General features: G+C 64.1%; 56 protein-coding genes (1 of these 56 running past the window's edge). 27 read left to right on the forward strand and 29 right to left on the reverse strand.

Going from position 1 to position 55,187, the window contains the following annotated elements; translation table 11 throughout:
- Positions 1-54: 54 nt before the first annotated feature.
- From ACRYLT_RS14835 to ACRYLT_RS14855, 5 genes are all read left to right on the forward strand, one after another.
- A complete protein-coding gene (locus ACRYLT_RS14835) occupies positions 55-645 on the forward strand; it encodes a peptidase S14 (protein ID WP_482664853.1) in 591 nt (196 codons plus the stop codon).
- A gap of 269 nt (positions 646-914) precedes the next feature.
- Complete coding sequence (locus tag ACRYLT_RS14840; RefSeq protein ID WP_482664854.1) at positions 915-1,124, forward strand: cold-shock protein; 210 nt, start codon at positions 915-917, stop codon at positions 1,122-1,124.
- Position 1,125: 1 nt separating this feature from the next.
- Positions 1,126-1,392 (forward strand): translation initiation factor IF-1, encoded by a 267-nt coding sequence (gene infA / locus ACRYLT_RS14845; RefSeq protein WP_482664855.1) that lies wholly within the window; start codon positions 1,126-1,128, stop codon positions 1,390-1,392.
- Positions 1,393-1,441: 49 nt separating this feature from the next.
- Positions 1,442-1,582 carry a hypothetical protein gene (locus ACRYLT_RS14850; RefSeq protein WP_482664856.1) on the forward strand — a complete coding sequence of 47 codons (141 nt, stop codon included), beginning with the start codon at positions 1,442-1,444 and terminating at the stop codon, positions 1,580-1,582.
- Between the two features lie 52 nt (positions 1,583-1,634).
- Positions 1,635-1,844: a hypothetical protein gene (locus ACRYLT_RS14855; protein WP_482664857.1), complete on the forward strand. Its 210-nt coding sequence runs from the start codon at positions 1,635-1,637 to the stop codon at positions 1,842-1,844.
- An 85-nt stretch (positions 1,845-1,929) separates the two neighbouring features.
- Here ACRYLT_RS14855 and ACRYLT_RS14860 read toward each other — a convergent pair whose 3' ends face one another.
- The 3 genes from ACRYLT_RS14860 to tpiA all read right to left on the reverse strand — a co-directional run bounded on the left by ACRYLT_RS14860 (position 1,930) and on the right by tpiA (position 5,027).
- Positions 1,930-3,567 carry a CTP synthase gene (locus ACRYLT_RS14860; protein WP_482664858.1) on the reverse strand — a complete coding sequence of 546 codons (1,638 nt, stop codon included), beginning with the start codon at positions 3,565-3,567 and terminating at the stop codon, positions 1,930-1,932.
- A 195-nt stretch (positions 3,568-3,762) separates the two neighbouring features.
- Positions 3,763-4,140: a preprotein translocase subunit SecG gene (secG, locus tag ACRYLT_RS14865; RefSeq protein WP_482664859.1), complete on the reverse strand. Its 378-nt coding sequence runs from the start codon at positions 4,138-4,140 to the stop codon at positions 3,763-3,765.
- Between the two features lie 137 nt (positions 4,141-4,277).
- Positions 4,278-5,027: a triose-phosphate isomerase gene (tpiA, locus tag ACRYLT_RS14870; protein WP_482664860.1), complete on the reverse strand. Its 750-nt coding sequence runs from the start codon at positions 5,025-5,027 to the stop codon at positions 4,278-4,280.
- Positions 5,028-5,197: 170 nt separating this feature from the next.
- Between tpiA and ACRYLT_RS14875 the strand changes: the two genes are divergently transcribed.
- The 5 genes from ACRYLT_RS14875 (at position 5,198) to ACRYLT_RS14895 (ending at position 9,443) form a co-directional block, all read left to right on the forward strand.
- Positions 5,198-7,150 (forward strand): SurA N-terminal domain-containing protein, encoded by a 1,953-nt coding sequence (locus tag ACRYLT_RS14875; RefSeq protein WP_482664861.1) that lies wholly within the window; start codon positions 5,198-5,200, stop codon positions 7,148-7,150.
- Positions 7,151-7,190: 40 nt separating this feature from the next.
- Positions 7,191-7,715, forward strand: a complete 525-nt coding sequence (locus ACRYLT_RS14880; protein ID WP_482664862.1) for a hypothetical protein — start codon at positions 7,191-7,193, stop codon at positions 7,713-7,715.
- The gene (locus ACRYLT_RS14885; RefSeq protein ID WP_482664863.1) at positions 7,712-8,305 is read left to right on the forward strand and encodes an anthranilate synthase component II; all 594 of its coding nucleotides are present in this window, start codon (positions 7,712-7,714) and stop codon (positions 8,303-8,305) included. Before ACRYLT_RS14880 ends, ACRYLT_RS14885 begins: the two co-directional genes overlap by 4 nt.
- A 56-nt stretch (positions 8,306-8,361) precedes the next feature.
- Positions 8,362-9,027 (forward strand): transcriptional repressor LexA, encoded by a 666-nt coding sequence (gene lexA, locus ACRYLT_RS14890; RefSeq protein WP_482664864.1) that lies wholly within the window; start codon positions 8,362-8,364, stop codon positions 9,025-9,027.
- Between the two features lie 74 nt (positions 9,028-9,101).
- Positions 9,102-9,443 carry a VOC family protein gene (locus tag ACRYLT_RS14895; protein WP_482664865.1) on the forward strand — a complete coding sequence of 114 codons (342 nt, stop codon included), beginning with the start codon at positions 9,102-9,104 and terminating at the stop codon, positions 9,441-9,443.
- On the opposite strand, the gene bla is transcribed toward ACRYLT_RS14895, so the two are convergent.
- The 3 genes from bla to ACRYLT_RS14910 all read right to left on the reverse strand — a co-directional run bounded on the left by bla (position 9,440) and on the right by ACRYLT_RS14910 (position 13,058).
- Positions 9,440-10,309: a subclass B3 metallo-beta-lactamase gene (gene bla, locus ACRYLT_RS14900; RefSeq protein ID WP_482664866.1), complete on the reverse strand. Its 870-nt coding sequence runs from the start codon at positions 10,307-10,309 to the stop codon at positions 9,440-9,442. The genes ACRYLT_RS14895 and bla overlap by 4 nt on opposite strands.
- Before the next feature lie 114 nt (positions 10,310-10,423).
- Entirely contained in the window at positions 10,424-10,906 is a 483-nt protein-coding gene (locus ACRYLT_RS14905; RefSeq protein ID WP_482664867.1) for a GNAT family N-acetyltransferase, read from the reverse strand.
- 10 nt (positions 10,907-10,916) lie between these two features.
- A complete protein-coding gene (locus tag ACRYLT_RS14910) occupies positions 10,917-13,058 on the reverse strand; it encodes a ComEC/Rec2 family competence protein (protein ID WP_482664868.1) in 2,142 nt (713 codons plus the stop codon).
- 26 nt (positions 13,059-13,084) lie between these two features.
- On the opposite strand from ACRYLT_RS14910, the gene gltX reads away from it, so the two are divergent.
- Entirely contained in the window at positions 13,085-14,512 is a 1,428-nt protein-coding gene (gene gltX, locus ACRYLT_RS14915) for a glutamate--tRNA ligase (protein WP_482664869.1), read from the forward strand.
- On the forward strand, positions 14,502-15,785 hold the full coding sequence (locus tag ACRYLT_RS14920) for a citrate synthase (RefSeq protein ID WP_482664870.1): 1,284 nt from the start codon (positions 14,502-14,504) through the stop codon (positions 15,783-15,785). Before gltX ends, ACRYLT_RS14920 begins: the two co-directional genes overlap by 11 nt.
- A gap of 93 nt (positions 15,786-15,878) precedes the next feature.
- On the opposite strand, the gene ACRYLT_RS14925 is transcribed toward ACRYLT_RS14920, so the two are convergent.
- From ACRYLT_RS14925 to ACRYLT_RS14945, 5 genes are all read right to left on the reverse strand, one after another.
- Positions 15,879-16,808, reverse strand: a complete 930-nt coding sequence (locus tag ACRYLT_RS14925; RefSeq protein WP_482664871.1) for a DUF3137 domain-containing protein — start codon at positions 16,806-16,808, stop codon at positions 15,879-15,881.
- A 65-nt stretch (positions 16,809-16,873) separates the two neighbouring features.
- A complete protein-coding gene (locus tag ACRYLT_RS14930) occupies positions 16,874-18,259 on the reverse strand; it encodes a sensor histidine kinase (RefSeq protein ID WP_482664872.1) in 1,386 nt (461 codons plus the stop codon).
- Positions 18,256-19,317: a DUF2336 domain-containing protein gene (locus ACRYLT_RS14935; protein WP_482664873.1), complete on the reverse strand. Its 1,062-nt coding sequence runs from the start codon at positions 19,315-19,317 to the stop codon at positions 18,256-18,258. The genes ACRYLT_RS14930 and ACRYLT_RS14935 overlap by 4 nt, the downstream gene beginning before the upstream one ends.
- Before the next feature lie 67 nt (positions 19,318-19,384).
- Positions 19,385-20,569, reverse strand: coding sequence for a hypothetical protein (locus ACRYLT_RS14940; protein ID WP_482664874.1), 1,185 nt, complete (start codon positions 20,567-20,569; stop codon positions 19,385-19,387).
- A 63-nt stretch (positions 20,570-20,632) separates the two neighbouring features.
- Positions 20,633-20,935, reverse strand: a complete 303-nt coding sequence (locus ACRYLT_RS14945; protein ID WP_482665461.1) for an Hpt domain-containing protein — start codon at positions 20,933-20,935, stop codon at positions 20,633-20,635.
- Between the two features lie 70 nt (positions 20,936-21,005).
- On the opposite strand from ACRYLT_RS14945, the gene ACRYLT_RS14950 reads away from it, so the two are divergent.
- A complete protein-coding gene (locus tag ACRYLT_RS14950; protein ID WP_482664875.1) occupies positions 21,006-23,312 on the forward strand; it encodes a coiled-coil domain-containing protein in 2,307 nt (768 codons plus the stop codon).
- Here the strand turns inward: ACRYLT_RS14950 and ACRYLT_RS14955 are convergent.
- From ACRYLT_RS14955 to ACRYLT_RS14965, 3 genes are all read right to left on the reverse strand, one after another.
- Positions 23,309-23,569: a DUF1467 family protein gene (locus ACRYLT_RS14955; protein WP_482664876.1), complete on the reverse strand. Its 261-nt coding sequence runs from the start codon at positions 23,567-23,569 to the stop codon at positions 23,309-23,311. The two genes, ACRYLT_RS14950 and ACRYLT_RS14955, sit on opposite strands and share 4 nt — an antisense overlap.
- Before the next feature lie 3 nt (positions 23,570-23,572).
- Positions 23,573-25,210 carry a ribonuclease J gene (locus ACRYLT_RS14960; RefSeq protein ID WP_482664877.1) on the reverse strand — a complete coding sequence of 546 codons (1,638 nt, stop codon included), beginning with the start codon at positions 25,208-25,210 and terminating at the stop codon, positions 23,573-23,575.
- An 84-nt stretch (positions 25,211-25,294) separates the two neighbouring features.
- Complete coding sequence (locus tag ACRYLT_RS14965; protein WP_482664878.1) at positions 25,295-26,077, reverse strand: type III pantothenate kinase; 783 nt, start codon at positions 26,075-26,077, stop codon at positions 25,295-25,297.
- Between the two features lie 104 nt (positions 26,078-26,181).
- On the opposite strand from ACRYLT_RS14965, the gene ACRYLT_RS14970 reads away from it, so the two are divergent.
- Positions 26,182-27,027 (forward strand): class I mannose-6-phosphate isomerase, encoded by an 846-nt coding sequence (locus ACRYLT_RS14970; RefSeq protein WP_482664879.1) that lies wholly within the window; start codon positions 26,182-26,184, stop codon positions 27,025-27,027.
- On the opposite strand, the gene ACRYLT_RS14975 is transcribed toward ACRYLT_RS14970, so the two are convergent.
- From ACRYLT_RS14975 to ACRYLT_RS15000, 6 genes are all read right to left on the reverse strand, one after another.
- On the reverse strand, positions 27,024-28,115 hold the full coding sequence (locus ACRYLT_RS14975) for an inositol-3-phosphate synthase (protein ID WP_482664880.1): 1,092 nt from the start codon (positions 28,113-28,115) through the stop codon (positions 27,024-27,026). The genes ACRYLT_RS14970 and ACRYLT_RS14975 overlap by 4 nt on opposite strands.
- A 54-nt stretch (positions 28,116-28,169) precedes the next feature.
- Positions 28,170-28,994, reverse strand: a complete 825-nt coding sequence (locus ACRYLT_RS14980; RefSeq protein ID WP_482664881.1) for a CDP-alcohol phosphatidyltransferase family protein — start codon at positions 28,992-28,994, stop codon at positions 28,170-28,172.
- A 63-nt stretch (positions 28,995-29,057) separates the two neighbouring features.
- Positions 29,058-29,771, reverse strand: coding sequence for a phosphocholine cytidylyltransferase family protein (locus tag ACRYLT_RS14985; RefSeq protein ID WP_482664882.1), 714 nt, complete (start codon positions 29,769-29,771; stop codon positions 29,058-29,060).
- Positions 29,772-29,794: 23 nt separating this feature from the next.
- Positions 29,795-30,709, reverse strand: a complete 915-nt coding sequence (locus ACRYLT_RS14990) for a beta-xylosidase (protein WP_482664883.1) — start codon at positions 30,707-30,709, stop codon at positions 29,795-29,797.
- Complete coding sequence (locus ACRYLT_RS14995) at positions 30,706-31,497, reverse strand: TIGR04290 family methyltransferase (protein WP_482664884.1); 792 nt, start codon at positions 31,495-31,497, stop codon at positions 30,706-30,708. Before ACRYLT_RS14995 ends, ACRYLT_RS14990 begins: the two co-directional genes overlap by 4 nt.
- Positions 31,494-32,240, reverse strand: coding sequence for a histidine phosphatase family protein (locus tag ACRYLT_RS15000; protein ID WP_482664885.1), 747 nt, complete (start codon positions 32,238-32,240; stop codon positions 31,494-31,496). Before ACRYLT_RS15000 ends, ACRYLT_RS14995 begins: the two co-directional genes overlap by 4 nt.
- Before the next feature lie 159 nt (positions 32,241-32,399).
- Between ACRYLT_RS15000 and ACRYLT_RS15005 the strand changes: the two genes are divergently transcribed.
- The 9 genes from ACRYLT_RS15005 to ACRYLT_RS15045 all read left to right on the forward strand — a co-directional run bounded on the left by ACRYLT_RS15005 (position 32,400) and on the right by ACRYLT_RS15045 (position 42,429).
- Complete coding sequence (locus tag ACRYLT_RS15005) at positions 32,400-33,515, forward strand: NAD-dependent epimerase/dehydratase family protein (RefSeq protein WP_482664886.1); 1,116 nt, start codon at positions 32,400-32,402, stop codon at positions 33,513-33,515.
- Positions 33,512-34,603 (forward strand): SDR family NAD(P)-dependent oxidoreductase, encoded by a 1,092-nt coding sequence (locus ACRYLT_RS15010; RefSeq protein ID WP_482664887.1) that lies wholly within the window; start codon positions 33,512-33,514, stop codon positions 34,601-34,603. Before ACRYLT_RS15005 ends, ACRYLT_RS15010 begins: the two co-directional genes overlap by 4 nt.
- Positions 34,600-35,703, forward strand: a complete 1,104-nt coding sequence (locus ACRYLT_RS15015) for a glycosyltransferase family 4 protein (RefSeq protein ID WP_482664888.1) — start codon at positions 34,600-34,602, stop codon at positions 35,701-35,703. Before ACRYLT_RS15010 ends, ACRYLT_RS15015 begins: the two co-directional genes overlap by 4 nt.
- Positions 35,700-36,809, forward strand: coding sequence for a CgeB family protein (locus ACRYLT_RS15020; RefSeq protein ID WP_482664889.1), 1,110 nt, complete (start codon positions 35,700-35,702; stop codon positions 36,807-36,809). Before ACRYLT_RS15015 ends, ACRYLT_RS15020 begins: the two co-directional genes overlap by 4 nt.
- Positions 36,806-37,894 carry a CgeB family protein gene (locus ACRYLT_RS15025; protein WP_482664890.1) on the forward strand — a complete coding sequence of 363 codons (1,089 nt, stop codon included), beginning with the start codon at positions 36,806-36,808 and terminating at the stop codon, positions 37,892-37,894. The genes ACRYLT_RS15020 and ACRYLT_RS15025 overlap by 4 nt, the downstream gene beginning before the upstream one ends.
- Positions 37,891-40,032 (forward strand): SDR family NAD(P)-dependent oxidoreductase, encoded by a 2,142-nt coding sequence (locus ACRYLT_RS15030; protein ID WP_482664891.1) that lies wholly within the window; start codon positions 37,891-37,893, stop codon positions 40,030-40,032. The genes ACRYLT_RS15025 and ACRYLT_RS15030 overlap by 4 nt, the downstream gene beginning before the upstream one ends.
- Positions 40,029-41,003: an MDR/zinc-dependent alcohol dehydrogenase-like family protein gene (locus ACRYLT_RS15035; RefSeq protein ID WP_482664892.1), complete on the forward strand. Its 975-nt coding sequence runs from the start codon at positions 40,029-40,031 to the stop codon at positions 41,001-41,003. Before ACRYLT_RS15030 ends, ACRYLT_RS15035 begins: the two co-directional genes overlap by 4 nt.
- A complete protein-coding gene (locus ACRYLT_RS15040; RefSeq protein WP_482664893.1) occupies positions 41,000-42,040 on the forward strand; it encodes a Gfo/Idh/MocA family protein in 1,041 nt (346 codons plus the stop codon). The genes ACRYLT_RS15035 and ACRYLT_RS15040 overlap by 4 nt, the downstream gene beginning before the upstream one ends.
- A 155-nt stretch (positions 42,041-42,195) precedes the next feature.
- Complete coding sequence (locus tag ACRYLT_RS15045; protein WP_482664894.1) at positions 42,196-42,429, forward strand: hypothetical protein; 234 nt, start codon at positions 42,196-42,198, stop codon at positions 42,427-42,429.
- Positions 42,430-42,543: 114 nt separating this feature from the next.
- On the opposite strand, the gene folP is transcribed toward ACRYLT_RS15045, so the two are convergent.
- The 7 genes from folP to glmM all read right to left on the reverse strand — a co-directional run bounded on the left by folP (position 42,544) and on the right by glmM (position 48,865).
- Positions 42,544-43,611: a dihydropteroate synthase gene (folP, locus tag ACRYLT_RS15050; RefSeq protein WP_482664895.1), complete on the reverse strand. Its 1,068-nt coding sequence runs from the start codon at positions 43,609-43,611 to the stop codon at positions 42,544-42,546.
- Positions 43,612-43,629: 18 nt separating this feature from the next.
- Positions 43,630-44,355 carry a response regulator transcription factor gene (locus ACRYLT_RS15055; RefSeq protein WP_482664896.1) on the reverse strand — a complete coding sequence of 242 codons (726 nt, stop codon included), beginning with the start codon at positions 44,353-44,355 and terminating at the stop codon, positions 43,630-43,632.
- Positions 44,356-44,454: 99 nt separating this feature from the next.
- A complete protein-coding gene (locus tag ACRYLT_RS15060; protein ID WP_482664897.1) occupies positions 44,455-45,630 on the reverse strand; it encodes a DNA methyltransferase in 1,176 nt (391 codons plus the stop codon).
- Positions 45,631-45,809: 179 nt separating this feature from the next.
- On the reverse strand, positions 45,810-46,412 hold the full coding sequence (locus ACRYLT_RS15065; protein WP_482664898.1) for a ribonuclease HII: 603 nt from the start codon (positions 46,410-46,412) through the stop codon (positions 45,810-45,812).
- A 50-nt stretch (positions 46,413-46,462) separates the two neighbouring features.
- A complete protein-coding gene (thiD, locus tag ACRYLT_RS15070; protein WP_482664899.1) occupies positions 46,463-47,281 on the reverse strand; it encodes a bifunctional hydroxymethylpyrimidine kinase/phosphomethylpyrimidine kinase in 819 nt (272 codons plus the stop codon).
- Positions 47,278-47,505 carry a DUF1272 domain-containing protein gene (locus tag ACRYLT_RS15075; protein WP_482664900.1) on the reverse strand — a complete coding sequence of 76 codons (228 nt, stop codon included), beginning with the start codon at positions 47,503-47,505 and terminating at the stop codon, positions 47,278-47,280. The genes thiD and ACRYLT_RS15075 overlap by 4 nt, the downstream gene beginning before the upstream one ends.
- A gap of 25 nt (positions 47,506-47,530) precedes the next feature.
- Positions 47,531-48,865, reverse strand: a complete 1,335-nt coding sequence (gene glmM / locus ACRYLT_RS15080; RefSeq protein WP_482664901.1) for a phosphoglucosamine mutase — start codon at positions 48,863-48,865, stop codon at positions 47,531-47,533.
- A gap of 126 nt (positions 48,866-48,991) precedes the next feature.
- On the opposite strand from glmM, the gene ACRYLT_RS15085 reads away from it, so the two are divergent.
- The 3 genes from ACRYLT_RS15085 (at position 48,992) to ACRYLT_RS15095 (ending at position 52,229) form a co-directional block, all read left to right on the forward strand.
- Positions 48,992-50,272, forward strand: a complete 1,281-nt coding sequence (locus ACRYLT_RS15085; RefSeq protein ID WP_482664902.1) for a dicarboxylate/amino acid:cation symporter — start codon at positions 48,992-48,994, stop codon at positions 50,270-50,272.
- 159 nt (positions 50,273-50,431) lie between these two features.
- Positions 50,432-50,839, forward strand: a complete 408-nt coding sequence (locus ACRYLT_RS15090) for a DUF4383 domain-containing protein (protein ID WP_482664903.1) — start codon at positions 50,432-50,434, stop codon at positions 50,837-50,839.
- A gap of 163 nt (positions 50,840-51,002) precedes the next feature.
- Positions 51,003-52,229 (forward strand): L,D-transpeptidase family protein, encoded by a 1,227-nt coding sequence (locus ACRYLT_RS15095; RefSeq protein WP_482664904.1) that lies wholly within the window; start codon positions 51,003-51,005, stop codon positions 52,227-52,229.
- 82 nt (positions 52,230-52,311) lie between these two features.
- Here ACRYLT_RS15095 and ACRYLT_RS15100 read toward each other — a convergent pair whose 3' ends face one another.
- Both ACRYLT_RS15100 and ACRYLT_RS15105 read right to left on the reverse strand, forming a co-directional pair.
- A complete protein-coding gene (locus tag ACRYLT_RS15100) occupies positions 52,312-52,755 on the reverse strand; it encodes a hypothetical protein (RefSeq protein WP_482664905.1) in 444 nt (147 codons plus the stop codon).
- A 78-nt stretch (positions 52,756-52,833) separates the two neighbouring features.
- Positions 52,834-54,471, reverse strand: a complete 1,638-nt coding sequence (locus ACRYLT_RS15105; RefSeq protein WP_482664906.1) for a phosphoenolpyruvate carboxykinase — start codon at positions 54,469-54,471, stop codon at positions 52,834-52,836.
- A 152-nt stretch (positions 54,472-54,623) separates the two neighbouring features.
- Between ACRYLT_RS15105 and ACRYLT_RS15110 the strand changes: the two genes are divergently transcribed.
- Positions 54,624-55,187, forward strand: the 5' portion of a protein-coding gene (locus ACRYLT_RS15110; RefSeq protein WP_482664907.1) for a response regulator transcription factor. It continues 144 nt past the right edge of the window; the window shows 564 of its 708 coding nt (coding positions 1-564); it begins with the start codon at positions 54,624-54,626; the stop codon falls past the right edge of the window.

A 55,187-nucleotide genomic window follows, 5' to 3' on the forward strand; every position in this document is an offset into this window, starting at 1 on the left:
CGCCGGGAACGGCCTCGGGCCGGCTCTGTTGTTGTCCCGAAGAAAGGGAGCGAGATGGCTCGCGATCAAGCCACAGGGAATGGAAAGGACCCGCCGGAGTGTCTGGCGGCACCGCAGGTCTCGATCGTGGGGCGAATCGACGAGACGGCGGTACGCACCCTCATCGAAGAGCTTGCCACCGCCGCGCAAGGCGAAGGCGACGTGGCGATGGAACTGACCACGCTTGGCGGCGACCCGGAAATGGCCAGGCGGATCGTGCTCGAGATTGATCGCGCCCGATCGCGTATGGGAGACCGGCGATTCCACTTTCTGGGCAAGACCGTGGTTTATTCGGCAGGAGCGACGATCATGTCGGCCTTCTCGCGCGGGGAACGCTGGCTCACCAGGGACACAATCCTTCTGATCCACTGCCGCCAGCTTGAGCAGACCGTTCAGGTCTCCGGCCCGATCCGCGCCAGCCTGCCGGAACTTCAGGCCTTGTGTGCCCAGATGGAATTCGGGCTGAAACTGGAGGAGCAGGATTTCCGTCGGTTGATCGACGGCAGCGATGTCGGCCTGGACGAGCTCCAGCAGAAAGCGCTCTACAATTGGTACCTCACCGCGCAGGAGGCGCTGGAGCGGAGGCTAGTGACCGGGGTGATCTGAGCCGGTTGAGCGACGGCCGGGTCGTTGCTCGCCTCGGCGTCGTCCGTCTGGAAAGGGGACGGAGCGCCATCGGCAAGCCCGCGGTGGAAGCCCCTGTTCAGCTTGCGGGAATTGTAAATTAACGAAGTTGCGCCTATATCGCTCTTGCTGACGTCGCCTGCGAGCGAACCTGACGCCGCCTCGCGGCCTCTCTTCTTCCCTTTCGCGCTTCACCGGCCCCGCCGCGCCGTTCGCGCGCGGGCAATCATTGCCTACGAAAGGACCCGATCATGGCTATCGGCACCGTAAAATTCTTCAACATCGACCGCGGCTACGGCTTCATCTCCGACGATGCCGGCGGCAAGGACGCCTTCGTCCACATCACCGCCGTCGAGCGCTCGGGAATGTCTTCGCTCCGCGAAGGTCAGCGCCTCAGCTACGAGCTCGAATCCGGCCGCGACGGCAAGAGCTCGGCGGTCAACCTCGCCGACGCCGAATAAAGTGGCGAAAGAGGAACTACTGCTCATGGAGGGAAGGATCGACGAGATCCTTCCCGACGGCCGGTTCGGAGTCGAGCTCGACAACGAGCACCGGATCATCGCCTACACGGCCGGCAAGATGCGGCGATTTCGCATCAAGTCGGTCGTCGGCGACCGGGTCCACGTCGAGATGACCCCTTACGACCTCAGCAAGGGCCGGATCGTGTTTCGCGAGAAGACGCCCGGCCAAGGCCCGGGCGGTCAAAGGCGGCGAACATTCCGGCGCTGAGCAAGCCGATACGAAGAGTGGCGGTCACTCCGCCCAAGGACAGAAAAGAATGAAACTGGAAATCAGAGGGCCGAGGCGAGCCAAGCTTTGGCCGCCGAAGGCGCTGCTTGCGGCTCGGCCGCAAGAGCCTGCCTCGACATCGCTGGCGCCGCACGAGCTGCGCCGAATCGTCGCCGCGATGGTCGGCTGACAACATCGCCCTCCCGGCAACGGGAGGGCTTTTTCATGATCGGAGAACATCGATGAGCAGAGAAATCCCCAAGCCCTATCTGATCCGCAAGGAAGAGGACGGGCGCTTCCACCTCACCGTCCGCGAGGTGCGCTACAACAGTCAGAACTATCCGCTGGTGACGGCGACTCCGGTCCAGGAGACCTTCAAGAGCGCCAACGCCGCCCGCGCCCATGCCCGCGAGCATTTCGGAGCGGAGACGGGGCAGTTCGCAACCAAGTAAGGCTGCGGTTCGGATGCATCGACCGGGCTAAGCTGGAACCCGGTCGAGCCCTCCGGCTGGCAGGCCGAAACGGCGTGGCAGCGGGCTAGACCAAACGACTCTGCTTTACCGCCGCTTCGACGAAGCTCGCAAACAGCGGATGCGGATCGAAGGGTTTCGACTTCAGCTCCGGGTGGAACTGAACGCCGATGAACCAGGGATGGTCCGGCCGCTCGACGATCTCCGGAAGCTCACCGTCCGGGCTCATGCCTGAAAAGACCAGGCCGCCGGCCTCGAGCTTCTCCTTGTAATGGATGTTGACCTCGTAGCGGTGGCGATGGCGTTCCTCGATCGTGTCGCTTCCGTAGATCGAGCGCACGACGCTGTTGCCGGCGAGTCTCGCCTCATAGGCGCCGAGGCGCATGGTGCCGCCAAGATCGGCATCGGCACCCCGCTTTTGAAGACCCTCGCGGCTCATCCATTCGGTGATGAGGCCGACGACTGGCTCGGACGGTTCGCCGAACTCGCTCGAGCCGGCACCCTCGATTCCCGCCGTGTTCCTTGCCGCCTCGATGCAGGCCATCTGCATGCCCAGGCAGATGCCGAAGAAGGGCACCTTGCGCTCGCGCGCGAAGTGGACCGATGCGATCTTGCCCTCGCTGCCGCGCTCGCCGAAGCCTCCGGGGACGAGGATGGCGTGCATCGGCTCCAGCATTGCGGCAACTTCGGCTTCCGGATGCTCGAACAGTTCCGCGTCCAGCCACCGGATGTTGACCTTCACCCGATTGGCGAGGCCGCCATGGACCAGCGCCTCGGTCAGGCTCTTATAGGCATCCTGAAGGCCGACATATTTGCCGACGACTCCGATCGTGACCTCGCCCTCCGGATGGTAGAGCCGGTCGAGCACATCGTCCCAGCGGGCCATGTCCGGAACAGGGGCGTCCTCGATTCCGAAGGCATGAAGAACTTCGCTGTCGAGCCCCGCCTCGTGATACTGGGCGGGGACGGCATAGATGCTCTTCGCATCCAGCGCGGGAATGACGGCTTCCTGTCGAACATTGCAGAACAGCGCGATCTTGGCGCGGTCGCTTTCGGGCAAGGGATGCTCGCACCGGCAGACGATGATCTCGGGCTGGATGCCGAGACTGGTGAGCTCGCGAACGCTGTGCTGGGTCGGCTTCGTCTTAAGTTCGCCGGCGGCAGCGATATAGGGAACCAGAGTGGTGTGGATGGAGAGGGTCTGGCCCCTGCCCTCCTCGTTGCGGAACTGGCGGATCGCTTCGATGAACGGCAGCGATTCGATGTCGCCGACGGTTCCACCGATCTCGCAGATGATGAAGTCGCAGGCCGGGTCGATATCGGCGCGGATGAAGTCCTTGATCGCGTTGGTGACGTGCGGGATGACCTGGACGGTAGCACCGAGATAATCGCCCCGCCGCTCCCGCTGGATGATCTGCTGGTAGATCCGCCCGGAGGTAACATTGTCCGACTGGCGTGCAGGAACGCCGGTGAAGCGCTCATAGTGGCCGAGATCGAGGTCGGTCTCCGCGCCGTCATCGGTGACGTAGACTTCGCCATGCTGATAGGGCGACATCGTCCCTGGATCGACGTTGAGATAGGGATCGAGCTTGCGCAGCCGCACCTTATAGCCGCGCGCCTGAAGGAGCGCCGCGAGAGACGCCGCCATGAGGCCCTTGCCAAGCGATGAGACCACGCCGCCGGTGATGAAAATGAACCGCGCCATGGGAGTCGAGGCTTAAGCGGCGGCAGCGGAAAAGGGCAAGCCGCCGAATCGCTTTTATTTTCGAACTCGGACCGAAGCGAAGGAGCGCGCCATCGATCGGCGCCGGCCGGTTCTCTCGACCAATCGGCCGCGTTCGTATCCGGGTTGTTCGAGGCCGCGAGTGCGGCGTTCAACCGCCGCGCTTGACGGCTCGGTTCACTGGGCCAGCGGCACGCCCGACTGATTGGTTTCGGCCGGAGCAGGCTGCTGCGGCGCCGGCGGCTCGGCGCCGGGGACGAAGGACTCGATCGGCGACGGTGCCGTTGCCGGCGCCTGCTTCACCAGCGACGGATCGATCGTTCGCGGAGCGCGCTGGCCCGCCGCAACGGCTGCGAGGGCGATCGAAAGAATGACGAAGATCGTCGCGAGGATGGCGGTCGAACGGGTCAGGAAGTCGGCCGCGCCGCGAGCGCTCATCATTCCGGCGGGGCTTCCGCCGCCAGCCAGGCCGCCCCCTTCGGAGCGCTGCATCAGAATCATGGTGATCATCGCAATGGCGACGAGCGTCTGGACGATCAGCAGGAACGTGAACATTGGCAGGTCTTTCGGGAGAGCGTTGCGGGCGATCTAGGGGATGAAGGCCCGCTTCTCAAGCCTCGACGCCGCGTGGCGGTATCCGGCTTGGCGGACCGTCGGAGCCGGAACCGCTCGATCGATCGCGTCGGCGACGTTCAGGCTCGTGCCGCAGCCTCGACGATCGGGACGAACTGGGCGGCGGTGAGGCTTGCACCTCCGACCAGGGCTCCATCGACCTCGGCGACTGCAAAGGTCTCGGCGGCATTGTCTGCCTTGACCGAACCGCCGTAGAGAATCCGGATCCGGTCGCCCAGATCTCCAAATCGCTCGACCAGGCTGCGACGAATGAAGGCATGCATCTCCCCGATATCGGCCGGAGTTGCGACATTGCCGGTGCCGATCGCCCAGATCGGCTCATAGGCGACGACGAGCTCGCCCTCCTCCCAGCTCTCGGGCAATGATCCGGAAAGCTGTCGACCAACGACCGGGAGATGGTCATGGGCGGCACGATCCAGCTCGCTTTCGCCGACACAGACGATGGTGAGCAAGCCGTGGCGAAGCGCCGTCTCGGCCTTGGCGCGCACGATCGAGTCGCTTTCATTCTGCTCAGCCCGGCGCTCGCTGTGGCCGACAATGGCGATTCGGCCGCCGGCTTCCTTGATCATCGAGGCCGAAATGCTCCCCGTATGGGCGCCACTGTCGCTGGAATGACAATCCTGCGCCCCGATCCACAATTGTCCGGCCCGGGTCACAGCTGGAGCGATCAGGGTGAAGGGCGGACAGATGCCGACATCGACACCGGCTGCCTCGCGTGCGGCCTCCCCGATCGACTGAAGCTCCGAAAGCTGGGCCAGGCTGCCGTTCATCTTCCAGTTGCCGACGACAAGCTTGCGACGGAGATTCATGTCCAATTCCCTGAAATGACCGGCGGGCGTTTACGGTCTGTACCCGCGACCCGCAATGGGGCGGATCGCGCACGGCCCGTTCCAGGCGGAACAGGCCCGGTGGCAAGCTTGCGGGCAGCGGGGGTGCCTTCTATGACCCCGCCAACCTTGTCATCATCCGGGACCCGCGCATGATCTCCTCCTTCCGCCGCTCCGCTCGTTCATGGGCCGCTGGCGCGATTCTGTTCATCGCTCTCGTGGCGATCGTCGTTACCGGTTTCGGGACAGACGGCATGGGTGGAATGGGCGGGCTTGCTGGCGGTCAGAGCAGCCCCACCCTGGCAACGGTCGAGGGACGACGGATCTCGGAGCAGGAGCTCACCGACACGGTGAACCGCGAATATGCTCGGGCGCGCCAGCAGCAGCCGACACTCGACATGCGCACCTTCCTCGCCGCCGGGACCTTCGACCAGCTTCTGACTCGCCTGATCATCGCGGCGGCACTCCAGCATTTCGGTGAGGAGCAGGGTCTCGTCGTCTCGCAGCGGATGATCGACCGCGAGATCGTCAACATCCCCGCCTTCCGCAATTTCGCCGGCCAGTTCGACGAGAACAGCTTCCGCCAGGCTCTCGCTCAGCAGAACGTCACCGAGGCGCAGCTCCGGCAGGACATTGCCCAGTCGCTGATGCAGCGCCAGCTACTTGCACCGATCGCGCTCGGGGCCCGGGTCCCCGAAGGCGTCGCCCGCGAATATGCCAATCTTCTTCTCGAGCGGCGGGAAGGCACGTTGGGGATCGTGCCGGTGAGCCTCACGATCCAGGGAATCGATCCGACCAACGCCGAAATCGCCGCTTTCTACCAGCAGAATCGGGATCGGTTCACGATCCCGGAACGGCGGGTGATCCGCTATGCGATGATCGGCGCGGACCAGATCGGCGAGGCGGCGCAGGCGACCGACCAGGAGATCCAGGCCTATTACCGCGAAAATGCGGCGCAGTTCGCCGGTACGGAGCGGCGAACGCTCCAGCACCTGGTCCTTCAGAACGAACAGCAGGCCCAGCAGGCGGTCCAGCAGCTTCGCGGCGGAACGAGCTTTGCCGATGTCGCGGCCCGGTTCGGCTTCGCTGCCGCGGACCTCACCTATGCCGACCAGACCCAAAGCGGGTTCGCCGACGAAGCGCCCGCCGACGTGGCGCGTGCGGCCTTCTCGGCCGAGCAGGGCGCGGTGGTCGGCCCCATTCGGTCCCAGGGCGCCTTCCACGTCGTTCGGATCGATCAGGTCGCGCGCGGCGAGGGACGGACTCTCGAGCAGGCGCGGGCCGAGATCGCCCAGGCGATCCAGCAGCGCAAATCGGCCGACCTTCTCAACGCCCTCGTCAGCCGGGTCGAAGACCAGATATCCGAAGGTCGCAGTGTCGAGGAAATTGCGCGCCAGGAGCGATTGAACCTCGTCACGACGCCACCGATCACCCAGTCGGGCCAGGTTCCCGGCCAGCAGTGGATCGTCCCGCCGGAACTGCAGCCGCTGCTCGACGCCGCTTTCGAGATCGATCCGGAAGAGCCCGAGCCGGTCGTCGAGCAGATCGGAAGCGACCAGCGCTTCGCTCTGGTCGGGATCGACAATGTCGTTCCGGCGGCGGCGCCGCCGCTGGCGCAGATCGCCGCTCAGGTGCGCGAAGCCTTCATTCAGCAGCGTGCCCTCGACCAGGCGCGGCAGATCGCGCAAGGCATCGTCAACCGGATCAATGGCGGAATGGCGGCCGCCGAAGCCTTCGCTCAAGCGCAGCCTCGGCCGACGGCACCCCGCGCGATCAACATGCGCCGGCTCGAGATCAGCCAGGGCGGGCAGCAGGTTCCGCCGCCGCTGCTCGCGCTTTTCTCCATTCCCGAGGGCCGCGCCCGGATTGTCCCCGCGCCGAACGGCGCCGGCTGGTTCGTCGTCCATCACGCCCGGCGCACGCCCGGCGATGCCGCCGAGCAGCCGCAGCTCATCGAAACCACCCGAGCGGAATTCACCCGAAGCGCTTCGGAGGAAGTGGCGCAGCAGTTCGCCCGAGCGGTCGAGATTCGAACGGAGATCGAGCGCGATCAGGAAGCGCTCGCCGCCGCTCGCCGCCGCCTGCTCGGAAGCGTCGCCGAATAGCCCCGCTTGCCTGCGCTTGCCGGGCGCCTAATGTGGGGAAGTGAGAAGAGGCGACCGGCTGGAGCGGAGGCTCTCGCAATATTGGAAGCAGGAAGCCGGAGGCGCCTTGTTCCTGCCTCCCGTGCTGATCGGCTTCGCCGAACCGGACTCGGCGCCGGAATGGGCGGCGTTGATCGCAGCCGCCTTGCCCACCTTTTTCCTGCTCGTCGTCGGCGCCTTCTACTGGTGGGCTTCGCTTCGCCTGATCCGCGGTCATCGACGGCCCATGGAAAGGCTTCTCCCCGTCGCCGATCGTGTCCAGCTACCGCTGCTGGTTCTGACTTGTGTCGGGCTCGCCGGAGCAGCGGCGCTGCTGGCGACCCAGGTCCCGAGGGCACCGGGAATCGTGGCTGCGCTGTTGGCGCTGCTCGCGGCACTCGAATATGTGAACTACTTTCACCTTCAGCTTCAGAATTTCGATCACTGGCCCGACTTCAAGCGGCTGCTCCAAGGGCGCGGCTTGAGGCGAGCTCATCTGGGCCGGGACCTCTCCCTTTTTCGGCAGCGCCGACGGGCCCGCTCATGATCTTCGTCATCGACAATTACGACAGCTTCACCTGGAACCTCGTCCACTATCTCCAGGAAATCGGAGCCGAGGTGCGGGTCGAGCGGAACGATACCGTCACGGCGTCGCAAGCCCTTTCGAGCGGTGCCGACGCCTTCCTGATCTCTCCGGGACCAGGAACGCCGGACGAGGCAGGGAACGCGCTCGGTCTGGTCGCCGCCTGCGCCGCCGAGCGACGTCCATTGCTCGGCGTCTGCCTCGGCCATCAGGCGATCGGGCAGCAGTTCGGCGGCCGAGTGGTTCGGGCACCGACGCCGATGCACGGCAAGACGTGCGACGTCGAACATGACGGAACCGGCCTATTTCTCGGGCTGCCCTCCCCCTACACCGTCACCCGCTACCATTCACTGGCGGTCGATCCGTCGACCATGCCGGATTGTCTTCTCGTCAATGCGATCGCAGCGGACGGAACGGTACAGGGATTTCGCCATTGCGAGCTTCCGATCCACGGCGTCCAGTTCCACCCGGAAAGCATCGCCACCGAGCACGGCCACCGGCTGCTTCGCAACTTCCTTGACCTCACCCGAGAGGTGGCCGGCGTCTCGGCTTGACAGGGTTCGACCTGTTCCTTACACGTTCCACAAACGTTCCATCAGGGGGAACCTGCATGCTCACCCGCAAGCAACACGAGCTTCTTCTCTACATCAACGAGCGCCTGTCTGAGACCGGAGTGTCGCCTTCGTTCGAGGAGATGAAGGAAGCGCTCGATCTCAAGTCCAAGAGTGGCGTTCACCGCCTGATTTCCGCGCTCGAGGAGCGTGGCTTCATCCGCCGGCTGCCGAACCGCGCTCGGGCACTCGAGGTGTTGAAGGTGCCAGATACCAAAGGTGGCTCCGGCTCCAATGTGGTTGCGCTGCCGACGGCGGCTCCTGCACTGCTCCGTCCTGCAAACGATATCATGGAGGTCCCGCTCCATGGGCGGATTGCTGCCGGCACGCCGATCGAGGCGCTGCAGGGTACGGAGACTTTGCCCGTTCCTGCAGCCCTTCTGGGACCTGGCGAGCATTACGCACTTGAAGTGGCTGGCGACTCGATGGTCGAGGAAGGCATCTTCGATGGCGACTATGCCCTGATCCGGCGGCAGGACACGGCTCGCGATGGCGAGATCGTTGTGGCCCTGATCAACAATGAGGAAGCGACTCTGAAAACCTTTCGGCGCGAAGGCCAGATGATCCGCCTCGATCCCGCCAATCGTCAATATGATCCGCAGCGCTACCGGCCCGACCAGGTACAGATCCAGGGCCGTCTCGCTGGGCTGCTCCGGCGCTACTGAAGACGGTGCGGGAAGTCGATTTTGGGACCTTGTTCCGGTCTGCCTGAGAGAGGCTGAACGAAAAGGCATTGGCCATGGCCCGTATGAACTATGTGGAACTGCCGGTGCGCGATGTCGCCGTCGCCAAGGAATTCTATCAGAGCGTTTTCGGCTGGTCCTTGACCGAGTTCGGGCCGACTTATGCGGCAACGACCACGGGCGATACCGACGTCGGCCTGCAGGGTGACGATTCCGAGGCGACCCGGGCGCCGCTGCCGGTGATCGAGGTCGACGATCTGGAGGTCGCCCTGGAAGCGGTGATGCGGGCCGGGGTGCCGGTCGTTCGACCGATTTTCGCTTTTCCCGGCGGGCGCCGCTTCCAGTTCCTCGATCCTAGCGGCAACGAGATCGCCTGCGTCAAGAGCGACGTCCGTTAATCGCCCTTCGCCGGGATAGCGGCGCGCTGACGTTGCAGCTCCCTTTGAAATGCCTCGCGGGCGCGGGCGATCTGTGCCCCAACTTCCTCCGGGTCGACGAAGGCGAGCGGGTCCCCGGCGGCAAGGCGACGTCGCTTTTCTTCCAGTCGGAACTGGTTGCCGTGGAAGCCCAGAAAGACATCGGCGCGCATCTGGCCAAGCCGATCGAAGGTGCGTTGGAAGTCGGCCGCGGCCTCGGGATAGCGTTCGTCGCCTACCAGAGGCTGGCCAGCAACGGTGAGACTGCAGGCAAACAGCACTCGGTACAGACGGCCTCCCGCGTTCACTTCGGTGGTCCAGCTCGTGCAGCCGCGAGTATGTCCCGGGGTGATCAGGGCCGTCAAAGCCAGCGAACCCACCCGAAGCATCTCACCGTCCGAGATCAACCGGTCGACCGCAACCGGCGCGAACCGATCGAGATCGTCACGATAGGAATTGCTTCCGTGGGTGAGGTCGGGCGCGTCGGCGGCGCTGGCGACGAGCCGGGCTCCGGTGAGTCGCTTCAGTTCGGCCAGCCCGCCGGCATGGTCCCAATGCGCGTGATTGTTGACGATGAAGCGAATGTCTTCGAGTCGAATTCCCAGTCGCCGGATATTGGCGGCAATCTGCGGCGCGCTTTCCTCGCTTCCGCCATCGATCAGGACATGACCTTCCGGTCCGGTGACCAGATAGGCTCCCAGGCCGGAAGTGCCGACATAATGGACATTGCCGATGATCGGGAACGGTTCCATGGGCCGGTTCCATTCGACTCGGCCGTTCTGGGCCACGGCGTCGGCCGGCGCGACAAGAGTGGAAAGGGCGGAAAAGGCGATCAGCAATCGAAACATCGAATTCGAGTTCCTCGTTGGCGTGGAGCCCGAGGGGTAGGCGCGAGCGGTCGCTCCAACCATTCCAATTTTCCTAGACGCTCCCCAAAGCCAGTCTGAGGTCTGGCCGCCGCTTCAGAGCGACCGGAACATGACCAGCGCATCGACGAAACCAAGCCTGGGATGACGAAAGGCGCCCGGGAGGCGGCCGACCGTCGCAAAGCCGAGACTTTCCCACAGCCGGACCGCGCGGACGTTGGTGCTGACGACGAAATTGAACTGCATCGCTCGAAAACCGGATCCGCGCGCCCGATCGATCGAGTTGGCGCACATCGTTCGAGCAATCCCGCGGCCCGCTGCTTCGGAAGCGGTGACATAGCCGCAATTGGCCACATGATCGCCACCGCCGAGCTGGTTGGCGCGAAGATAGTAGGTTCCAAGGACCTGACCATCGACTTCGGCCACAAAGGTCTGGCGGTCCGCGCCGGTCCAGTAAGTCAAGGCGTCGGCGCGGCTCATTTCCCTTGGCAGAGCATAGCTTTCGCCAGCGCGGATCACCGGCTCCAGAATCTTCCAGATCGGCTCCCGATCACCGGGACCGGCAGGTCTGATCAGCATCGTCCTCTCCTCAGGGCCGGTAGCCCCATGGATGCTTCCCCACCTGCTCCGCAACCGTCACGATGCGCGGGCGCTCTCCCAGAGTGATCGACAATCCCCCGCTTCGTGCCAGGAAGGCGCGATCGATCTTCAGCCATCGTGGTTCGCAACCTCGCGGGAGCCGTCGGTCGGCGATGACGATGTCCGCCTCACGACAGGCCGCGACCATGTCCGGCCAGGACACGAAATGGCGGGTGCGGGTCGCGAGTATTCGCCACCGCCGGCCGCCGCGAATCAGGTTGGCGGCGCACAGATCGGGGCTGCAGGCGGCGGTGGGCAGTGCCTCCAGATCGGCGAAATTGGGCTCCGCGCCGGCCAGCTCGGCGAGAGTTGAACGGACATAGTCGCCCGCCCGCGGACGGAGCAGCGCCAATCCGCCGGATTCGGTTCGAAGCGCGAAATGACGCCCGTCGCCGGTGACGATCAGATCGGGCGCCGGGATGGTGAGCGCCCACGCCGCTCCCGCAAGCACCGGAAGGACGCCCAAGCGTCGCCAGCGGGTCCGCCACAGGCAGATCCAGAGTCCGCCGGCAACGATCAGGGCGAAGGCTCCGCGTGGCATGGCCGGGAGCAACGCGACCGCGCCCGGGGCGTTCGCCGCACTGTGCGCCAGCCACAGGAGGAAGCTGAGTCCCTGCCCCGCTGCCCACCAGAACGGGCCGCCGAGGCCGACCAGGTCGAACATCAGGGCGAGCGCCTCCAGCGGCATGATCACGAAGGTGGTAAGCGGAATGGCGATCACATTGGCGGCCGCGCCATAAAGGCCGGACTTGTGGAAATGGAACAGCGCGATCGGCGTAAGCGCCAGCTCCACGGCAAGACCGGTGAGGACCAGCCCCAGGAGAAACCGGACCGTTCGCGCCGCTCCGCTCTCGTCCCGCCGCGACAGCAGCGCCTGGACGCGCGGATGCTCGTGGAGGGCGACAATCGCGGTGATGGCGGCGAAACTCAGCTGGAAGCTCGGGCCCGGCAGCGATTCCGGCCAGAACAGGAGCACGATGAGGGCGCCGACGGCAAGCAGCCGAAGCGTCAGCGCTTCGCGTCCCAGCGCGATTCCGGCAAGGACAAGCAAGGCGGCGATGCAGGCGCGGACCGTCGGCACCTCCGCCCCAGTTAGAAGGGTGTAGCCGATCCCGGCCAGCGCCGCTGCTGAAGCCGCGACCAGAACCAGTCGAAAACGCAGCGCGAGCAGAGGGCTGAGTGCAAGCAGCTTGAGGGTCAGAAGCATGACGGCGCCGACCACCGCCGTGAGATGCAGTCCGCTGACGGAAAGGAGGTGCGCCAGGCCCGAACGGCGCAGCGCTTCGGCATCCTCCTCCGGAATTCCGAACTGGTCGCCCGTCGCAAGCGCCGCGGCAATGCCCCCCTCCGCTCCACCAAGCTGGCTTCGAACATGCGCGGCCAGCCGATGGCGCCAATCGGCGATCCGAGAGCGCCAGGTCGATTCCGGCGCTTGGGCGACCATCGCGACTTCGAGCGCCCGTCCCGTGCCACCGATCCCCTGGAACCAGGCCGAACGAGCGAAATCATAGCCGCCGGGTGCGGCCATCGGGGCCGGCGGCATCACCCAGGCGCGGACCCTTATCCTTGCCCCAGCCGTCAGCCCGTCCACTGCCAGAGCGTCGGGAACATTGATGCGAAGGCGTCGCGGGAGACCTTTCCCCTGTGGCGCAACGACCAGCCGGATAATCCGCTCGGCGGCGAGAGGCTGCACGCTCTCGATCGGCGCGACGAGCTCGATCATCTGAGCCCGTTCCAGCCGCGGCGCGGCGACACGCTCTGCCTTCCACCAGACGAGGCCGCAGCCGATCGCAGCGGCGATCCAGAAGAAGGCGAGTGCCCTTCCCCACCGAGTCGCGCCGGCGGCGGCAAGCAGAGCCAGGGCAAGCGCCAGCGTCCCCATAAGGAACCCGACCCAGCCCTCCGGCACCGGAATCCAGAACCAGGCGCTCATTCCGAGGATCAGCCCGACCGGCAGCCACAGCGGCAATTGCGCACGCTCGGCCTCGAAAAGGGCTTCGAGCCTTTGACCCAAGCCGGAAAAAGGCTGCGCCCACGCCCTTTCTCGCGGCGCGTCCGCTATGCTAGGGGCGCTCGCTTCCTGGGTCGCCATGACCTTCATCCTTGGAGAAAGCCAACGTGAGCGCAAGCAATGTCGTCACCCGCTTTGCGCCCTCGCCGACGGGATTCCTGCATATTGGCGGCGCGCGCACGGCCTTGTTCAACTGGCTCTACGCGCGTCACCATGGCGGGAAGTTCCTGTTGCGCATCGAAGACACCGACAAGGCGCGCTCCACTCAGGCGGCGATCGACGCGATCCTCGACGGGATGAAATGGCTTGGGCTCGACTGGGATGGTGAAACCTACTTCCAGTCGAAATTCGCTGAACGCCATTCGGAGGTTGCACACCAGCTGCTCGCGCGCGGCGCGGCCTATAAATGCTGGATGACGGCAGAGGAGCTTGCCGCCGCGCGCGAGGCGGCCCAGCGCGAGAAGCGGCCGTTCCGGATCGACAGCCGCTGGCGCGATTGCGACGAAGAGGGGGAAGGCCCGTTCGTGGTGCGACTGAAGGCCCCGCGCGAAGGCGAGACGGCGATCGCCGACCAGGTCCAGGGGGAGGTCAGGGTCCGGAACGAGGAACTCGATGATTTCATCCTGCTGCGATCCGATGGAAGCCCAACCTACATGCTGGCCGTCGTCGTCGACGACCACGACATGGGAGTGACTCACGTCATCCGCGGCGACGATCATCTCAACAACGCCTTTCGGCAGCTCGCCATCATCAGGGCGATGGAATGGCCCGAGCCGGTCTATGCCCATGTGCCGCTGATCCATGGCCAGGACGGCGCCAAGCTCTCCAAGCGGCATGGTGCGCTGGGGGTCGAAACCTATCGCGACGAACTGGGCATCCTTCCGGAAGCCTTGTTCAACTATCTGCTTCGGCTTGGCTGGGGCCATGGCGACGCGGAGATCATCGGACGCGACCAGGCCGTCCAGTGGTTCGACCTTCCACAGGTCGGACGCTCGCCCTCGCGCTTCGACACGAAGAAGCTGGAGAATCTGAACGGCCATTACCTTCGGGAGGCCGATCCTTATCGGCTCGCCAGTCTCATCGACCACAAGATCGAAGGGCGGCTGGGACGTGGGCTGGACGCGGCTGATATCGACCTGCTCGCTCGCGCGCTGCCGGAGCTGACTCCGAGGGCCAAGGACCTCAACGACTTGGCCGACGGCGCTCTGTTCCTGTTCAAGCAACGGCCGCTGGACATGGACGAGAAGGCCGCGACGCTGTTAGAAGGCGGCGCGCGGGACCTGCTCGCCCGTCTCCACGAGGCCCTGTCGGCTCTCGATTCCTGGAGTGCGGAAAGGACGGAGCAGGCGGTGCGGGAGGTTGCCGAGGCGCAGGGCGTCAAGCTCGGGCAGGTGGCGCAACCTTTGCGGGCGGCGTTGACGGGGCGGGCGACTTCGCCCGGTATTTTCGATGTGCTGGCCTTGCTGGGGCGGGACGAAAGCCTCGCCCGAATCGCGGACCAGATTGCGGGGAAAGGAATTGAAGATGGCGAATAAGGCCAGCGTCACTATCGGCGACAAGAATTTCGAATATGACGTGCTTTCCGGCACCGTGGGGCCGGACGTCATCGACATCCGCAAGCTCTACGGCCAGACCGACGTCTTCACTTACGATCCCGGCTTCACCTCCACGGCGAGCTGTCAGTCGAGGATCACCTACATCGACGGCGACAAGGGCATCCTGCTCCACCGTGGCTATCCGATCGATCAGCTTGCGGAGGACGCGACCTTCATGGAGGTGGCTTACCTCCTCCTTCATGGCGAGCTTCCAAGGAAGGATGAACTCGACAAGTTCAACCACACCATCATGCGCCACACCATGCTGCACGAGCAGCTGGCAACCTTCTATCGAGGCTTCCGCCGCGACGCCCATCCAATGGCAATCATGTGCGGAGTGGTCGGCGCTCTTTCGGCCTTCTACCACGACAGCACCGACATCACCGATCCGACTCAGCGGATGATCGCGTCACACCGGCTGATCGCAAAGATGCCGACCATAGCGGCCATGGCCTACAAATATTCGATCGGCCAGCCGTTCATGTATCCTCAGAACGACCTTACCTACACTGGCAATTTCCTTCGAATGACGTTCGGCGTCCCGGCCGAACCTTATGAAGTCAATCCAGTGATCGAGAATGCGATGCGGCGCATCTTCATTCTCCACGCCGATCATGAACAGAATGCCTCGACTTCGACGGTTCGACTTGCCGGCTCGTCGGGGGCCAATCCCTTCGCGTGCATCGCTGCGGGGATCGCCTGCCTGTGGGGCCCGGCGCATGGCGGAGCCAACGAGGCGGCGCTGAACATGCTGCGCGAGATCGGCCGCCCAGAGCGGATCCCGGAATATATCGCCCGAGCCAAGGACAAGGACGATCCGTTCCGGCTGATGGGCTTCGGCCATCGGGTCTACAAGAATTACGATCCACGCGCGAAGGTGATGCAGAAGACGGCCGAGGAAGTGCTGAACGAGCTCGGAATCTCCGATCCGGTCCTCGACACCGCTCGCGAGCTCGAGCAGATCGCGCTCAAGGACGAATATTTCATCGAGAAGAAGCTCTATCCGAACGTCGACTTCTATTCGGGCGTGATCCTTTCGGCGATCGGTTTTCCGACCTCCATGTTCACGGCCTTGTTCGCACTCGCTCGAACCGTCGGATGGGTTGCTCAGTGGAACGAGATGATCGCCGATCCGGACCAGAAGATCGGCCGTCCGCGCCAGCTCTACACCGGCCCCGCCCAACGCGAATATGTGCCCATCGATCAGCGCTGAACGAAAGCGGCCGTCAAGCCAAGCCGGCCCGGTGCGGAGCACGCTCGCTCCGTAGCCGGGCCATCGTTCCGGTTCGACCTCTTCGGTGCCGGCTCAAGACCAGCGCGGGCTCGCTTCGTCCAGAGCGGATTTCAGGTCTCGCAACGTGACGAGAGAGGCGCAGACGTCGTCGAACATCTGCCGAACGCGGGACTGGCCGGAGATCGAGCGGAACATGCTGCCGGTTTCGAACCGGTTCGCTCCTGAAACCGCTACGAGAATGTCGTCCGGGCCGGCATAGGCCATGATCCGGGCCCGCCCGGCGCAGGCCAGAAGGGCCGAGCGCGCATGCGAACGGAGAAGTTCGCGAGCGGCCGTAGAATCGGTCGAATAGATTTCGAACTTCGCCTCGAACTCGCGCTCGCCGTCGAACTTCACACGCTCCATGCCCTTTGCGGGCTTGAAGAAATTGAGGATCCCTCGATCGGGAACGATCACGGTTTCGCCCGCGCCTCTCGATCGGCGCTGAAAAGCGTAGATCTGCCCGCTGAACAAGGTTTCGCTGCTTTTCCCTTGGCTGCGCATGAGGGTCGCTTCGTAGATCGCGAATTTCATCCCCTGCGAATCCACGCCGTGGAACAGGTCGGAAAAGCTCTGGCTCGAAAGGCTGTTGCCGAACAGGACTGGCCGCGCGAGCGGGTAGACCGGCGGATCGAACCCGCTCGGAATATATTCCATGCCGCCCTGTTCGGCGAGGGTTTCCAGCACCGCAAGCTTCAGGTCCTCGCTCAGGTTGTGGAGCGGCCGGATCGCGAGGATCATCCCAACGATGAGGACGATCACCGCAAGGATGATCGCCACGACGAGCCAGCCCGAATAGAAGAGGGTCGCGGCGACCAGTGCGGACAGGAACAAGCTGCCAACCAGATACAGCCAGAAGTGCCGAACGCCTGTCCGGCGCTTCTCCTCGATCACGGCGATCTGAGCCTTGACCTCGGCGCTCCGGCAGAGCTCCTCGAAATGCGTGCTTGTGAACTCGATCATCTGGTCCCCCGCCAAGGCCAGTTTGACGATCGCTCCTGGCGATGTCCAGCATCCGAAGCAGCTGGTTAGGCCACTTTCCTTAGAGGCAGAGTGAAGGTGAATCGTGCTCCAAGACCTGGGGCGCTGTCGACCGAAAGTTCACCGCCCATGGCCCGGGCGAGCCGGCGCGCAATATAGAGCCCGAGGCCCGTGCCGCCGGGCTCGCTCGGATCGACCCGCTCGAACTTGTCGAAGATCCGCTCCTGATCCTCGTATGCGATCCCCTTCCCCTGATCCGCGACGATGAGGACGGCGAGGTCGCCTTCCGCTTCGGTCCGAATCCAAATCTGACCGCCTTCGGGCGAGTAACGGATGGCATTCGTGATCAGGTTCATCAGCACCTGAAGCACACGGGTGAAATCGCCCGTTGCCGGAAGTGACTCGTCGGCTGCAGGCGCGTCGATCCTCACCCTCCGATCAGCCGCCCGAACCGCGAGCAGACCGGCGGCACGCCGGGCTAGATCGGCCAGGTCGATCGGTTCGGCCTCGGGCACGAAATCCGGCCTTTCGATCGACTGCAGGTCGACGAGATCGTCGACGAGCGCCAGCAAGTGACGCCCGGCCGCCGCAATATCGGCTGCATAGCCGGTATAGTCCCTGCGAAGGGGCCCCTCGGGCTGGCTGCGAAGCCGTTCGGCATTCTCGACAATATGGTTCAAGGGTGCGCGGAGCGCCTGGTCGAGTCGATCGCCGAAAGCCGATCCATCCCCTGGCAGCGCGCTCCCGCCTTCGTCCGAGGCCGGTCCGTCCGAACGGACACTTGCCGCAGCACCGCGGAAGCCGGCGAAGCGGCCGGATCCGTCGATAAGCGGCACTCCGGAAAGCAGATACCGCCCCTTTCGGCCGGCCCGGAGCTCGGCAATCTGGGAGTCGAACCGCCGATGCTCGGCCAAGGCGGCGAGGATCGGAAGCGCTCCATCGTCGCTTTCCCGGAAGCGGAAGATGCGGGTGAGCTGGGTTCCGATCAATTCGGCGGGCGCACGCCCGATGGCCGCGGCGGCGGCGCCGGACAAGGCGGTAAGCCGAAGGCTGTCGTCCGTCTCCCAGGTCCAGTCGGCGGCGGCGCGAAGGAAATCGCCTTCGCGATCGGCGGGGGCGGCGGCAGCGACCGCGGCGACCGGGCGTTCACCCCAGCCCGTGATCGAAAGCGCGACTTCCTCGCCCACCGGCTCGGCACGCACCCACAAGTCGATATCCCGATCTCCGTCGGCGGCAATAGCGGCGCGCGAAACGGTGATTCCCAAACGCCGGGCGAGTCGAGCAAGCGCCGCGATCTGCGGAACCGCCAGAATGGCGCCCTCGCCGCCTCCCGCCCGGGCGTTCAGCTCCGCGAGCGGGGGATCCGCGGCGACCAGCCGCCCTTCCGAGTCGACGAGGCCCGTAACCGGCTCTTCGGTGGCGATCGCGTTCATCCGGCCCCCACTGTAGACCGGGCGCGAGTGGAAATTCGGGCGACGCTTGCTCGATAGGCCGGGTCGGCCTGCCAGAGCCTGAGCACTTCCTGCGCCGATGCTTCGTCCATCGTGTCGAAGAGATCGAGCTGGGCGGCAGTGGCCTCGCCTTCGGCGCCGGAGAGCAAAGGTCCCCGGGCGTTCAGCACCAGCAGGATCGCCGCCGAATCCTGCCGGTCAAGCCCGGCGGCGCGGAGAAGCAGGGCCGGGCCGCGCCCCCGCGGATCCGAAAGCACTTCCCAGGCGGCGAGCGGGTCAAGGGCGCAAAGGACCGAAAGTCCGGCGATGAAGAAGGGTAGAACGCCGTCGCCGATGATCCGGGCGAGCATGGCGCCGTCGAGCCGGCCGGTGGCATGAAGCCGCTGCGCGAGTCGCATGGCGTGGGCTTCCAGGCTGGCGCTCTCGTCATAGCTGCCGATCACTTCCATCGCGGCTTCCTCGATGGCCGAATCGATCGCGCCGACCGAATGGTGCTGGACGACATATTGGCGAAGCGCAGCAGCGATCATCCAGACAAGCTTGTGCTGAAGTTCGGCGGGAAGTTCGACCCGGCCGACTGCAGGCTCCTGGAAACGGTCGAACCGACGGCTGCGCGCGATCACCAGTTCCATGGCTTCGGCCGCAACGTACTCGTCCGGATCCCTCACCAGCTCGAACAACAGGTCCTGGCGAACAGGCGTCGATCCCGCTTTCCAGAATCGATGCTCCTCGACCCGCCGGACGAGGATCACCATCAGGTCGGAATCGCGAAGCACCTGTGCGCGCTCGAGGATCGGAAGGGCAATCGGCACGTGGGCGGAGGAAAGCGCCGCATGAAGCGCCTCATGCGGGCGGAACCGTTCCGCCAGCCGCGCCCGCAATTCGTCTTCGATCGAGCCGACGAGCCGCGACAGGAGCCTGGCGGCCGTGAGCCTCTGCCACTCCGTCAATCGAGCGCCGTCGGGCAGCAGAAGATCGGTGGCGGCAACGGCAAAGCGCTCTCGGGCCGCAGCCAGCAGGAGCCGTGCAGCGTCGTTCATTCTTTCCCGGCGGCTGGATCCCACTTCGGCCATCAAGGTCCCATAGCTCGACAGAGTTAAGCGCTCGCTAATCCTGTCGAGCCCCCGGTCCGGCGTGCACCTGGCGTTGAGCATAGAAAAACGAAGCTGAGGCGTAGGCGAACAAGGCCGCCACACCGGTGGTCCAGGCGCCAAGCACGGCGAAGGGAGGAAGCAGCAAGATCAGGCCCCGCCGCTCGGCGAGCCAGACTTCCCCCCGAACTTTCCTCCCCTCGGTCTCGATGCCCAGCGCCAGCAGGAAGGCCAGGGTGGTGAAAGCGAGCAGCACCATTCCCCAGCCGCGTTCGAGGCTGAGCGAGTAGGACAGGGCCGCCAGCGCCGCCGCGGCTAACGCCGGAAGCAACTGCGCCCACCAGCTTCGCTGGACATCGTCCTGCATGCGAAGGCGGGCAAGCCTGTGGGCGACGCCCTCCAGCGGCGTAGACAGCACCATCAGAACGAGTCCGAGCCCTAACCAGCCATAAGCAAAGAAGATCGCACCCAAGCCGGCAAGCGCTGCGGCCGCGCTCCCCACAGAGGACGGTCCGACGGAACTTCCCATGATGAACGACGTGCCCAGGCGTTCCAGCGGCGCAAGGAAGCGGGCTGCCCACCCGCCGCTCGTCTGAGTCGCCGCCGCGACGATCTGCTGCTCTAGACTTTGAAGGTCACGGGCTGTGTCGAGGATCGCGACCGGTCCTTCGGCGGGAAGGTGCCGCGCCCCTGCCTGAAGAGTCCGGCGAAGCAGGGTCGACTGCAGGTCCCAATCGCGAAGCATGGCCGCAGTCTCTCGAAGAAGGGCTCCATCGAGGACGGCGAGACCCGCCCAGCGGGACGAGGCGTCGATCCGCTCATACAGCTCGCCATGACTCCGGTCGGGCACCGTCAGCACGGTGGCCTGCTCGATCATGGCCAGTCGCGCCAGTTCGGCGCCTTCAACGAGGGCTCCGTCGCCGACCAGCAGAACTCGGTCGAAGGGATCAATGGCCTGCGCCGCCTCCTCCGCACTTCGAGCGAGCTGCACCGAGATGCGTTCGCGTCTCAGACGGTCGATCGCGGCCGTCAGGGCGGCCGGCATTCGCTCGACGAGGATGACGATTATCGCGGCGCCGGCCGCTGCGGCGAGCCTGGCCTGACGCTCGACGACGGTCCGGCCAGCAATCGGCAGAGTCGCTCGAAGCGCACCCGGCTCCCCCGATTCATGATAGGCTGCGATCAAAGCTGCCAGCGCCAAGCCGTCCCCTCCTGAGGCGGGAGACCCTAGGCGCCCGTTGCGCGGGTTGCAAAGCGCTTCGGCTCAGCTGCGGGCGAAGTCGTCGACCGCGACCCCGATCTTGCGAAGAACGACGGGATCTCCGGGCGCGCCATCCAGAGCTTCGTCGGCCAGCCGCACCAGACCGCTGGCGCCGAAGCTTGCCGCCAAGCTCTTAAGCCTGGCGGCGGCGATCACCCAATTGGCGTCGCATCTGGCGCGGGTCATGAGATCGAGCTGGCGTGCAGCACTCTCGATGAAGGCGTCGCGGAGTTCAGCCATCAAATCGCTGTCGCTTCCAACCGCGGCGGCGAGGGAGGCGTTCAGAGCTCCAGGATCATAAGCCATGCCGGGCGCGATACGCGCCGGGCTGTTAACGCCCCGTTTCATCTCCGCCCCAAAGTGATACAGTACCGGCATGACCATGGGGGCGGAGCGCGCGCAGACGCAATCGAACGAGGCGGATCAATGGACTGGCGGGCAGGAGCAGAACGGCTTCGCCTCCGATCCGGCTGGCGTGGAGCCCGAGCCATATCCGGACATGGACGATGATTCGGCGCCGGGAAAGGCGGCCGGCCCTCGCCTGCTTGCCACGCTGTTGCTCCTCCTCGCTGCGGGCTGGCTGGGCCTGAGTGGCTACGCTCTTTCGCGTGCCTGGCCGGGGGATAGCCTGACCGCCTGGACCGGCTGGACGGCAACGGTGGCGGCGCCGTTGATCCTGATCGCCCTGCTCTGGCTGATCTTCGGGCGCACCTCGCGGCGCGAGGCGGAACGATTCACTCAGGCCGTAACGGCCATGCGCCGCGAAAGTCAGGCGCTCGAAAGCGTGCTCGCCATCGTCGCCAGCCGGATCGAGGAGAACCGAAGCCGGGTCAGCGAAGAGGCGGCGCGACTCATGGCGCTGGGAGACGAAGCCTCCGATCGGCTCGGGCGGGTGACTCACTATATCGCTCGCGAAACGGCCGAGCTCGACCGGAAGGCACAGGCACTCGACAATGCTGCTGCCAACGCGCGGGTCGATATCGGTGTGTTGATGAACGACCTGCCGCGCGCCGAGGAGCAGGCCCGAGCCGCCGTCGAAGCGATGCGAGCGGCGGGCCTCGAAGCGCATGAGCGGGCCGCTGCGCTGGAAGGCCAGTTGGCGGCCCTGACAGCGCGGAGCCGCGAAGCCGACGAAGCGGTCGGTGGAGCGGCCCAGCGGCTCGGTGCCCAGATCGCCCGACTCGACACCAGCAGCAATGCTGCAGCGGAGCGGATGGATCAGGCGGCGGCTCAGATGAACGCTGCCGTGGACGGTGCGCTCGGCCGGGCCTCGGATGCCGTGGATCAGACCCGGGCCGGACTCGAGGCGCAAGGTCAGGCCATGCTGGCGCTGGTCGAACAAAGCCGGGCGGCTTTCGAGGAGGCCGGTGCGGAAGCAAGCCGCCGATTGCGCGAGCGCCTGGAGGAAGCTGGCGCCATCTTGGAAACGCTCGCCGGACGGCTTGCCCAGCAGGAAGCTGCCAGCAGAGAATTGATTGCCGGTCTCAGCGGTCAGATTGCCGCTCTCGACGAAGACTTGGCAAGGCTCGGCCGCAACGGTCATCAGCAGAACGGCGTCCTGGTGGAATCGATCTCGACCGTACGGGAATGGGCCCAGGCGCTGCGCAGCGAAATCGAGCAGGGCCATGCCGCTTCGGGCGATTTCGTCACTCGAGCACAGGACATGTCCGCCGCGCTCGAGACTCTTCGTTCCAAGCTCCGCGACGATCTGCCCCCAGCCTTCGCCGATATCGAGGCGCAGGCCGAGCGCACCGCCTCGGCGGCGCACGCGATGGTGCCCTCGATCGAAGCTGCACAGGCGGCAGCGGCCCTCACCGGAGCATCGCTGAGCGAAAGCGAGTCCAGCCTCACGCGTCAGCGCGGTGAACTCGACGCTCTGATCGCAGGCGTTCGCGATGGTCTGCTGCAGGCCGAGGAACGGCTGCGTGCGGTTGGCGCCGTCGTCAAGGAAACGGATGGCGCGGCAGCGCGCCTCGTCCAGGACACGGGGCCGCAGCTGATCGATGCCTTGATCAGGGTGCGGGAGGCAGCGGGCCAGGCGGCCAACCATGCCCGCGAGGCGATCATGTCGGCGATCCCCGACAGTGTCGCCGCGCTGGCAGACGCAAGCCGGGAAGCCGTTTCGGAAGCGGTGACCGAGCCGGTTCAGGATCAGCTCGCCGAGATTGCCGGATCGGCCCAGCGCGCCTTGGCCGTTGCTCGCCAAGCAAGCGAACGGCTGACCCGCCAGCTTCTCGTGATGAGCGAGACGGCGGCGGCCATCGAGGATCGGATTGCCGAAGACCGGGCCCAGAGGGAAGAAAGGGAAGCGGAAAACCTCACCCGGCGAGTCTCGCTCCTCATCGAGGCCCTCAACTCCACGGCGATCGACGTCAACAAGCTGCTATCCAACGAAGTCGACGACAGCGCCTGGGCCGCTTATCTCAAGGGCGATCGCGGAGTCTTCACTCGGCGCGCCGTGCGCTTACTCGACTCAGGCGAAGCGCGCGAGATTGTCCGCCATTACGAAGAGGAACCGGACTTCCGCGAGCAGGTGAACCGCTACATTCATGATTTCGAAGCCATGCTTCGCCGGGTGCTGGCCGATCGTGAGGGAACCACCATGGGAGTGACCCTGCTCTCCTCAGACATGGGCAAGCTCTACGTCGCCCTCTCCCAGGCTGTCGAAAAGGCCCGGCGCTAGGCCAGCCAGTCGACATCCTCAACGGTGATCCAGCCGTAGATGTAGTTGGCATAGAACAGGCCAAACAAGAGCGTGGCCACGATGGTCGCGCGGAGCATCACTCGACCCAAGCTGAAGCTGTGCGGCGCACTTTCCGCATGTCCGGGTACCCGCTCCGCTCCAACTTCCTCGCTGGTTCGGACCCCGAATGGAAGGACCAGGAACAGGCTGAGGAACCAGAACAAGAGGTAGATGGCGGCGATCGACGTCAGCTGCATGGGTCAGACTCGAACGAACAAGACGGTGACGACCGGCTTCTTGCCGGTCCAGTCCGTCGCGCACCGACGAACGGCCAGTCGGACCTCCTCGCGCATCCGGTCTTCATTGCCACTGGCCTTGAGAACCGCTTCCGACGCGGCGGCACAGGCCTCCTCAAGAAAGGCCTTCTTGTCCTGCTCGACCGGGATGCCCTGGAGTTCCATCTCCACTTCCCCTTGAACGCGATCGGCGCCGTCAAGCGCGATGGCGACCGCGATGGTCCCCGAAAATGCGAGCCGGCGGCGTTCGTTCATCGTGTTGCCATCGGCGGGAAGGATGACGTCGCCGTCGAGAATGAGTCGCCCGACATGCTCCTCCCCCAGCTTCTCCGGCCCGTTCGGCGCCAGCCGAACAAGGTCGCCATTCTTCTGGACGATGCCATGCGGAATTCCGCGCGAGCGGGCGAAGCGGGCATGCTCCATCATGTGCCTCATCTCGCCGTGAACCGGGACGATGATTTCCGGCCGGATCCATTCGTACATGGCAGCAAGCTCCGGACGTCCGGGATGCCCGGAGACATGGACCGGCGCCTGCCGATCGGTGATCATCTCGATACCCTTGGCAGCCAGCTCGTTCTGTATTCGGCCGATGGCGATTTCGTTGCCCGGGATCTGCTTGGACGAAAAGATGACGAGGTCGCCGCGGTCGAGCTTGAGCCTGTGCTGATCGAACGCGATCCGTGCGAGCGCGGCCCGGGGCTCTCCCTGCCCTCCGGTGGCAATGATCATGACTTCGCGCCGCGGAAGCCGCATGGCGGTCTCGAAATCGATCGTCTCGGGAAAGTCGGTGAGATAGCCGACGCTTTTCGAAACGCGGAGGATCCGATCGAGCGAACGACCGGCGACGCACACCTGCCGTCCGGTATCCTGAGCAACGTGCCCGAGCGTCTTCAGGCGAGCGGCATTGGATGCGAAAGTGGTGACGAGCACACGGCAATCGGCGTCCCTGATTACCTCGTCGAGGCCTTGCCGAACGCCAAGCTCGGAGCCCGAAGGCGAATCGACGAAGACGTTGGTGGAATCGCAGACCAGGGCGAGCACGCCCTGATCCCCGATCGCCCGAAGCTCCGCCTCGGTGGACGGATCGCCGATCTGCGGACTGTCGTCCAGTTTCCAGTCGCCGGTATGGAAGACCCGCCCGAAAGGTGTGTCGATCAGCAACGCATTGCCTTCGGGGATTGAGTGAGCCAGGGGGACATATCTGAGACCGAACGGGCCGAGGCTGAAGTCGTTCAGCATGTCGACCGTGTTCAGCCTGACCTCCCCTGTCAGCCCCTCCTCTTCCAGTTTGCCGGCGATCAGCCCTGCGGTGAAGGGCGTGGCGTAGAGCGGCACCCCGAGATCGGCAGCGAGATAGGGGATGGCACCGATATGGTCCTCATGCCCATGGGTGAGCACGATCCCCAAAAGGTCTTCGCGCCTTTGCTCGATGAAGGCGAGATCCGGCAGGACCAGTTCGACGCCGGGATAGGCTGGGTCGGCGAAAGTCATGCCGAGGTCCACCATGATCCATTTGCCCTGACAGCCATAAAGATTGACGTTCATGCCAATCTCGCCGGAACCGCCGAGCGCGAGGAAGAGAAGTTCGTTTCCGGGTTTCATATCCGTCAGTCTTCTTGTCTTTGGGGGCTCCAGACCGGAGCCACTATTGCACCGCTACGCGGCTTCCGCCCGGTGCGATGACGTTCAAGATGCGCTTTGGCTCCGCTTGTAAAGCATCGCCAGCCCTTGGATCGTCAGGTCGGGTTCGATCGCATCGAACAGGGTCGTATGCTGATCGAACAAGGTCGCCAGCCCGCCAGTAGCGACAACAGTGACCGGGCGGCCGATTTCCACCTTCATCCTTTCGACAAGCCCTTCCATCATCGCGACATAGCCCCAGTAAATACCGATGTGCATCGAATCCTCGGTCGTGCGACCGATCACCGACGGAGTTTCCGGTGCCTTGATGGCGACGCGCGGCAGCTTCGCCGCGGCGCCTACCAGCGCATCGAGCGACAGGTTGATCCCGGGGGCGATGATGCCGCCCTTATAGGCGCCCGAATAGTCGACGACGTCGAAAGTCGTGGCGGTCCCGAAGTCGATGACGATCAGATCGCCCTCGTGGAGCGCATGAGCGGCGATCGCGTTGAGCGCACGATCCGCGCCCACGGTCTTGGGGTCGGCCACGTCGAGCTCGATCCCGAACTCGACCGGAGCTTGCCCCGCCACCAACGGCTCCGCGCCGAAATATTTGGAAGCGAGCACTTCGAGATTGTGGAGCGCGCGCGGCACCACTGTTCCGATGATCACCGCCTCCACATCCTTGCGGACGAAGCCTTCCAGTTCCAGAAGCTGGTGCAGCCACACGGCATACTGGTCGGCCGTCCGGCGTGGATCGGTCGCGATCCGCCATCGGGCACGGATTACCCCGTCCTCGACTAGGGCAAAGACGAGATTGGTATTGCCGGCGTCGATCGCGAGCAGCATCGGCGCTCACTAGCCAGCGAAAGGCGACTTGGCGAGCGGGACGTAACGTTCCGCTGCTGCAAACAGCTTGCAATTGGACAGCCGCCTCGCGCAATCCAGCGAACGTGACTGCGACCAAGTTCATTCAGCGCCGGGTTGAGAAGGTCTGGGGCCGCCGCGACCTGCCCGACATGTTCGGTCCTGTGGCCGAGGATTCGAAACCGATCGGCGAGATCTGGTTCGAGCATCCGCAACGCCGCGACCTTGAGCTTTTGGTCAAGTATCTCTTCACCTCCGAGCGACTGTCGATCCAGGTCCATCCCGACGATGGCGCGGCGAGGCGCGCAGGTCACAAGCGCGGCAAGGAAGAGGCCTGGATCGTTCTGGACGCGGCTCCCGGTGCGACGATCGGAGTAGGGCTCAAGGCCCCGGTGACCAAAGCGGAGCTCAGGCAGGCGGCAGTCGATGGATCGATCGAGCAGATGGTGGACTGGCGTCCGACCAAGCCCGGCGACGCCTATTACTCGCCTGCCGGAACGATCCACGCCTTGGGCGCCGGGCTCGCGCTCATCGAGGTCCAGCAGAATGTGGACCTCACCTACCGTCTGTACGATTATGGCCGGCCGCGCGAACTACACCTGGATCAAGGAATCGAGGCCGCCGAAGCCGTACCCTACGTCCCGCCTTCGAAACCCTTTTTCGCTGCCAGCGGGCGCGAGATCCTGTCCTACGGCCGGGCGTTCGTGCTTGAGCGCTGGACTCTGCCCGTGTCCGGAGCGCTGCAGGCGAGCCAGGAGCGCCCCCTCTGGCTGGTGCCGGTTAGAACCGGGGGAGCGGTGGCCGACTCTCCACTGAAAGCCGGCGACGTCTGGCTCGCCGACGGCCCGATCCATTTTTCGCTCGGAACGGGAGCCGAAATGCTGCTGGCCTATCCCGGTCCGTCGATTCGCGAGGACCTCGTCCGCTCCTAGCCTCGAATGAAGGCTTCAAGCGCCTCGTGCGCCGCATCGTCGGTCATCTGCGAAGGCGGGTGCTTGCAGAAGTAGGCGCTGGCCGGGTGGATGGGGCCGCCGAGGCCGCGATCCTTGGCCAGCTTGGCGCATCGGATCATGTCGATGGCGACACCGGCGCTGTTCGGGCTGTCCTCGACCGACAATCGAAGCTCGAGATTCATCGGCACGCCGCCGAACAACTGCCCCTCCATGCGCAGAAAACAAACTTTGTTGTCGTTCTGCCACGGCACGTAGTCGGAAGGCCCGATATGGATGTTCTCGTCGTCGAGACGGTGTTCGGCGACGGACTGAACTGCCTCCGTCTTCGAGATTTTCTTCGACTTCAGCCGCGCCCGGTTGGCCATGTTGAGGAAGTCGGTGTTGCCGCCCGTGTTGAGCTGGTAGGTTCGGTCGAGCTTCACGCCGCGCTTGGCGAAAAGGTCGGTAAGCACCCGATGGACGATCGTGGCGCCCAACTGCGCCTTGATGTCGTCGCCGATGATGGGGATTCCGGCCTGCGCAAAGCGGTTCGCCCAGGCCTCGTCGCTGGCGATGAAGACAGGAATGTTGTTGACGAAGGCGACTCCTGCCTCGAGCGCGCATTCGGCGTAGAATTCCGTCGCTTCCTGACTCCCCACGGGAAGATAGTTAAGGAGTACGTCGGCTCCCGTTTCCCGAAGCGTCCGGACGACATCGTCGCGATCGGGCTCCGGCTCTTCAGAAAGCAGGAAGGTGCGCTCGTCAGGCGCGTCGCCCATATGTTCGGAAAAGCCGTCGAGCACGCGGCCCATCCGGACGGCCACTCCGGTTTCAGGCACATGGTTGCAGAAAATGGCAGTGCAGTTCGGTTTGGCAAAGATCGCCTCGCCGACATCCCTTCCCACCTTTCGCCGGTCAATGTCCCAGGCGGCGACGAACCGTATATCCTTCGGTCGGTAGCCGCCCAGATCCCAATGCATCAACCCGATCTGCTCGTTCGCGCCGCCATTCTGATAGTGCGCGATGCCCTGCACCAGGGAACTCGCACAATTGCCGATTCCGACGATGGCCACCCTGATTTCACTCATCTGTCAAAATATCCTGTTAGTCGTCATGCTACCTAAGCTCGGTGCCGAAACGGTTCAGGCGCCTTGCGGCTGCGTGGACAAACGTTCTGCGCGACGGTGCCAGACAATTCCGAGCAACGCTACCATCGTTAAGGGAATGAGTTCGAACCACCAGAAGAGGGTCGGATCGCCGGCGATACAGGCGACAAAGAGCGCGATCACCCGGACATTGGCACTGAGCAGACTTTGCAGGTTCATCGGTCGGACGGCGAAGGATCGGTAGCGCTCGATCAACCCCGGCCTGTCCAGGCTTTCCGCCAACCGCCGATCGAAGATGGCAGCCGCTCGCTCGAGGCTGGTCGAGACGGCCTCGTGGCACCGGACGAGCGGATTGTTCGAAGGCAATGGCGGCGGCGGCACCGGATCGCCGCGCAACCGCCGATGATACCTCGCCCGCTCCCCCTCGTAGAGGCTCGACTGAATGGCATGGGCAATCCCCGCAGAAGCGGCCAGCAGGAAGGCCTCCATCGAACCCAGGCTGAGAGCAAGAGACAAGTAAAGGAGCGCGAAAACTCCATGATCGCACATGCCGTCCAGAATCCGTCCGAGTGCGCTGGCGGTCCCGGTGGCTCGCGCCACCATTCCGTCTAGCCCGTCCGCGACTAGCCAAGCGATCGACAGGGAAAATCCCAGGCTGGCCAACCGCCAGTCGCGCCAGCCGAAATAACAAAGTGCCGCGAGAATGCCGAACCCGAGGCCGAAGAAGGACACCGCGTTGGCTGACAGGCCGAGCCGGAGCGCGCGCGGCAGCAGGCGCCTCGCCGCAGGATGAACCAGCCAGAGGTTGGTGAAGTCCTCGATCTTCCGATCGCGGGATTGATCCAGATAAGGTGCGTTCATCGCGCCTCGCAATTCGGCTGAAATCCGACGGCTTGAAGCTGCCGGCCAGTCGCGGAACGATGTTCAAAACCGGCCCTCCTTCACCGCCTGCTCGGCCCTGAACAGTGCCGCAGAGTCGTCAACATCGATCCAGTCGAGATCGCTGCAATCCACCGCCTCGGCGGCTCCGGCCCGGGCGAGCGCGGTAACGGCGTCACTGATGGTCGGCGAGTCGAGTCCTCTCAATTGACCGAAGAAACGAGCGCCGACGGCGAACACTCCGGTATCGTAGGCGTCGTGCGGCTGCAGGCCCTTGCCGATCGCGAGAATCCGCTCATTGTCCGTTCTTACGCAAGTCACGTCTTCAGGATCGACCCACGGATGACCGAGCCGACGATCGATCCCGAGAGTCAGCCCCCTATTGGCGCCGCGGTCTCGGACTCGCTTGTAGAGCCTCGGGTCGACGAGATGATCGCACATGACGAGCAGCGCAGGCTGGTTGTTCAGTTCCTCCGCCGCCGCAAGGGCCGATACGCCATTGGGAAGGCGCCAGTCGGCACTTCGAGCGACACTCGTTGCAAGGGGCCACTCGCGCCGGGAAAGGTGCGCCTCCACCTGCTCGGATGCAAAGCCGGTGATGATGATGGCGCGCTCGATCCCGCACCGGGCAAGCCCCTCCAGCGCCCAGTCGATCAGCGGCTTGCCGCCGACCTCCTGAAGTGGCTTGGCTCCTCCGGCGCCGACAAGTCGGCTGCCCGCGCCGGCGGCAAGCACCACGGCCGTCTCGATCGCGCTCACCGGCGCACTCTCCGCCGCCCTGGTCAGGCGACCGCCTGACGCCGCTGGGCTGGCGCGTAGCGCTCGATCATCCGGGCGCAGAAATCGGCGAAGTACATCGGATCCTTCGGGGGGCTGGTATGATGCGGCTGAATCCCCTCGCAATCCGGCGTGAAGCAGAAGGTCACGGTCGTGTCGAACTCGGCAAGCGCTTCCATCTGACGATCGAACCAGTCTTCCCAGCCTGGCCGGTAGCTGTCCCACCAGGAGAGTCCCGTTCGTAATTTCCTGACTCCGAGCCGCCTCAACCATTGTACGGCTTCTTCAAGCCGATGGTCCTCGTAGTGGAACCACTGCATGATGCCCATTTCGGGGGTGTGCCGCGCGAAATGTTCGAGCGCCGGCTTGGGGGTTCCGTCCTCGCGGATCAGGCCCATGTAGAAGTGCCGGTAGTAGCTGGACCCTTCGGCTTCCCTGTGCCGAGTGGTCGCCTCCCACGCGCGCGGCAGGTCGAAAAGGGAATACCAGTAAATGCGAGGAACCCGACCGATCAGCAGTTCGGCAGTCTTGTTGACGCCGAAGACCTGAACTTCCTCGGCACCGAAACTGCCGACCCCGACCTCGGTCACCCAGATTTCGTGGTTGGGGACCACCGCCTCGATCTCCGCGATCCGGTTCGGCCATTCCTGAATCTGCCACAGGTTCCAGTCGAGCGGGAATCCATGCACCGCAACGACGTCGACATGGTCCAGGACTCCGAAATTCTTCAGGCGCTCGATGAATAGTGGATCGATCGGCGAGATCCCACCGAGCACGCGCTTGACCGCCGAATTGACCGAGGCGATCGACTTGCCTGCCTCGATCGCCATTGCCGCGAACCGGCTCCAGTCGGGATCCAGGTCAGGATCCCAATGAGACTTGTTGTTGGGCTCGTTCCAGATCATCGCGGCTTCGATCATTTCCCCTCCCCTTTGGCTGGATAAACCGTGGCCGGCCCCAGATGGGCGTAAGGCCGGTTGGAGCACCGACAGAGATAGACTTCCTCCTCGATGCGCTTCTCGATGGCGAATCCGGCTGACCGGAGCATTGCTTCGACGCAGGCGCGATTTGGGACCCACCAGTTGGTCCAGTCGCCGGCATATTCCTTTTCGATGAAATGGAGCTTGGGATAGCCGCTCTCGAAGAAATGCTCGGTCTCGTTGAAGTCATAGTCCTGATCGAGCGGCAGCACCTGCTTGGAACCGCGCTGCATGGATTGGAAGATCAGCAGATCGCGAGCGACATGCTCGTGGATGAGGTCGAGTGCAAGCAACGGATGACGAAGGTGATAGAGCACGCCCATGAAGATGACGACGTCGAACTTCTCGCCCAGGGCACCGACGTCGTATACATCGAGCTTGCGAAACTCCAGATTTTCGAACCCCAGAACCTCGCTCGCGAAGCGCGCCTGAGCCAGGTAACGATCATCCGAGTCGATGCCGAGGACCCGGGTCGCGCCCCTGCGCTTCATCTCGATCGAGTAGAAGCCGGCATTGCAGCCGATGTCGAGAACCGATTTGCCCGAAAGATCGTCCGGCAGATGCGCAGCGAACCGACGGAACTTCACTCCGGGATAGTCACCGAGAAAGTGGTCGGGCGCAGTCCAGACACCGCCGAGATTCATGTTGTGAAACCAGGGCCCCAACTCTTCTATTCTCTCCTGAAGTTCGTCGGCGGCGGGGCGAATGGAGGCTTCGACGAGATTCATTGATACAGCCTTTCATTGATGCTGGCGACGCGCGCGCCCCACTCTCCCACGATCAGCCGCGACACCGATGCCGGGTCGATGTCGAAGCGCAGCAGATTGTCGAGCGATAGTCCGAGCACCTTCGAAACCGCACCTCGGATGATGTCACAATGGGTGACGACGGCCACGGTCGCCCCCTCATTCAGTCGCGCAATCTGCTGCAAAGCTGCGAAAGAGCGTTCCACAGCCTCGGTCATCGATTCCCCGCCCGGGCAGCGAGCGCTGCCTCGCGCCCGATTCCACTCGCGCCAACCTGGTTCCTGCTCCAGGTCGGCAAAGTTCATCCCGGCCCAGTGGCCGAAGTCCACTTCGTCCAAACTTTCGTGAATCTGTACCGTCAGCTCGTGGGGCTCGGCAATGTCGCGAGCGGTGTACCAGGCACGCTCGCGAGGCGAAGAATAGACGGCGGATATGGGAGTGGTGCCGAGCAAGTCGGCTACGATGGCGGCCTGCTCCAGCCCTTCGCGACTGAGGGCCACATCCCCTCTTCGCCCACTTAGAATCCGTCCCAGTTCAACATGCGCCGCATGCCGGATCAGCAAGATCGTTGCCGTCATGCGGGAATCGGAACCGATGTGAAACGATCTGCCATGCCGGCCCAATGCTCGGATCAAGCTGCGGTTCCAGCTTTGTTGTCTCTGCTGCTGCGCACTCGGCCAGGCTTGGTCGGTTTGCTTGAGCGGGTTTCTGCAGGCCCACGCCATCGCCGAAGAAGCCGATTGAATCGCCCCCGAAACGGATCGGAGACGGAACCAAGCCGGAAATCCGCCGTTTGGCGAGGGTAGATGAAGATGCTTTGGCCATTTCGTCAAAGCCCAAGCAATTCAGAACACTAATGTGGATCAATAGCAGGGGGATATAAATTGGCAGAGCGCGTTCTGGTCACCGGCGGTGCCGGATTCATCGGCAGGGCCGTCACCGCCGAACTGCTGAGGCGCGGCCATGAAGTACGCGTGCTCGACAGCCTCATCGAGCAGGTTCACGGTGACCGTGGGTGGCCGGAAGACATTTCCGCCGACGTGGAGAAGATCGAGGGAGACGTCCGCAACGGTGACGTTGTCGCCAAGGCCCTGCAGGGGATCGACTCGGTCGTCCATCTGGCGGCCGAAGTCGGCGTGGGCCAGTCCATGTACGCCGTCGAGCGCTACACTTCCGTCAATGAAGTCGGCACCGCCGTTCTTTTCGAGAGGCTGATCGATCGTCCGGTTCGCCGGGTCGTCACCGCATCCTCGATGAGCATCTATGGCGAAGGGCTCTACCTGGACGAGGACGGCAAACCTGTCGAAGATGCCGAGCGGCAGGTCCGCACGAGCGCGGACCAGAGCTGGGATCCGCTGGACCGACAGGGCCGTCCGCTTCGCCCCGTTCCTACTCCGGAATGGAAGCGACCGAGCCTCGCGTCGATCTACGCCCTCGGCAAATATGCTCAGGAACGCCAAACCCTGATCATGACCGGCGCCTACGGTATGGAAGGCGCCTGCCTTCGCCTGTTCAACGTCTACGGACCCGGTCAGGCGCTCTCCAATCCCTATACAGGTGTGCTCGCCATCTTCGCCTCGCGCCTGCTCAACGGGCAGCGCCCGATGATCTTCGAGGATGGCGAGCAGAGGCGGGATTTCGTTCACGTCAGCGACGTTGCTCGAGCCTTCGCCGACGCCCTCGAGCTCCCGGCAGCGGGCGGCGAGGTGTTCAACATAGGCTCGGGCCGCGACCGCTCCGTGTCGGAGGTGGCTCGTGAACTCGCCCAGGCCATGGGTCGCAACGACATCGAGCCGGAAATCGTCGGCAAGTCGCGGATCGGCGACATCCGCCATTGCTTCTGCGATGGCCGCAAGGCGGCGGAAAAGCTCGAATTCGTCGCCCTCAAGGACTTCCAGCAAGGACTTGCCGAGCTCGCTCAGTGGGTCGCCGAGCAGACCGCCGACGACCGGGTCGACCAGGCCCGGGCTGAACTCGAAGCCCGGGGGCTGGTGGCATGAAGACGGGCGACACACGCCCCGTTCTGATCACCGGCGGCGCCGGCTTCATCGGCTGCAATATCGCGGACGCGCTGGCCGAGGCTGGGCACGAAATCCTGGTCTACGACGCCCTGTCGCGCGCCGGCGTAGAGTCGAACCTCGCCTGGCTGAAGGAGCGGCACGGCCCCCGGATCACGAGCATCGTCGCGGACATTCGCGACGAGGACGAACTCGTCCGCGCGGCGCGCGAGACAAAGGCGGTCTTCCACATGGCGGCGCAAGTCGCCGTTACGACCAGCCTCGTCGACCCCCGCGAGGATTTCGAGGTCAACCTGAAGGGAACGATCAACCTTCTCGACGCGCTTCGGCTTCGGCGCGAACCGGTCCCGCTCATCTTCGCTTCGACCAACAAGGTCTATGGAGACTTGGCCGATCTCGTCTTCCGGCTCGAAGGCGATCGCTACGTGCCCGAAGACGATACCATTCGCAGCCGCGGGATCGACGAGAAGCGCCCGCTCGACTTCCACACTCCTTATGGTTGCTCCAAGGGTGCCGCCGATCAATATGTGCTGGACTATGCCCGCAGCTTCGGACTTCCCGCTGCGGTCATCCGGATGAGCTGCATCTACGGCCGACGGCAGATGGGAACGGAGGATCAGGGCTGGGTTGCCCACTTCCTCATCCGCGCTCTCCAGGGTGAGCCGATCACGCTCTACGGCGATGGTTGCCAGGTCAGGGACATCCTCGACGTCACCAATGCCGTGGAGACCTATGTCGCGGCTTGGCGGCACATCGATCGAATTACGGGACGGGCCTTCAACCTCGGGGGCGGCCCCGCCAACGCCGTTTCGCTTCGCCAGCTGATTGCGTTCATCGGCCACGTGACGGGCGGCGAGGTCGACGTCCGGTACGAAGACTGGCGGGCCGGCGATCAGCGCTACTTCGTTGCCGACGCTCGAGCAGCGCAGCAGGCGCTCGGCTTGTCTCCGGCGGTCGCATGGAAGGACGGCGTTCGCCGCCTTGCTCAGTGGCTGCGCAACGAACGCGGGCTCGGTCGAGGTGCGGCGAAATCCGAACCCATGCTCACCGCCGTGGAGGCTCGCCCGTGAAGAGCAAGCTTCGGATCCTCCTCACGACGGATGCCGTCGGCGGCGTGTGGACCTATAGCCTCGACCTCGCCCGCGGCCTTTCGCAGAACCAGATCGAAACCGTGCTGGTGGTGCTTGGACCGGCGCCCAACGTCGCTCAGATGAAAGCGGCCTCGCTCATCCCTGACCTGACGCTCGTGAAGACGGAGCTGCCGCTTGACTGGCTGGCGACCGACACGGCCGAGGTTCGGAAAGCCGGCATGACGGTGGCGGCCCTGGCGAAGAGTCATTCGGTCGATCTGGTCCAAATCAACGCTCCCGCTCTGGCTGCCGATATCCCCTTCACGGTTCCGGTTCTCGCCGTTTCTCACAGTTGCCTGTCAACCTGGTGGCAGTCGGTCGAGACCGGGGAAATCCCCGCGGAGTTCGGCTGGCGCTCGCAGCTCCATGGCCGCGGCTTGCGTGCGGCGGACCTGGTCGTGACCCCTACCGAAGCTTTCGCCCGAGCAACTCAGAAGGCCTACGACCTCAACAGTCTCCCAGTGACGGTTCATAACGGACGCTCCCGCTTGCCGATACCGCAGGTGGCGAGCCACGACTTCGTCTTCACCGCCGGGCGCCTCTGGGACCGAGGCAAGAATGTGGCAACGCTCGACCGAGCCGCCGCAATGCTGCCGGTGCCCTTCCAGGTGGCCGGGCCGATCAAGGGCCCGGGAGGCGATGGTATCGAGATCAGCCATGCGCATCCGGTTGGATCGCTGTCGGAGCTGGAATTGGCCCGATGGCTCGCCGCCAGGCCGGTCTTCGCGTCTGCCGCCCGCTACGAGCCGTTCGGACTTTCGGTGCTCGAGGCGGCCCAGGCCGGTTGCGCGCTCGTTCTCGCCGATATCCCCACCTTTCGGGAGCTGTGGGACGGCGCGGCGGTCTTCGTTGATCCGCTGGATCATGAAGGCTTCGCCCGCGAGCTTGGTGAGATAGTTGGCGACAGTTTTGCCCGCGCGCAATTGGGCCGCGCGGCCGAGGAAAGGGCGCAACGCTATTCCGTGTCGTCGATGGCGCGAAGGATGGCCACTCTCTACCGGCGCCTCGCCGCCAGCGGAACGGCGAAGGTGGCGGCATGAAGATCGTCTACTTCACCCATTCGCTTCGTTCCTGCTGGAATCACGGCAACGCCCATTTCCTTCGTGGGGTATTGCGCGAGCTGATCGCCATGGGCCACGAGGTGAAGGCCTACGAACCTGAAGGCTCCTGGAGCCTCGCCAACCTGCTCAAGGATCATGGCGAAGCGGGTCTGGCCGCCTGGCACAAGGCCTATCCGGAACTCTCGTCCGAGACCTACAAGGGCGATTCAGATCCCGAAGAGCTGATCGGAGACGCCGATCTCGTCCTCGTCCACGAATGGAACGATCCCGATCTGGTCGCGAGGATCGGCCGGATCCGCGCCCGCGGCGGACAGTTCCTGGCGCTCTTCCACGACACTCACCACCGGGCGGTCTCCGCACCGGAGGAGCTGAGCGTCTGCAACCTGCCCGCTTATGACGGAATCCTGGCCTTCGGCGAAACCTTGGCTCAGGTGTATAGGGCGATGGGTTGGGAGGACGACGTTTTCGTCTGGCACGAAGCGGCGGACACTCGGCTGTTCAAGCCGCCGGTCGAAGAGATGGCTCGCGAGGGCCTGGTCTGGATCGGCAATTGGGGTGACGGCGAGCGCACCGTCGAACTGGAAGATTTCCTGTTCCGGCCGGCAAGAGAGGCGGAACTTCCTCTCGACATTTATGGCGTGCGCTACTCGGATGAAGCCAAGCGCACGCTCCAGCTCTACGGCGCCCGCTACCACGGCTGGCTTCCGAATGCCAAGGCACCGGAAATCTTCGCGCGGCACCTCGCCACAGTCCACGTTCCGCGCCGCTATTATGCCACCTTACTTCCCGGCATTCCGACCATCCGCGTGTTCGAGGCGCTCGCTTGCGGGATCCCGCTCGTCTCGGCGCCCTGGCTTGACAGCGAGGGTCTGTTCCGACCCGGCACCGACTATCTCGTTGCGGCCGATGGCGCGGAAATGGCGAAGCACCTGCGTGACCTCAAGAACGATCCCGAGCTTCGCCGATCGCTCGCTAGCCATGGGCTCGAGACGGTCCGCGCCCACCACAGTTGCGCCCACCGGGCGCAGGAACTGGTCGACATTGTCGAGCGCCTGCGGGCGCCCGCCCTCAGGAGCGTTGCATGAAGATCGCCTTTTACGGGTCCAGCCTGCTTTCCTCCTACTGGAACGGGGCGGCCACTTATTATCGGGGGCTGCTCCGCGATCTCGCCGGCCGCGGCTACGAGATCACCTTCTACGAGCCGGACGCGTTCGACCGGCAGCAGCATCGCGACATCGAACCGCCGGAATGGGCTCATGTCGTCGTCTGGCCGGCCACTCCTGAAGGCCTGCGCCAGGTGCTCTCGGCAGCGCCTCGCGCGGATATCGTCGTCAAGGCGAGCGGGGTCGGCGTGTTCGACTCCGAGCTGCTGGAAGGGATACTCGAAAATGCCCGTCCTGGGGCACTGAAGATCTTCTGGGACGTCGATGCCGCCGCCACGCTCGACGAGATGCGGCGCGATGGCTCCCATGCGGTGCGCCGTGCGCTGGAAAGGCTCGATCTCGTCCTCACCTATGGCGGCGGACCGCCAGTGATCGAAGCTTATGAGGGCTTCGGTGCCCGCAAATGCGTGCCGGTCTACAACGCGCTCGACCCGAGCACGCATCATCCGGTGGAGCCGGACCCCCGCTTTGCCGCCGACCTCTCGTTTCTGGGCAACCGGCTTCCGGATCGCGAAGCTCGAGTCGAAGAATTCTTTCTGAAAGCGGCCGCGGCGCTACCCGGACGAAGCTTCCTGATCGGCGGCAATGGATGGGAAAGCAAGAACATGCCGGCCAATGTGCGCCATCTCGGCCATGTCTACACGCGCGAGCATAATGCGTTCAACGCAACCCCGCTCGCGGTCCTGAACATCGCCCGCGACTCCATGGCGGACATCGGTTTCTCGCCGGCGACCCGCGTGTTCGAAGCCGCCGGAGCCGGCGCTTGCCTGATCACCGATGCGTGGAAGGGAATCGAATTGTTCCTTGAGCCCGACGAGCAGGTCCTCGTCGCCCGGGATGGCAAGGACGTGGCGGAGCACCTCCATGCTCTGACGCCGGACCGGGCCAAGGCCATCGGGAGTGCAGCGCTTCAGCGGATTCGTTCCGAACACACTTATGCGCACCGCGGAGCTCAGGTGGACGCAATCTTCAAGGCTGCGGTCAGGCCGGAAAGGAACGCCGCGTGAAGCTTGTCGTCCTCGGACTCAGCCTTTCTTCATCCTGGGGGAACGGCCACGCCACCACCTATCGCTCGCTGCTCCAGGCCTTTGCCCGCCGCGGCCACGACATCCTGTTTCTCGAGCGGGACGTTCCCTGGTACCGCAACCAGCGGGATCTGGAGAATCCAGATTATTGTCGCCTGGAATTCTATTCCTCACTCGACGAACTGGCGAACTGGTCGGCCTCGATCGCCAAGGCAGATGCGGTCATCGTCGGATCCTACGTACCGGATGGTGTGGAGGTCGCCCGGTTCGTGCAGCGGACCGCCGGGGGCGTTACCGCCTTCTACGACATCGACACGCCGGTCACGCTTGCCAAGCTCGAACGCGGCGACTTCGAATATCTTTCGCCGGAAGTCATTCCCGGCTTCGATCTCTATCTGTCCTTTACCGGCGGGCCGACGCTGGAGCGGATCGAGAGCGAATATGGGTCGCCGGCCGCTCGTGCGCTCTTCTGCTGCGTCGACCCGGATGCCTATCCCTCGCTCGACATCCCGAAACGGTGGGATCTTTCCTACCTCGGCACGTACAGCCCGGACAGGCAGCCGACGCTTGAGCGGCTTCTGATCGAACCGGCACGGCGGATGCCGAACGCCCGCTTCGTCGTCGCCGGCCCTCAATATCCCGACGACATAAAGTGGCCCGCAAATGTCGAGCGGATCGACCATGTCCCGCCAGCCGACCACCCGGCTTTCTATGCGGCCTCGCGCTTCACCTTGAACGTCACGCGCGCCGACATGATCGCTGCCGGCTGGTCACCGTCCGTTCGGCTGTTCGAAGCGGCGGCCGTCGGCGTGCCGATCATTTCGGATCGCTGGAACGGTATCGACCAGTTGTTCGAGCCGGATCGCGAGATCCTCCTCACCGACACGAGCGATGAGGTCGTGAGGCGACTGTCTCGCACCTCGAACGGAGAGGCCGCGTCGATCGGCAGAGCCGCAAGAGCAAGCGTTCTTGCAAGCCATACGGCCGCCCACCGAGCGCGGGAGCTCGAAGAATATCTCCGGACCGCGGATCGCCACCCGACCGCCAAGTCCATCCACAAGACCCGGGCAACGGAGCGAAGAATGAAGAATGGCAGGACCAAGACCGCGCTCGTCACCGGTGGCGCCGGATTCATCGGGTCCCATATTTGCGACGCGCTGATCGCCGAAGGCGCAACGGTGATCTGCCTCGACAATTTCCTGACCGGGAGGCGTGAGAATATCCGCCATCTCGAGCGAGAAAGCCGGTTCGATGTCGTCGAATGCGACGTCATCGACACCCTCCCCTACCGGCTCGGCAACGGTCGCGCACAAATCACCCATGTCTACCACCTGGCGTGCGCCGCTTCACCGCCCCATTACCAGGCGGACCCTGAGCACACGATGCTCACGAACGTGGTCGGCACCCGCAACATGCTTCAGCTTGCCGAGCATGCCGGGGCACGGCTTTTGCTTACCTCGACGAGCGAGGTCTATGGCGATCCGGAAGTTCATCCCCAGCCGGAAGATTATCGAGGCTGGGTGAGCTGCACCGGACCCAGAGCCTGCTATGACGAAGGCAAGCGCGCAGCCGAAACCCTGGCCTTCGACTATCTTCGGACCGGCCGCTGCGATGTGCGGGTCGCCCGTATCTTCAACACCTATGGCCCGCGGATGCGGCCCGACGATGGACGAGTTGTTTCCAACATTATCTGTCAGGCGCTCGCCGGAGAGGACATCACCATCTATGGCGACGGCTCGCAGACGCGCAGCTTCTGTTACGTCAGCGACCTCGTCGACGGCCTTATGCGACTGATGGACAGCGACTCGGCGGCGGGCGTTCCAGTCAATCTCGGCAATCCGATCGAACTGACCGTTATCGATCTTGCGAAGCGGGTGCTGGCGCTCACGGGTTCCCGATCCAAGCTCGTTCACCTGCCGCTTCCCGAGGACGACCCCCGCCGGCGCAAGCCCGATATCGCCCGGGCAAAGGAGCTTCTCGGCTGGAGTCCCCGAGTGGGGCTTCAGGAGGGACTGGAGGCGACCACCGCCTGGTTCGCGGACCAGGGAACGGGCCACAAGCTGCGCCCCGGCACCTCTCGGTCACGTTCGTCCGAGCCAATGGTCGCGGCAGCCGAATGACCCAGTCGAGAGTGATGCGCGCCGCCGTCCTGACCGGTCCCGGCGCAGTTCGGATCGAAGCGGCTCCGGTGCCGGAGCCAGGCACCGGCCAGGTACGGATCAGGTTGGAAGGCTGCGGCGTATGTGCCTCCAATCTCACCCCTTGGGCCGGTCCCGAGTGGATGCAGTTTCCCACTCAGCCGGGATCCCTCGGTCATGAGGGATGGGGCGTGATCGACGCCGTCGGCCCAGGCGTGGAGGGACTTGCGATCGGCGACCGAGTCGCCGCCCTTTCCTACAGCAGCTATGCCGAATTCGACCTTGCCGAAGCATCAGCCGTGGTCCGACTGCCGGATAGCCTTGCTGGGCGCCCCTTTCCAGGCGAGCCGCTCGGCTGCGCCGTGAACATCTTCCGGCGAAGCGGGATCGAGCCCGGGCAAACGATCGCGATCGTCGGGATCGGCTTCCTTGGCGCTATCCTGACCCGTCTTGCCACGGATGCCGGGGCGCGGGTCATCGCCATTTCGCGTCGGGCCTATTCGCTCGACATTGCTCGGCAGATGGGCGCGGCCGAGACGATCCCGCTCGAGGATCATTATGCGATCATTGAACGCGTCCGCGACCTGACGGACGGCCGCTTCTGCCAGGGCGTGATCGAGGCCATCGGCAAGCAATGGCCACTCGACCTTGCAGGGGAACTCACGGCGGAGGGCGGCCGACTGATCGTCGCCGGTTATCACCAGGACGGCCCGCGTCAGGTGAACATGCAGCTTTGGAACTGGCGGGGAATCGACGTGATCAACGCTCATGAGCGCGATCCGCAGGTCGCGCTGAGGGGCGTGCGCGAGGCCGTCGAACTGGTCGAGAGCGGAAGGCTCGACCTGGGACCACTCCTCACCCACCAGTACGAACTCGACCGACTCGGCGAAGCTCTGGACGCGACCCGTGACCGGCCGGAGGGCTTCCTCAAGGCAATCGTGAGGCTCTCATGAACAAGCCTCGAGTGGGATTTCTCGGGGTCGGCTGGATCGGACGGCACCGGATGGAAGCGATGCTCGCGACCGGGGCGATCGAAGCCGTGGGGATAGCCGATCCCAGCCCGACGGCGGTCGAGGAGGCTCGGCGGCTGGCTCCTGCTGCCGAAGTCGTCCCCTCCCTCGAAGCCCTGCTAAGTCTCGATCTGGACGGCTTGGTGATCGCTACCCCAAGCGCGCTTCACTCGAGCCAGTCGATTCAGGCCCTCCAGCTTGGCACCTCGGTCTTCTGCCAGAAGCCGCTCGGCCGAAACGCCGAAGAAGTCGAGGCGGTGGTCGACGCCGCGCGAACGGCAAACCGCCTGCTCGGAGTCGATCTTTCCTATCGTTTCACCGAAGGCGCCCGGCGGATCCGCGAACGGATCGGCACGGGCGAGCTCGGGCGGATACATGCGGCCAGCCTCGTTTTCCACAACGGCTACGGACCGGACAAGGCCTGGTTCTACGACCCCGCGCTCTCGGGCGGCGGATGTGTCATGGACCTTGGTGTGCATCTCGTGGATCTGGCGCTCTGGATGCTCGACTTCCCCGAGGTCACCGGCGTTTCTGCCCGGCTGTTCAGCAAGGGCGAGCCAGTGCAGGCCGGACAGGTGGAGGACTATGCCGCCGTAAGCCTCGACCTGGCGGACGGCGCCACGATCCAGATCGCCTGCTCCTGGAACCTCCAGGTCGGCTGCGATGCCGTCATCGCCGCGGAGTTTTTCGGCAGTTCCGGCGGGGCGGCTCTGCGGAACATCAACGGATCATTCTACGATTTCGAAGCCCATCATTTTCGCGGCACGAGCCGAGAGCTGATTGCGGCTCCGCCCGATGCCTGGGGAGGCAGGGCCGCCGCCGAATGGGCCCGACTGCTCGCTTCGGGCGCTGGCTTCGAACAGTCCACGACCGGATTGTCGAAGACGGCGCACGTTCTGGACCGAATCTATGGCCATGCCGTTCAAGGCCAGCAAAGCGCGCCGGCAACGGCTCCGACCACGTCTCGGGTGCCCGCCTAGGCCTTGAAGAAAGAACGATTTTCTTCCCAAGACGTAACCCATGTGAACGACAACCCGCCGCGACTCGAGTCAGACTGATCAAAGCCCGTAATTGATCTTAGTCGAACCAAGAGCAGATTGGTCGTGCTCTCTTGGATGAAGTTCGAGGGGTGGTGATGGCTTATTACCGGCTATACTTCCTCGATCCCCGCACTCGACGGATCGAGAGCTTCGAGGAGTTCGAAGCGCAATCGCATTCGGAGGCGACGGAGCGGGCCGATCTGCGAGTTCGTGAAGCACCCATCGAGCTCTGGTGCGGCGCCAAGAAGATCCATTCTCGCGACCCTTTCTCTCTGCTCCACTTCAGCGACGCCAAGCACCGTCCTGGCCAAACGTTTCAGCACCCATGAAATGTTTCGCGGCGCCCCCCACCCCCGCCGCGACGCCGCGCCTGCCCCTCCCTCCTCTCCGGGGCTGGCGCGGCTCTTCTCCAAGGCCGGTCATTCGCTTGGATGCGCTGTTCGTCACGAGGGCGTGAGGGCGCAGTCGCGAAGACCGCGCCAAACCCGCAACGCCTGAATCGTTTCCGGGACGTCATGAACTCGGAGCAGTTGAGCCCCCTGCTCCGTCCCTTTCAGCGCCAGGGCCAGTGACCCGCCAAGTCGACCTTGGGGCGGCGCCTCGTTGGAAAGCGCGCCGATCGTGCGTTTCCGACTTGCGCCGAGCATTATCGGGCAGCCGAGGCCGTGGAGCATCGCCAGGCCGTTGATCAGTTCGAGATTGTGCTGGACCGTCTTTCCGAACCCGATCCCGGGATCGACGATGATCCGTTCGCGAGCGATCCCGGCCGCAACAGCCGACTCGATGCGCGCCTCCAGCCAATCAAAAACCTCCAGCAGGACGGGACGGTCGTATCTTGGATCCTGCTGCATCGTCTCAGGCGCGCCCTTGTGATGCATCAGCACCACTGGACAGGTGGCGCTGGCAACGACCTCCGCAGCACGCGGATCCCAGGTCAGAGCGGAAACGTCGTTCACGATTCCCGCCCCTTCCCGCAATGCAGCGTCCATCACCGCTGCCTTGCGCGTGTCGACGGAAACGGCGGTCCCTGAGGCGGCAAGAGTTCTTATGACGGGAGCCACGCGCTCGATCTCATCTCCCTCCCAGACGGGCTTTGCGCCAGGACGGGTGGATTCACCGCCGACGTCGATGATTGCCGCTCCCGCAGCAGCCATGGCGTGGCCAGCCTGGCAGGCCGCCTCCGCCTCTTCGTGGAGGCCGCCGTCAGAAAAGCTGTCCGGCGTGACGTTGAGAATTCCCACGACCTGCGGCTGGTCCAGCCGGACCACTCGCGCTCCGATCTCCAGCGCAGGGCGAGCTGAAGTCAGCCTGCGCCATGCCTCGGCCGCCGACTCCGGCAACTGGCCCAGGCGACGCTCCATCGTCTCGACCGGAACCAGTTCCTTGCCGCCCCCGTGGAAGATTTCGACTGCGGAGAAGAACTGAAGCCCTCCAGCAAGGCGTGCGACTCGGCCGTCATAGCCGAACGGAGCATCGACGAAGCCGGTCGGCCGAAGATAGATTCGATCCATGGCTGAGCTAATGCCGGTTCAGGAGTCTTGTGGGATCATCAGCTTCCAACCGCGCCCACGAAAATTCAGGATCAGGTCGGAACCACAGAGATTTCGCAGCTTCTTGCGGATGTTCGAGATATAGACTTCGACGATCCTCGTTTCCTCGAGTGCCTCGGAATCGTAGAGCGTCCGGAGGATGGTCGCCTTGCTGACGATCCCTTCGGCGCTGGTCGCCAGAGTCCAGAACACCTTGAATTCGGCATCGGTGAGATAGACCTTCTCGCCATCGCACTCCACGGAACGCTCGAACGGATCGATCGTCACCCTCCCCATTTGAACGGGCTCGCGCCCGCTTCCATGAGTCGTGGCAGGTTCTGGATGGCCGCGCTCGGCTTGCGTGCGGTAGCGCCGCAGAGCTGCCCGGATCCGCGCCAACAGCTCACCCGGCAGAAACGGCTTGGCGATGAAGTCATCAGCCCCGCGATCCAGCGCATCGATCTTGTCATGCTCGCTGCCGCGGCCCGATACGACGAGGATCGGCACGTCGGAGGACTCGCGCAACGTGTGGAGGAGATCGGTGCCGTCGACATCCGGAAGACCGAGGTCCACCAGAACCGCATCGAACCGACCGCTCTCGAACGCCTCGATGGCTGCCTGTCCGCTACTTGCCGATTCCTCTTCGAAGCCGCCAAAGGCCAAGCTCGCCTTGAGGATGGTCAGCAGGGCGGGATCGTCCTCGACGAGAAGGATGCGCGCGCTCACTCTCTCGTACCTAGCTCCCTGCCGCAGAATTGCAACGCGCCTCTGGAGGTGCGAACTGGAACGCCCTTTCTGGCTCTATGAAGGTCCTGATTGGCACCATCAAGCGAGAGTGCTGATATAGCGCTGCCGCAAGGCATCCAGCGGAAGAAGAGCGCCGCCTTCTTCGACATGCCAGAACGTCCACCCATTGCACGAAGGCGCCCTCTGCGCCGCCGCGCCCACCTGGTGGATCGAGCCTGTCATGCCTTCGGCGAGGCCGCTCGACTCCCCGTTCGCGGTGAAGCTCCCGTCCAGCTCCAGCGATGCGTCGGCCAGGACCCGCGCCTGAAAGCGGCGCTTCGAGTCCATCAGCAGCGTACCCGGCGCGATCATGCCTGTTTCGACAAGGGCACCGAACGGCACCTTCGGCTGCGCGCGCCGCGATTTCATCACCTTCATCGCACTTTCGTCGAGTTCCAGTGTCGAATCGATGCGTTCGCGCGCGACCTTCACATATCGTGTCTCGCGCTCGATCCCGATCCACTGGCGTCCGAGTCGGCGCGCCACCGCCCCGGTCGTGCCGGTACCGAAAAAGGGATCGAGAACCACATCGCCCTTGTTCGTACAGGAAAGCAGAACTCGATAGAGAAGCGCTTCCGGCTTCTGTGTCGGATGAGCCTTGGCTCCGTCCGACTTCACTCGCTCGCCACCCGCGCAAATCGGAATGAGCCAGTCCGAGCGCATCTGCAGTTCGTCGTTGAGCGCCTTCATCGCGCGATAGTTGAAGGTGTAGCGGCTGTCCTCGCTTCGCGACGCCCAGATCAAGGTTTCATGGGCGTTGGTGAATCGCGTTCCACGGAAATTTGGCATCGGGTTCGACTTGCGCCAGATGATGTCGTTGAGGATCCAGAAACCGAGGTCCTGAAGTGCCGAGCCAACGCGAAAGATATTGTGATAGCTGCCGATCACCCACAGGGTTCCGTTCGGCTTGAGGATGCGCCGTGCCTCCCGAAGCCAGGCGCGCGTGAAGGCGTCGTAATCGGCGAAGGTCGCAAACTTGTCCCAATCGTCGTCGACCGCGTCGACCCGGCTCCCTTCCGGCCGGAACAGCTCGCCTCCCAGCTGAAGATTGTAGGGCGGATCGGCAAATATCATGTCGATGCTCGCGTCAGGGATGCGACGCATCGCCGCAACGCAATCTTCCTGAAGGATCTGACCAATCGGCAGATCCGGCGCGGTCGAGGCATCTGTCCTGACTGGCCGCTCAACTGTTCCGACACGTCCCATCACGCTCATGCACGCCCCCAATCTGTCGCAGCCATGCTGAGTCAGGCGGAGTCCGCGGTCAAGAACAGATAGTTGGCGAACTGGCTGGTCGACCTCGAAACGTTGAGGGAACGCAACGAGTCCGACCCAACATATTGGGGCTGCACAGCCGATCGAGACTCAAGCCCAAGCGGTGTGGCCGGAAAGACTCACAGCTGCAAAGTAAATTGCCTTACCGGCGCGAAGCTCCGTCGGTGGAGTGGAGTCGGGCCCAGGGCTTCCAGCGCCCGCACATGCTCGGGCGTGCCATAGCCCTTGTTCGTCTCCCACCCATAACCGGGATGCTCCCGCGCATATTCCACCATGATGCGATCGCGGGTGACCTTGGCGATGATCGAAGCGGCGGCGATGGAGCGGCATTTGGCATCGCCATCGACGATGGCGAGCGACGGCCGCTCCCACTTGGGGCAGCGATTGCCGTCGACCAGGACCATGGCGGGCTCGACGCCCAGTGCGTCGACGGCGCGCTGCATCGCCAACATCCTGGCCCAGTAGATGTTGAGCCGGTCGATTTCCTCGACCGACGCGATTCCGACACCCCACGCTGCCAGCTTGGTCAGCTTGGAATAGAGCGCTTCGCGCGTCGCTGCGGGAAGGTTCTTTGAATCGTCGATCCCACGGGGAAACCGATTGCGGTCCAGCACGACGGCCGCCGCGACGACCGGACCCGCCAGCGGCGCGCAGCCGGCCTCATCCACCCCGGCCAGCGGTTCGGGATGCACCTTTTCAAGCTTGAAGCAGGGCCGCGCCATCCTTGCAGCCTATTGCCGACATCCAGGAACTGCCAGTCTTAGCCTTGGAATCACTCCACAAAATTGTGGATTAAGTTCCACGGCACGGTGCCGAGGGCATGACCCATGGGCCCATGCCCCTTGCCGAATCCCGGAGCCGCCCGAATTGCGGCCCGAACGAAGTCTCGCGCTCGACTGACCGACTCGACAAGCTCGAGACCCTGACCCAGCCCACAGGCAAGGCCGCTGGCAAGCGTGCAGCCGGTTCCATGGGAATTGACGGTCTCGATGCGCTCCGATGCCCAGCTATGTGTGGTACCGTCCGATTGAACGAGCAGGTCGACAAGCGGCCCCTCGGTCAAGTGTCCGCCCTTGGCGAACACCGCTTTGCCTGTATCAGCGGACAGATTGAGAGCCGCCCGCCTCATGTCCTCGACGGTCACGACTTCCGACCTGGAAAGGACCGCAAGTTCGGGGAGGTTGGGCGTCGTGACGGTGGCAAGTCGAGCGAGCCGCTCGAAGGCGGCGACGGTCGCGGCGTCGGCGAGCTCGGCACCACTCGAGGCGACCATTACCGGATCGAACACGATGGGAATGTCGACCTGCCCGAGCCGGTCCGCCAGAGCTTCGGCCGTTTCTGCCGAACCGATCATTCCGAGCTTGACCGCATCGGCGCCGATATCCTTCAGCACGAGGTCGACTTGGCGGAGCACCAGGTCCGCAGGGACCGCCATGACCGCTTCGACCGTGAGCGTGTTCTGGGCCGTGATGGCGGTGATCGCTGTCGTCGGGTGACCGCCGAACATCGTCACAGTCTTGATATCGGCCTGAATGCCCGCGCCGCCTCCGGAATCGGACCCGGCGACGATCAGAATGCGTGGCGGGATCATCTTCGACCCTTGCGCACGGTCGAAGCTGGATATCTCTCAAGAAGGTTGGAGGGACGGATCGGGCGCGGTTCGAAATTGCCGCCGCAATTGGGGCAGATCCCCGCCAAAGGCCCATCGACGCAGTCCGAACAGAAGGTGCATTCGAACGTACAGATCCGCGCCTCCCGGCTTTCGGGCGGAAGGTCTTTCCCGCACCTCTCGCAGTCGGGACGAAGCTCCAACATCCAACGCCTTCCTTCAGGGGACGATTCAGGCGGCCTTCACGGCCTCGCAAATCGTGTCGACGACTTCGGCGACCAGACCTTCATCCTCGCCTTCGGCCATGACCCGAATGACCGGCTCGGTCCCCGACTTGCGAATGAGAAGCCGGCCTCGGCCGCTAAGCCGGGCTTCGCCATCGGCGATGGCCGCCTTGACGCTGGGGTCCAGAAGCGGAGCGCCTCCGTCGAAGCGGACATTCTTGAGCAATTGCGGCAAGGGCTCGAAGAGGCTGAGCACTTCGCTCGCCGGACGGCCACTGTCGACCAGGCAGGCAAGAACTTGAAGTCCGGCGACAAGGCCATCGCCAGTGGTGGCATAGTCCGTCAGGATGATATGACCGGATTGCTCACCGCCGACATTGTAACCTTCAGCACGCATCGTCTCCAAGACGTACCGGTCTCCGACCTGAGTTCGCTTCAGTTCAAGGCCCTGCTCCTCCAGGTAGCGCTCGAGACCGAGATTGGACATCACGGTCGCGACGATGCCGCCCCCCCTCAGCTGCCCGCGTTGATTCCATGAAGAGGCGATGAGGGCCATGAGCTGGTCGCCGTCAACCGTATCGCCCTTCTCGTCGACGACGATCAGTCGGTCGGCATCGCCATCCAGAGCCAGGCCGATATGGGCACCCGTCTCCACCACCGTTCGCCGAAGCAGGGCCGTGTCGGTGGACCCGCATTCCTCGTTTATGTTGGTGCCGTCGGGCGACACTCCGATCGCCACCACTTCGGCGCCGAGCTCCCAAAGCGCAGAGGGTGCGACTTGGTAAGCCGCGCCGTGTGCGCAATCGATCACCACCTTCAAGCCATCGAGCCGAAGATGCTTTGGGAAGGTCAGCTTTGCGGCATGGATGTAGCGTCCGCGCGCGTCCTCGATCTTCTTCGAGCGGCCGATCGATTCTGGGGGGACGAGATCCGGCTCCTGCTCCAGCCGCGCCTCGATCGCGGCTTCGTCCTCGTCGGACAGCTTGTAGCCGTCCGGACCGAACAGCTTGATGCCATTGTCGATGAACTTGTTGTGGCTTGCCGAGATCATCACCCCGAGATCGGCGCGCATCGAGTGAGTCAGCAGCGCAACGGCGGGGGTCGGCACCGGTCCGACCATCACCACATCCATGCCGACGCTCGTGAATCCGGCAATCAGCGCCGTCTCCATCATATAGCCGGACAAGCGTGTGTCCTTGCCGATCACGACCCGGTGGCGATGGTCGCCGCGCAGGAAATGGGCACCGGCGGCCTGACCGATCCTCAACGCCATCTCCGCGGTCATCGGCGCTTGGTTGGTACGGCCCCGGATCCCGTCCGTGCCGAAGAATCGACGACTCATATGCCCTTTTGCCCTCTGGCTTTCTGGAAAGTTTCGTGCCTGATAGCGCCCACACAAGCAAAGCGCGAGTTGCGAGAGGCCAGCGAGGCGCTTTTCCCAAACGCGACCGAACGTTAAGGAACCGGAATGTCGCAACCCACCCGCATCCTCTTGGCGCTGCTGCTGGGGCTCGCCGGCGGAATCGGCAGTATTGCCGTTGGCGGACCTTGGGTGGAGCAGGTTATAGCAGTCGCCGAACCGATCGGCGGCATCTGGCTCAATGCCCTCCGAATGACGATCGTCCCGCTTGTCGTCTCATTGCTTGTGACGGGCATTGCGGCGTCTGCCGAAGCCGCCCGAGCTGGCAGACTGGCGACTCGCGCTCTTGTCCTGTTCGTCGTTCTTCTGTGGATATCCTCGCTGACGGCGGCCGTGCTGACGCCCTTGTTCCTGAACCTTTTCCCACTTCCTCAAGCAGCGACAGACGCGCTGAGGGCGGCGCTCACCTCAACCGGTCCGATCGGCGAGGCTCCCAGCTTCGCGGATTTTCTCAGTTCGATCGTACCCTCCAATCCGATCGCGGCGGCGGCCGAGGACGCGATCCTTCCGCTGATCCTGTTCACGCTGGTCTTCGCGTTCGCCGTTACCCGGCTTCCAGCGGAGCCGAGAGAGCGGCTGGTCGGTTTCTTCCAAGCACTGGCCGACGCCATGCTGATCGTCATCAACTGGGTGCTCTGGATCGCTCCGATCGGAATTTTCGCGCTGGGCTATGTCGTGGGCGCGCGCGCCGGCAGCGGAGCGCTCGGTGCCCTCGTTCACTATGTCGTCATCGTCACGGCGGTCGGAACGGTGATCTGGCTTGCCGCCTGGCCCCTTGCCCTGTTCGGCGCGCGGATCCCGCTCGGTCGCTTCACTCGGGCAATCGCTCCGAGCCAGGCCGTGGCGTTCAGCACGCAATCGTCGCTCGCCAGCCTTCCGGCGATGCTCCGCGCCGCCGCCAAGCTCGACGTCCCGGTCGCCGCAGCAGGGGTCGCGCTGCCGATGGCCGTAGCAGTATTCCGAGCGACCGGACCGGCGATGAATCTCGCCGTGGCCATCTACATCGCCTACTGGCTCGGGATCGAGCTGACTCCGCTTCAGCTGGCCGTCGGGGTCGCCGCCGCCGCAACCACCACGATGGGCGCTGCCGGAATTCCCGGCCAGGCAACCTTCATCACCTCGATCGCTCCGATCTGCCTCGCGATGGGCGTGCCGATCGAGCCGCTAGCGCTCCTGATCGCCGTCGAGGTGCTGCCGGACATCATGCGCACGATCGGCAATGTCAGCATGGACGTTGCCGCCACCGCCACCGCCGCGAGGCGAAGCGGCTATACCGAAGCCGAGGCAGTGAGCGAACAGGACCGAATTCTGGACGAGGGCGCTTCCTAGGAAGGTCCAGTGAGGGAGAGCAATTTCGAAGCATTTTCATCCTGAGACGATCGTCTGGCGCTTGCTCCTGAAGTAAATTGCATCCTCCCCTGTCGCCCTGCGTTAGGAGTCGGAATCTCGACGAGTGGCGTACAAACAAGCGAGATTAGGGAGAGAAGCATGAACACTCGAACCTTTGCGATGATCTTCGGCATTGTATTCCTCGCCATCGGCATTGCCGGCTTCATTCCCGGCCTGGTCCAGCCACTTCATCCCGATCACCCGCAGGTGACTCCGCCGGGCGGCCTGCTGCTCGGCCTTTTTCCAATCAACGCGCTCCACAACGTGGTGCACATCCTGTTCGGGATCTGGGGGCTCGCCGCCTGTCGCTCGCTCGGCGGCGCCGTGACCTATTTTCGGGCCGTCGCGATCATCTATGCGGTGCTGACGGTGGCCGGGCTGATTCCGGGCCTCGACACGATGTTCGGCCTCGTACCCCTCTATCAGAACGACGTGTGGCTGCACGCACTGCTGGCGCTGGTCGGCGCCTATTTTGGCTGGGTCAACCGAACCCCCGCCAACACCTGACCGCAATCTGGCCCGCAAAACGGGCTCGCCGGCGCGACTCGCGCCGGCGAGCCCAATTTTCGCGGGAAAATGGAATCCTCTTGCGGTATTAAGCAGTTGCCCCGCCGGCCAGCGGCTTCGATGGCCGCTGGCATGTACGGTTCGGCTTGCCTAAAAGGTCCGCATGATGAGGCTCTTCAAGATATCCGCGCTTGCCATCCTGTTGGCGTCACCGACCATGCCGGGCGCCATCCAGAGCGCCTTCGCCCAGTCGCAGCCGCAGCTCGAATATCAGGTGCCGGTTCAGCAACCCAGTGCCGTGTGGCGAGCCAGCGCCGCTCGCGAACTGCTGCGCTACGTGGAAGAGATCGGCAAGGAAGGCCTTGATCCGGCCGCTTACGGGCCGGATCAGCTCCGAGCCGCGATCGAAGGTGGCGATCCGGCCGCTCTGAGCGAAGCAGCCAGCCAGACGTTCCTTCGCCTGACGACCGACCTCAGCGGCGGATATGTTCGCGGCCGGGGCCGGGTCGACTGGCACATGACGGACACAGCCATTGACGGAAATAGCCAACAGATCTTGCTTGCGCAGGCAATGCAAGGCGGGGTCGCGGCGATTCTCGACGGCCTGCTTCCGACTCATCCGCAATATGTCGGGCTCAAGGCAGCGCTCGCTCGCACCCCCGAGGATGATCTCGCTCGCCGCAATCTGATTCGCGCCAACATGGAGCGCTGGCGCTGGATGCCGCGCGAGCTGGGCTCGCGCCACGTCATCGTCAATGTCCCCGCATTCACTGCGGCGCTCGTTCAGGATGGACAGGTCGTCGCCCGCCATCGTGCCGTGGTCGGAGCCCGCCGGACACCGACGCCGCAGCTCAATGCGACGATTACCGCCGTGACTTTCAATCCCTGGTGGACCGTTCCGCAAAGCATCATCCGCGAGATGGGCGGGCGCTTCTCCGGTTATCAGGTGCGCCGAACCGAAGGCGGTTCCTTGATCGTTCGTCAGCCTCCGGGACCCAGCAACGCTTTGGGCAGGCTGAAGATCGAGATGCCGAACGATCATGCCATTTACCTTCACGACACGCCTGCCCAGGCGCTGTTCGCCCGTCCAGTTCGCGCCTTCAGCCATGGCTGCATCCGAACGCAGCATGTTCGCGACTTCGCCGCCCGGCTGCTCGAACCCACGGGCCGGTGGGATCGCGAAGCGATTGATCGGGCCATCGCAACGGGGGATACTTCCCACGCGGCCTTGGCCGAGCCGATCCCGGTCTACATCGCTTACTTCACCGCGGCGGCGACGAACGACGGCAACATCGTCACCTATGCGGACATCTATGGTCGCGATGCACCGGTTCGGCAGGCGCTCAACAGTGCCACTGGCAATTCCGCTCAGGCGAGCCTGAGTCGCTAGGAGGGAGCGGCCGGGGCCGCTTCTCGCGTCAGCGGTACCAAGCCGGGACAGTATCGCCATCGCAGAGGCCGATGGCGGCTGCTCATTCAAGCGGCGCGAGATCCGGCTCGACCCAATTCAGCCGCGCCTGCTTGGAGAAGAGAAGCTCACGGCTGTAGAAGCGCAACGGCCAGTCGCGACTTCCCTCCGGCGCCAGGAGCAGGGCGTTCACTCGCTCGACGAGCCCCCTGCCCTCGCTGCGCCCGAGCGCACTCCGAACCGCGCGAATATACACCTGAGTGATCGTTTCGTGATAGCCGTCGGTGTCGCTGTTCACTCCGCCAACGCTCTCGTTGTACTGCCGGATCAGGTCCGGCAGGTGGAGCTCGGGAACGATTTCCGGCTGCTCGAGAATGATCCAGGCGCAGGTGGCAAGATGGGCTTCGTGGGTCCATTCCTCGCGAGGCAGGCCCCGATCAATCATGGCCTTGCCTATGCGCCGAACCTCCTCGTCGTCGACGAAGAGCCGTGGTGAAGTATCGCTCATTGTCTTCTCCCCAATAGAAAAGGAGCGCGCCGACCTCGCCGGCGCGCTCCTTGAAAAAGGCTGCGGTGGTTGAGAGGGTCAGGCCACGCTGGTCATCGGTGCCCTCGCTTGTTGGGTCGTCACGCTCGCATTGGGAGCAGCAGCCAGCACCGCCTGATCGACATGATCGGCGAAGCGCGCGAAATTATCCTCGAACAGTTTCACCAGCTTGGCAGCGGTCGAGTCATAATCGGCCTTGTCCGCCCAGGTGTCGCGCGGATTGAGGATTGCCGGATCGACTCCCGGCACCGTCACCGGCACTTCGAACCCGAACCAGGGATCACGGCGGAACTGCACGGTCTTGAGCGATCCATCGAGTGCCGCATTGAGCAATGCCCGTGTGGCCTTGATCGGCATCCGACTGCCCACACCATATTTGCCGCCTGTCCAGCCAGTGTTGACCAGCCAGCAATCGACTCCGCCCTTGGCGATCCGTTCCTTGAGGAGGTTGCCGTAAACGCTCGGATGGCGCGGCATGAAAGGGGCGCCGAAGCAGGTCGAGAAAGTGGCTTCAGGCTCGGTCACGCCAATTTCTGTGCCAGCCACTTTCGCCGTGTAACCCGAAAGGAAGTGATACATTGCCTGTTCCGGGGTCAGCCGCGCGATTGGCGGAAGCACACCGAAGGCGTCGGCGGTCAGGAAAATCACGTTCCTGGGCACCGGTCCCATATTTTCGGCGGACGCATTGGGGATGAAGTTGATCGGATAGGCTCCGCGCGTATTCTCCGCCTTGCTGGAATCGTCCAGGTCCAGTTCGCGAGTATCGGGATCGATGACGACATTCTCGAGCACCGTTCCGAAACGCTTGGTTGTGGCGTAGATTTCCGGCTCCGCCTCGGGCGAAAGCCGGATCATCTTGGCATAGCAGCCCCCTTCGAAGTTGAACACGGCGGTGTCCGACCAGCCATGCTCGTCGTCTCCGATCAGGGTCCGGCTGGCGTCGGCGGACAAGGTCGTCTTGCCGGTGCCCGACAATCCGAAGAATACGGCCGTGTCGCCTCGGGAACCGATATTGGCCGAGCAGTGCATCGGCATCACACCCTGGGTGGGAAGGATGTAGTTCAGCACGCCGAAAACCGACTTCTTCATCTCGCCGGCATAAGCGGTGCCGCCGATAAGGATCATCCGCTCGGTCAGGTTGACGGCGATCACGGTTTCGCTGCGTGTACCATGGCGAGCCGGATCGGCCCGGAAGCTCGGCAGGTCGATGATGGTGAATTCGGGTTCAAACCCCGCCAGTTCGTCCGCTTCAGGGCGGACCAGCAAGGTGCGAATGAAGAGATTGTGCCAGGCCAATTCGTTGATGACCCGGACGCGCACGCGATATTCAGGCTGGGACCCGCCGTACAGGTCGGCGACGAAGAGCGTGTCCTTTTGCGCCAGCGCGGCCATGAAATCGGCCTTCAGCGCAGCGAAATGATCCGGGCTCATCGACTTGTTGTTGTCCCACCAGATCGTGCTCTCAGTCTCGGAGTCGCGGACGATGAACTTGTCCTTGGCCGAGCGCCCGGTATGCTTGCCGGTCTCGACGACCAGCGGACCGTCCTTGGCGAGGACACCCTCGCCGCGGCAAACCGCTTTCTCGACCAGAGCGGGCGTACCGAGATTCCAGTGGATGTTGGCATGCGTATCGATGCCCTGGAGGTGCAGATCGAACGCCGGAACTCTGTTGGCCACCTGATTTCCCCTAGATTGAGTTCGTCTCGTCGCCCGCTTTGCAGGCGCCGCTGCTTGTCAAGCGCGCATATCGGACAGTCGGTTCCACGTCAAAGGGTGGCGCCGCTCGTCAGCCTTGGCTAAACCCGCGCGGGGGAAGGGAAACGTCGCAAATGACGACCAATATCGCGCTGGTGGACGATGACCGGAACATCCTCACCTCGCTGTCCGTGGCTCTGCAGTCCGAAGGCTTCGCCACCCGACTCTATACGGACGGCGAAACAGCGCTGAAGGCATTGGCGGAGAACCCTCCCGACCTCGCGTTGCTCGATATCAAGATGCCGCGGATGGACGGCATGGAGTTGCTTCGCCGACTGCGCGAAAAGAGCGACTTTCCGGTGATCTTCCTCACTTCGAAAGATGAGGAACTGGACGAGGCGCTCGGTCTCGCCATGGGGGCCGACGATTACATCACCAAGCCGTTCTCGCAGCGGCTGGTCATGGCGCGCATCCGGGCAGTACTTCGCCGCACGGAGATGCGGGCGCGTCCGCCCGAGGAAGAGTCCGAGGCCGAGGCGGCCGAGATCGTTCGCGGCCGGCTGACCATGGATCCTGCTCGGCATCGTGTAAGCTGGAACGGCAGAGACGTCACTCTGACCGTCACGGAGTTCATGATCCTGGAGGCGCTCGCACAGCGGCCTGGAGTGGTGAAGTCGCGAAACCAGTTGATGGACATC

This window comes from Sphingosinicella sp. SM1-17, from assembly GCF_056821765.1.

Coding starts and splice junctions, on each gene's coding strand:
- ACRYLT_RS14835 (WP_482664853.1), top strand. CDS start 55: ATGGCTCGCGATCAAGCCACAGGGAATGGAAAGGACCCGCCGGAGTGT.
- ACRYLT_RS14840 (WP_482664854.1), top strand. CDS start 915: ATGGCTATCGGCACCGTAAAATTCTTCAACATCGACCGCGGCTACGGC.
- ACRYLT_RS14850 (WP_482664856.1), top strand. CDS start 1,442: ATGAAACTGGAAATCAGAGGGCCGAGGCGAGCCAAGCTTTGGCCGCCG.
- ACRYLT_RS14855 (WP_482664857.1), top strand. CDS start 1,635: ATGAGCAGAGAAATCCCCAAGCCCTATCTGATCCGCAAGGAAGAGGAC.
- ACRYLT_RS14860 (WP_482664858.1), bottom strand. CDS start 3,567: ATGGCGCGGTTCATTTTCATCACCGGCGGCGTGGTCTCATCGCTTGGC.
- secG (WP_482664859.1), bottom strand. CDS start 4,140: ATGTTCACGTTCCTGCTGATCGTCCAGACGCTCGTCGCCATTGCGATG.
- tpiA (WP_482664860.1), bottom strand. CDS start 5,027: ATGAATCTCCGTCGCAAGCTTGTCGTCGGCAACTGGAAGATGAACGGC.
- ACRYLT_RS14875 (WP_482664861.1), top strand. CDS start 5,198: ATGATCTCCTCCTTCCGCCGCTCCGCTCGTTCATGGGCCGCTGGCGCG.
- ACRYLT_RS14885 (WP_482664863.1), top strand. CDS start 7,712: ATGATCTTCGTCATCGACAATTACGACAGCTTCACCTGGAACCTCGTC.
- lexA (WP_482664864.1), top strand. CDS start 8,362: ATGCTCACCCGCAAGCAACACGAGCTTCTTCTCTACATCAACGAGCGC.
- ACRYLT_RS14895 (WP_482664865.1), top strand. CDS start 9,102: ATGGCCCGTATGAACTATGTGGAACTGCCGGTGCGCGATGTCGCCGTC.
- bla (WP_482664866.1), bottom strand. CDS start 10,309: ATGTTTCGATTGCTGATCGCCTTTTCCGCCCTTTCCACTCTTGTCGCG.
- ACRYLT_RS14905 (WP_482664867.1), bottom strand. CDS start 10,906: ATGCTGATCAGACCTGCCGGTCCCGGTGATCGGGAGCCGATCTGGAAG.
- ACRYLT_RS14910 (WP_482664868.1), bottom strand. CDS start 13,058: ATGGCGACCCAGGAAGCGAGCGCCCCTAGCATAGCGGACGCGCCGCGA.
- ACRYLT_RS14920 (WP_482664870.1), top strand. CDS start 14,502: ATGGCGAATAAGGCCAGCGTCACTATCGGCGACAAGAATTTCGAATAT.
- ACRYLT_RS14925 (WP_482664871.1), bottom strand. CDS start 16,808: ATGATCGAGTTCACAAGCACGCATTTCGAGGAGCTCTGCCGGAGCGCC.
- ACRYLT_RS14930 (WP_482664872.1), bottom strand. CDS start 18,259: ATGAACGCGATCGCCACCGAAGAGCCGGTTACGGGCCTCGTCGACTCG.
- ACRYLT_RS14935 (WP_482664873.1), bottom strand. CDS start 19,317: ATGAACGACGCTGCACGGCTCCTGCTGGCTGCGGCCCGAGAGCGCTTT.
- ACRYLT_RS14945 (WP_482665461.1), bottom strand. CDS start 20,935: ATGGCTTATGATCCTGGAGCTCTGAACGCCTCCCTCGCCGCCGCGGTT.
- ACRYLT_RS14950 (WP_482664875.1), top strand. CDS start 21,006: ATGACCATGGGGGCGGAGCGCGCGCAGACGCAATCGAACGAGGCGGAT.
- ACRYLT_RS14955 (WP_482664876.1), bottom strand. CDS start 23,569: ATGCAGCTGACGTCGATCGCCGCCATCTACCTCTTGTTCTGGTTCCTC.
- ACRYLT_RS14960 (WP_482664877.1), bottom strand. CDS start 25,210: ATGAAACCCGGAAACGAACTTCTCTTCCTCGCGCTCGGCGGTTCCGGC.
- ACRYLT_RS14965 (WP_482664878.1), bottom strand. CDS start 26,077: ATGCTGCTCGCGATCGACGCCGGCAATACCAATCTCGTCTTTGCCCTA.
- ACRYLT_RS14975 (WP_482664880.1), bottom strand. CDS start 28,115: ATGAGTGAAATCAGGGTGGCCATCGTCGGAATCGGCAATTGTGCGAGT.
- ACRYLT_RS14980 (WP_482664881.1), bottom strand. CDS start 28,994: ATGAACGCACCTTATCTGGATCAATCCCGCGATCGGAAGATCGAGGAC.
- ACRYLT_RS14990 (WP_482664883.1), bottom strand. CDS start 30,709: ATGATCGAAGCCGCGATGATCTGGAACGAGCCCAACAACAAGTCTCAT.
- ACRYLT_RS14995 (WP_482664884.1), bottom strand. CDS start 31,497: ATGAATCTCGTCGAAGCCTCCATTCGCCCCGCCGCCGACGAACTTCAG.
- ACRYLT_RS15000 (WP_482664885.1), bottom strand. CDS start 32,240: ATGGCGTGGGCCTGCAGAAACCCGCTCAAGCAAACCGACCAAGCCTGG.
- ACRYLT_RS15010 (WP_482664887.1), top strand. CDS start 33,512: ATGAAGACGGGCGACACACGCCCCGTTCTGATCACCGGCGGCGCCGGC.
- ACRYLT_RS15020 (WP_482664889.1), top strand. CDS start 35,700: ATGAAGATCGTCTACTTCACCCATTCGCTTCGTTCCTGCTGGAATCAC.
- ACRYLT_RS15025 (WP_482664890.1), top strand. CDS start 36,806: ATGAAGATCGCCTTTTACGGGTCCAGCCTGCTTTCCTCCTACTGGAAC.
- ACRYLT_RS15035 (WP_482664892.1), top strand. CDS start 40,029: ATGACCCAGTCGAGAGTGATGCGCGCCGCCGTCCTGACCGGTCCCGGC.
- ACRYLT_RS15040 (WP_482664893.1), top strand. CDS start 41,000: ATGAACAAGCCTCGAGTGGGATTTCTCGGGGTCGGCTGGATCGGACGG.
- ACRYLT_RS15045 (WP_482664894.1), top strand. CDS start 42,196: ATGGCTTATTACCGGCTATACTTCCTCGATCCCCGCACTCGACGGATC.
- folP (WP_482664895.1), bottom strand. CDS start 43,611: ATGGATCGAATCTATCTTCGGCCGACCGGCTTCGTCGATGCTCCGTTC.
- ACRYLT_RS15060 (WP_482664897.1), bottom strand. CDS start 45,630: ATGAGCGTGATGGGACGTGTCGGAACAGTTGAGCGGCCAGTCAGGACA.
- ACRYLT_RS15065 (WP_482664898.1), bottom strand. CDS start 46,412: ATGGCGCGGCCCTGCTTCAAGCTTGAAAAGGTGCATCCCGAACCGCTG.
- thiD (WP_482664899.1), bottom strand. CDS start 47,281: ATGATCCCGCCACGCATTCTGATCGTCGCCGGGTCCGATTCCGGAGGC.
- ACRYLT_RS15075 (WP_482664900.1), bottom strand. CDS start 47,505: ATGTTGGAGCTTCGTCCCGACTGCGAGAGGTGCGGGAAAGACCTTCCG.
- glmM (WP_482664901.1), bottom strand. CDS start 48,865: ATGAGTCGTCGATTCTTCGGCACGGACGGGATCCGGGGCCGTACCAAC.
- ACRYLT_RS15085 (WP_482664902.1), top strand. CDS start 48,992: ATGTCGCAACCCACCCGCATCCTCTTGGCGCTGCTGCTGGGGCTCGCC.
- ACRYLT_RS15090 (WP_482664903.1), top strand. CDS start 50,432: ATGAACACTCGAACCTTTGCGATGATCTTCGGCATTGTATTCCTCGCC.
- ACRYLT_RS15095 (WP_482664904.1), top strand. CDS start 51,003: ATGATGAGGCTCTTCAAGATATCCGCGCTTGCCATCCTGTTGGCGTCA.
- ACRYLT_RS15100 (WP_482664905.1), bottom strand. CDS start 52,755: ATGAGCGATACTTCACCACGGCTCTTCGTCGACGACGAGGAGGTTCGG.